Annotated in this window: 42 protein-coding genes and 1 riboswitch (2 of these 43 only partly in view); of the genes, 19 read left to right on the forward strand and 23 right to left on the reverse strand. The window is 69.5% G+C overall.

Translation table 11 applies throughout. The features are described 5' to 3' along the window. The 3 genes in view from ACFVRO_RS15930 to ACFVRO_RS15940 are tightly spaced (at most 42 nt apart) and all read left to right on the forward strand, a layout consistent with a single transcriptional unit that may run on beyond the window. A protein-coding gene (locus ACFVRO_RS15930) for an MFS transporter (RefSeq protein WP_386954030.1) crosses the window boundary here: on the forward strand, positions 1-425 show its 3' portion. 802 nt of this gene lie to the left of the window's left edge; 425 of the gene's 1227 nt are visible here — the last part of the coding sequence; the start codon falls outside the window, past its left edge; it ends in the stop codon at positions 423-425. Between the two features lie 42 nt (positions 426-467). Beyond that, a complete protein-coding gene (locus ACFVRO_RS15935) occupies positions 468-1190 on the forward strand; it encodes a DUF6882 domain-containing protein (protein WP_386954032.1) in 723 nt (240 codons plus the stop codon). 31 nt (positions 1191-1221) lie between these two features. Further along, positions 1222-2310, forward strand: coding sequence for an N-formylglutamate amidohydrolase (locus ACFVRO_RS15940; RefSeq protein ID WP_386954035.1), 1089 nt, complete (start codon positions 1222-1224; stop codon positions 2308-2310). Positions 2311-2313: 3 nt separating this feature from the next. Here ACFVRO_RS15940 and ACFVRO_RS15945 read toward each other — a convergent pair whose 3' ends face one another. Together ACFVRO_RS15945 and ACFVRO_RS15950 are read right to left on the reverse strand one after the other, a co-directional pair. Then, entirely contained in the window at positions 2314-3657 is a 1344-nt protein-coding gene (locus tag ACFVRO_RS15945; RefSeq protein WP_386954036.1) for an anaerobic C4-dicarboxylate transporter, read from the reverse strand. An 86-nt stretch (positions 3658-3743) separates the two neighbouring features. Then, positions 3744-4220, reverse strand: a complete 477-nt coding sequence (locus ACFVRO_RS15950) for a DUF4188 domain-containing protein (RefSeq protein WP_105677156.1) — start codon at positions 4218-4220, stop codon at positions 3744-3746. A gap of 66 nt (positions 4221-4286) precedes the next feature. Between ACFVRO_RS15950 and ACFVRO_RS15955 the strand changes: the two genes are divergently transcribed. Next, positions 4287-4850 (forward strand): TetR/AcrR family transcriptional regulator, encoded by a 564-nt coding sequence (locus ACFVRO_RS15955; RefSeq protein WP_386954039.1) that lies wholly within the window; start codon positions 4287-4289, stop codon positions 4848-4850. A gap of 37 nt (positions 4851-4887) precedes the next feature. Then, positions 4888-5439 carry a phage holin family protein gene (locus tag ACFVRO_RS15960; RefSeq protein ID WP_386954042.1) on the forward strand — a complete coding sequence of 184 codons (552 nt, stop codon included), beginning with the start codon at positions 4888-4890 and terminating at the stop codon, positions 5437-5439. 77 nt (positions 5440-5516) lie between these two features. Here the strand turns inward: ACFVRO_RS15960 and ACFVRO_RS15965 are convergent, their stop codons facing one another. From ACFVRO_RS15965 to ACFVRO_RS15985, 5 genes are all read right to left on the reverse strand, one after another. Continuing rightward, complete coding sequence (locus ACFVRO_RS15965; RefSeq protein WP_386954044.1) at positions 5517-6395, reverse strand: bifunctional methylenetetrahydrofolate dehydrogenase/methenyltetrahydrofolate cyclohydrolase; 879 nt, start codon at positions 6393-6395, stop codon at positions 5517-5519. A gap of 168 nt (positions 6396-6563) precedes the next feature. Then, positions 6564-7838, reverse strand: coding sequence for a serine hydroxymethyltransferase (glyA, locus tag ACFVRO_RS15970; protein ID WP_105677150.1), 1275 nt, complete (start codon positions 7836-7838; stop codon positions 6564-6566). 39 nt (positions 7839-7877) lie between these two features. Further along, a riboswitch (ZMP/ZTP riboswitch) is annotated at positions 7878-7962 on the reverse strand. Between the two features lie 47 nt (positions 7963-8009). Continuing rightward, positions 8010-8597, reverse strand: a complete 588-nt coding sequence (locus tag ACFVRO_RS15975; RefSeq protein WP_386954047.1) for a hypothetical protein — start codon at positions 8595-8597, stop codon at positions 8010-8012. Between the two features lie 355 nt (positions 8598-8952). Next, positions 8953-9729, reverse strand: a complete 777-nt coding sequence (locus ACFVRO_RS15980; RefSeq protein ID WP_386954049.1) for a hypothetical protein — start codon at positions 9727-9729, stop codon at positions 8953-8955. Beyond that, positions 9726-16526, reverse strand: coding sequence for a PA14 domain-containing protein (locus ACFVRO_RS15985; RefSeq protein ID WP_386954051.1), 6801 nt, complete (start codon positions 16524-16526; stop codon positions 9726-9728). Before ACFVRO_RS15985 ends, ACFVRO_RS15980 begins: the two co-directional genes overlap by 4 nt. Positions 16527-16673: 147 nt before the next feature. On the opposite strand from ACFVRO_RS15985, the gene ACFVRO_RS15990 reads away from it, so the two are divergent. The 6 genes from ACFVRO_RS15990 (at position 16674) to ACFVRO_RS16015 (ending at position 23998) form a co-directional block, all read left to right on the forward strand. Next, positions 16674-18185: a family 20 glycosylhydrolase gene (locus tag ACFVRO_RS15990; protein WP_386954054.1), complete on the forward strand. Its 1512-nt coding sequence runs from the start codon at positions 16674-16676 to the stop codon at positions 18183-18185. Beyond that, positions 18182-19348, forward strand: coding sequence for an N-acetylglucosamine-6-phosphate deacetylase (locus ACFVRO_RS15995; RefSeq protein WP_386954057.1), 1167 nt, complete (start codon positions 18182-18184; stop codon positions 19346-19348). The genes ACFVRO_RS15990 and ACFVRO_RS15995 overlap by 4 nt, the downstream gene beginning before the upstream one ends. Before the next feature lie 480 nt (positions 19349-19828). Further along, entirely contained in the window at positions 19829-21853 is a 2025-nt protein-coding gene (locus ACFVRO_RS16000) for a sigma-70 family RNA polymerase sigma factor (RefSeq protein ID WP_386954060.1), read from the forward strand. Positions 21854-21880: 27 nt separating this feature from the next. Further along, positions 21881-22252: a YrdB family protein gene (locus tag ACFVRO_RS16005; protein ID WP_386954063.1), complete on the forward strand. Its 372-nt coding sequence runs from the start codon at positions 21881-21883 to the stop codon at positions 22250-22252. Beyond that, positions 22249-23607, forward strand: coding sequence for an FAD-binding oxidoreductase (locus tag ACFVRO_RS16010; RefSeq protein ID WP_386954065.1), 1359 nt, complete (start codon positions 22249-22251; stop codon positions 23605-23607). The genes ACFVRO_RS16005 and ACFVRO_RS16010 overlap by 4 nt, the downstream gene beginning before the upstream one ends. Then, entirely contained in the window at positions 23600-23998 is a 399-nt protein-coding gene (locus ACFVRO_RS16015; protein WP_105677125.1) for an NUDIX domain-containing protein, read from the forward strand. Before ACFVRO_RS16010 ends, ACFVRO_RS16015 begins: the two co-directional genes overlap by 8 nt. Positions 23999-24185: 187 nt before the next feature. Here the strand turns inward: ACFVRO_RS16015 and nagB are convergent, their stop codons facing one another. From nagB to ACFVRO_RS16035, 4 genes are all read right to left on the reverse strand, one after another. Further along, a complete protein-coding gene (gene nagB, locus ACFVRO_RS16020; protein WP_223586898.1) occupies positions 24186-24965 on the reverse strand; it encodes a glucosamine-6-phosphate deaminase in 780 nt (259 codons plus the stop codon). Then, positions 24958-25899, reverse strand: coding sequence for an ROK family protein (locus tag ACFVRO_RS16025; RefSeq protein ID WP_386954068.1), 942 nt, complete (start codon positions 25897-25899; stop codon positions 24958-24960). The genes nagB and ACFVRO_RS16025 overlap by 8 nt, the downstream gene beginning before the upstream one ends. Then, positions 25896-27083 carry an ROK family protein gene (locus ACFVRO_RS16030; RefSeq protein ID WP_386954071.1) on the reverse strand — a complete coding sequence of 396 codons (1188 nt, stop codon included), beginning with the start codon at positions 27081-27083 and terminating at the stop codon, positions 25896-25898. The genes ACFVRO_RS16025 and ACFVRO_RS16030 overlap by 4 nt, the downstream gene beginning before the upstream one ends. A 79-nt stretch (positions 27084-27162) precedes the next feature. Then, complete coding sequence (locus ACFVRO_RS16035; RefSeq protein WP_386954072.1) at positions 27163-30411, reverse strand: family 20 glycosylhydrolase; 3249 nt, start codon at positions 30409-30411, stop codon at positions 27163-27165. An 81-nt stretch (positions 30412-30492) separates the two neighbouring features. Between ACFVRO_RS16035 and ACFVRO_RS16040 the strand changes: the two genes are divergently transcribed. Both ACFVRO_RS16040 and ACFVRO_RS16045 read left to right on the forward strand, forming a co-directional pair. Continuing rightward, complete coding sequence (locus ACFVRO_RS16040; protein ID WP_386954073.1) at positions 30493-30897, forward strand: RidA family protein; 405 nt, start codon at positions 30493-30495, stop codon at positions 30895-30897. Between the two features lie 109 nt (positions 30898-31006). Continuing rightward, on the forward strand, positions 31007-32497 hold the full coding sequence (locus ACFVRO_RS16045) for a L,D-transpeptidase family protein (RefSeq protein ID WP_386954074.1): 1491 nt from the start codon (positions 31007-31009) through the stop codon (positions 32495-32497). 252 nt (positions 32498-32749) lie between these two features. Here ACFVRO_RS16045 and ACFVRO_RS16050 read toward each other — a convergent pair whose 3' ends face one another. Continuing rightward, the gene (locus ACFVRO_RS16050) at positions 32750-34969 is read right to left on the reverse strand and encodes an NADP-dependent isocitrate dehydrogenase (protein WP_386954077.1); all 2220 of its coding nucleotides are present in this window, start codon (positions 34967-34969) and stop codon (positions 32750-32752) included. A gap of 153 nt (positions 34970-35122) precedes the next feature. Here ACFVRO_RS16050 and ACFVRO_RS16055 point away from each other — a divergent pair, with 153 nt between their 5' ends. Continuing rightward, positions 35123-35581 (forward strand): GNAT family N-acetyltransferase, encoded by a 459-nt coding sequence (locus ACFVRO_RS16055; RefSeq protein ID WP_386954080.1) that lies wholly within the window; start codon positions 35123-35125, stop codon positions 35579-35581. Between the two features lie 118 nt (positions 35582-35699). Here ACFVRO_RS16055 and ACFVRO_RS16060 read toward each other — a convergent pair whose 3' ends face one another. After that, a complete protein-coding gene (locus ACFVRO_RS16060) occupies positions 35700-36509 on the reverse strand; it encodes a hypothetical protein (protein ID WP_223586903.1) in 810 nt (269 codons plus the stop codon). Positions 36510-36754: 245 nt separating this feature from the next. Between ACFVRO_RS16060 and ACFVRO_RS16065 the strand changes: the two genes are divergently transcribed. Continuing rightward, on the forward strand, positions 36755-37594 hold the full coding sequence (locus ACFVRO_RS16065; protein WP_386954083.1) for an endonuclease domain-containing protein: 840 nt from the start codon (positions 36755-36757) through the stop codon (positions 37592-37594). Between the two features lie 379 nt (positions 37595-37973). Here ACFVRO_RS16065 and ACFVRO_RS16070 read toward each other — a convergent pair whose 3' ends face one another. Together ACFVRO_RS16070 and ACFVRO_RS16075 are read right to left on the reverse strand one after the other, a co-directional pair. Then, positions 37974-39788: an ABC transporter ATP-binding protein gene (locus ACFVRO_RS16070; RefSeq protein ID WP_386954086.1), complete on the reverse strand. Its 1815-nt coding sequence runs from the start codon at positions 39786-39788 to the stop codon at positions 37974-37976. Beyond that, positions 39785-41719, reverse strand: coding sequence for an ABC transporter ATP-binding protein (locus tag ACFVRO_RS16075; protein WP_386954088.1), 1935 nt, complete (start codon positions 41717-41719; stop codon positions 39785-39787). The genes ACFVRO_RS16070 and ACFVRO_RS16075 overlap by 4 nt, the downstream gene beginning before the upstream one ends. Positions 41720-42124: 405 nt before the next feature. Between ACFVRO_RS16075 and ACFVRO_RS16080 the strand changes: the two genes are divergently transcribed. The 4 genes from ACFVRO_RS16080 to ACFVRO_RS16095 are packed head-to-tail and all read left to right on the forward strand — an operon-like array spanning position 42125 to position 46872. After that, positions 42125-43258, forward strand: coding sequence for a M20 family metallopeptidase (locus tag ACFVRO_RS16080; RefSeq protein ID WP_386954091.1), 1134 nt, complete (start codon positions 42125-42127; stop codon positions 43256-43258). Beyond that, on the forward strand, positions 43255-44121 hold the full coding sequence (locus ACFVRO_RS16085; RefSeq protein WP_386954094.1) for a GNAT family N-acetyltransferase: 867 nt from the start codon (positions 43255-43257) through the stop codon (positions 44119-44121). The genes ACFVRO_RS16080 and ACFVRO_RS16085 overlap by 4 nt, the downstream gene beginning before the upstream one ends. Continuing rightward, on the forward strand, positions 44118-45224 hold the full coding sequence (menC, locus tag ACFVRO_RS16090; protein WP_386954097.1) for an o-succinylbenzoate synthase: 1107 nt from the start codon (positions 44118-44120) through the stop codon (positions 45222-45224). Before ACFVRO_RS16085 ends, menC begins: the two co-directional genes overlap by 4 nt. 43 nt (positions 45225-45267) lie before the next feature. After that, complete coding sequence (locus ACFVRO_RS16095; RefSeq protein ID WP_341939972.1) at positions 45268-46872, forward strand: helix-turn-helix domain-containing protein; 1605 nt, start codon at positions 45268-45270, stop codon at positions 46870-46872. Here the strand turns inward: ACFVRO_RS16095 and ACFVRO_RS16100 are convergent. The 8 genes from ACFVRO_RS16100 to ACFVRO_RS16135 all read right to left on the reverse strand — a co-directional run. Beyond that, positions 46856-48895, reverse strand: coding sequence for a prolyl oligopeptidase family serine peptidase (locus ACFVRO_RS16100; RefSeq protein WP_386954100.1), 2040 nt, complete (start codon positions 48893-48895; stop codon positions 46856-46858). The genes ACFVRO_RS16095 and ACFVRO_RS16100 overlap by 17 nt on opposite strands. Further along, positions 48892-50091 carry an erythromycin esterase family protein gene (locus tag ACFVRO_RS16105; RefSeq protein ID WP_386954102.1) on the reverse strand — a complete coding sequence of 400 codons (1200 nt, stop codon included), beginning with the start codon at positions 50089-50091 and terminating at the stop codon, positions 48892-48894. Before ACFVRO_RS16105 ends, ACFVRO_RS16100 begins: the two co-directional genes overlap by 4 nt. Positions 50092-50101: 10 nt before the next feature. After that, entirely contained in the window at positions 50102-51955 is a 1854-nt protein-coding gene (locus tag ACFVRO_RS16110; RefSeq protein WP_386954105.1) for an ABC transporter substrate-binding protein, read from the reverse strand. A gap of 160 nt (positions 51956-52115) precedes the next feature. Continuing rightward, the gene (locus tag ACFVRO_RS16115) at positions 52116-53015 is read right to left on the reverse strand and encodes an ABC transporter permease (RefSeq protein WP_341939976.1); all 900 of its coding nucleotides are present in this window, start codon (positions 53013-53015) and stop codon (positions 52116-52118) included. Next, complete coding sequence (locus tag ACFVRO_RS16120) at positions 53012-53962, reverse strand: ABC transporter permease (protein WP_344011887.1); 951 nt, start codon at positions 53960-53962, stop codon at positions 53012-53014. The genes ACFVRO_RS16115 and ACFVRO_RS16120 overlap by 4 nt, the downstream gene beginning before the upstream one ends. Next, complete coding sequence (locus tag ACFVRO_RS16125; RefSeq protein WP_386954108.1) at positions 53959-55995, reverse strand: dipeptide ABC transporter ATP-binding protein; 2037 nt, start codon at positions 55993-55995, stop codon at positions 53959-53961. Before ACFVRO_RS16125 ends, ACFVRO_RS16120 begins: the two co-directional genes overlap by 4 nt. A gap of 143 nt (positions 55996-56138) precedes the next feature. Further along, positions 56139-57179: a dipeptidase gene (locus ACFVRO_RS16130; protein ID WP_386954110.1), complete on the reverse strand. Its 1041-nt coding sequence runs from the start codon at positions 57177-57179 to the stop codon at positions 56139-56141. Further along, positions 57176-57671, reverse strand: the 3' end of a protein-coding gene (locus ACFVRO_RS16135; RefSeq protein WP_386954113.1) for a serine hydrolase domain-containing protein. 884 nt of this gene lie beyond the right edge of the window; only the last 496 of its 1380 coding nucleotides appear in the window; its start codon lies off the right edge, out of view; it ends in the stop codon at positions 57176-57178. The genes ACFVRO_RS16130 and ACFVRO_RS16135 overlap by 4 nt, the downstream gene beginning before the upstream one ends.

Here is a 57671-nt window from a genome sequence, read left to right on the forward strand (position 1 = left end):
TCCTCCTGATGACCCTCATCCTCATGTGGTTCCCGCTGAACCGACCGCTCCGCTACGGGATGATCGGCATGGCCGCGTTCGCGATCCCGCTCACCGTGCTCGGCATCCACCCCGCCGTCGTCCTGCTCGCGATCGCGGCCTTCGTGGCCGGCGCCGGCGCCGAGGTGTTCAGCACCGGATGGAATCTCGCGATGATGGAGAACGTGCCGGGCGAGACGCTCTCCCGCGTGTCCAGCTACGACATGCTCGGCAGCTTCGTGGCCATGCCGATCGGCACGCTGATCTACGGCTGGCTGATCACCCACAGCGACGTCGAGACCGTGCTGGTCACGTCCGGCATCCTCTATGCGAGCATCGCGCTGATGACGCTGGCCGTGCCGAGCGTGCGACGCATGGGGCGTCCGGATGGTGCCGTGACGACATGAGCGCTCTGGCGGATTCATAGCAATCCGGGCGAGACTGGGGGCATGACCTTCGCCGCGCTCCAGCCGCTCGCCGACCGCTCCGCCCTCTTCACCGCGCTCCGTCAGGACGCCCTCGCCACGGCGACGGACGAGCTCGGCGACCACCGCTGGGATGCCGACATGACGGCGGGCACGATCACCTTCACCGCGAACGCCGATCCGTCGCGCACGCTGGTGACGACGGCCCATCTGATCGCGACGATCGCACCGGGGCCGCGGTCGCTGCTGTGGGCGTGGGCGCACCCGCAGGGAGACGCGCAGGGCGTCGCCGCGCAGCTCCGCGACTACGGCGTCGAGCACGGACTCGCCGAGCTGGCGGAGCCGGAGCTCCCGTTCCCGACAGACGCCTCCGGCGACGAGGAGTGGATTGCCGCAGCCGCGCACACGATCGCGGGCGTCGCGGTGGAGATCACCGGACGCTCGCCCTACTACTCCGCCCCGATCTCCGGCGGCACCAGGGCGGTCTTCCTCCTCGACGCGCCCGTCCCCGCATTGACCGTCGCATCGGCGACCACCGCTCTCCCCCGCATCCTCTCCGGTCTGGCTCTGCCCGACGCCAGGACCGCCGTGTGGGACCTCGCCCGCCTCGCCGGCTGGAACCTCGCCTGGACCGATGACGCCTACACCGGCGCCACGATCACCGACGCGACGGCATCGGTCACCTTCCGATTCGACGAGAGCGCGCGCATCACGAACATCGAGGGCACGCTGCAGCCCCAGAGCTGAGCACACGTGCGTGCGCGGCTAGCATGAGCGCATGAGCGACCTCGACCTCATCCCCGCAGGGCACGCCTTCACCGCCGACGAGATCACCGTCTTCGCGGATCCCGAGAACCGCACCCTCGATCAGGCGATCGCCGACGCGGACGTCCTCGTGAGCTGCCCCCACGCGGGCGCGCGCATCCCCGCGGAGCTCGTGCCCTTCCTGTCGCCGGCGCTCACGCGTCGACTCCAGTACGACTTCACGGATGTCGCGACCGCGGCGATCGTGCGCGAATGGGCGCGCACCGATCCGCGTATCGTCGCGGTGCTCAACCCGCATCCGCGCCTGGTCCGCGACCCGAACCGCGCGCGCCCCGCCGACATCGCCGCCGATCTCACAGCGGCCATCGAGCGGACGCGCGCGGCCGGCGCTTGGCAGAAGGTCGACCTCTCCGGTGTCGACGCCATCCGTCCCGTGACCTTCTCGTTCTTCCCGATCCTCGAAGTGCCCGAGAACGACGCGGAGCGCGACCGTCTCGTGCAGACGTTCGTCGAGGTCGGGGAGCGCGGACTCGGGGTCTACGAGCGCACTCGCGACGCGCTCACCGAGGCGTTCGTCGCCGCGAAGCTCCGCACCGGGGGACGATTCACCCGGCTCTCGTTCCACGACACCATGAACACGACGACGACGCGAGAGGGCGCCGTGAACGTCCCCAGGGAGCCGAAGGATCGCCTTCCCGCCGTGGTGGCCCTGTCCAACCGCGGCGGATCGCGCGGCGAGGAGCGCGATCCGTCCGATCCGCCGACGATGGCGCCCGATCGGATCCGGGCGCTGGCCGATGCGCACCGGGCCGGCTTCCGCGTGGACTCCCCCGATGCCGTCGCGTTGAACACGCCGTACCTGGGCAGCCAGGAGATCCTCGCCGCCGGACGCCGGTTCCGCGAGCTCTCCTCGGCTGCCGCGGAGGCCGCTCTCGAGCTGGATGCCGTGCAGGCCGAGTTCCTCCGGGAGTACCTGCTCGGCCCGGAGGCCGTCGCCGAGCTCCACCGCCCGGGAACCGGCTGGATCGATGAGGACCCCGCGCACATCGCCGCGGTGGCCGCCGCCTGCCGCCGCACCTGGGACCTCTATCGAGGACTCTGAGACTCAGCCGCCCCAGATCGCGCCGAACAGCGCGCCGAACGCGACGGTCGTCGCGGCGAGGATGAGGGTCGGGACGAAGAAGGAGTGATCGACGAGCTTCGTGCCGAGCTTGGTGGTGCCGGAGACGTCGAAGTTGGCCGCCGCGATCTGCGAGCCGTTCGTGGGGAGCAGGTAGATGCCAGCGAACGCGCCGGCCCACATTCCGCTGAGGAGGCCGAGCGGGATGCCCGCGGCGAGACCGATCGGGACGATCGTCCGCGTGGCCGTCGACTGGCTCGTGGTGAGCACGCAGACGAGAAAGACGCCGAGCGCGAAGATCCACGGGGCGGCGCTGACCCAGCCCCCGACGCTCTCCGCGATGAGCGCGGCGTGCGCTCCGAGGAAGGTGTCGGTGAGCCAGGCGAGGCCGAACAGCGCGATCGCCGACACCATCCCGGCTTTGAAGACCGTCATCGTGGGGATCTCCCCGACCTTGGGACGCGAGACGAGGAGGATCAGCGTTCCCACGACGAACATGACGATCTCGATGATCGGCGTCATCGACACGGGGTCGCCCGCGGCATCCGACGGGCGGATGCCCTTGAACAGCCCGAACACGACGATCGCGGCGACGCCGAGCAGGAAGATGATCGCGGCGTTGCGCCCCGCGGCGGTGACCGTCACGTCTGCCTTGATCTCCGCCGCATCCGCGCGGGGCGGGGCGAGCTCGCCACGCGCGATGCGCGCCTGCACGTCCGGATCGTCGGCGAGGTCCTTGCCGAGACGGTTCACGAAGAAGCTCGACACGACGATGCCGACGATCGCCGCGGGGATGGTGACCTTCAGGATGTCGATGAGCTCGAAGTCCCAGGGCGCGGTGTCCGTGAGGGTGACCATGGCCGCCATCGCCGCCGACACCGGGCTGCAGGCGAGGGCGACGCCGGTGGCGACCACCGACAGGGACAGCGGACGCGACGGACGGATGCCGTTGCGGTACGACAGGTCCTGGATGACGGGAAGCAGCGGGTAGAGGATGTTCGACGTGCCGGCGCCGACCGAGAACAGGAAGGAGACGAGCGGCGCGACGAGGGTGATCTGCCGGGGGTTGCGGGCGATCAGCTTCGCCGCGACGGACACCATCCAGTCGATGCCGCCCGCGGACTGCATCATCGAAGCCGCGAGCACCACCGAGAGGACGATCAGGAGCGCGTCGACCGGCGGCGACCCCGGAGCGAGCCCGAAGACAAACACCAGGATCGCCACGCCGGTGCCGCCCCAGAGTCCGAGGCCGACGCCGCTGGATCGGGTGCCCATGACGATGCACCCGAGAACGACGAGCAATTGGATGACGAACAGCGCGATGTCCATGCGGACCCCTCTCGCAATGGCGGTGCGGCCAGCATATTGGCCAGAGCCCCGATTGCCGAGGAGCCGACGCTAACCGCGGCGTCGCGTCACCGCCCGAGTCGCTGTCGGGCGGTCTTCATGCCGGGGCCGACGGGGACGTGCGTGGTCGCCGCGGCCAGCCCGAACGCGGGCATGTCGACGTACACGGCCTCGAGATCAGCGACGGGCACCTGATACGTCTCGTGCCAGACGCCGACGCTGCCCGACCCCTGCAGCGAGCGCATGAAGTCGCGCCACGGCTGCAGGTGCGGGGCGTCGCGGTCGGCGGCGAAGCGTTGCAGATGCTCGGGGCTCTCCCAGTAGGAGAGCAGGATGGTCGTGCGCCCGAACCAGTTGTGGGCGCCGAGCATCCCCGCCTCCGGATGGGTGGCGAGGTGCCGCAGCATCGGCGGCATCTTGCTGGCCGTCCACCACACCTTCCCCAGCTGCCACCAGCGGTTGGCGCGCATGCCGATGACGAAGACGGTGATGTCAGACCGGTCGGGTGCTGCCGTGTAGCGACCGGGGAAGACCTGCTGAGTCATGCGATTCTCCTTGGAACGTTGTTATGTAACTACGTTATGAAACAACGTTACGATAGACTTCATTCCATGGCAAGACCTGTCTCCTACGACGACGCTCTCCGCGACCGACTGCTCGACGTCACGGCGGAGATGGTCGACGCGAAGGGCCCGGAGCGCATCAGCCTCCGCGACATCGCCCAGTCAGCCGGCACCTCGACCTCGGCCGTCTACTCCCTCTTCGGCGGCAAGGCGCAGCTGCTGGTCGCCGTGATCGAGCACGGCTTCGCGTCGTTCGGAGCCGCTCAGGCCGCGACCGAGCCGGAGGGGCTCCGCGCCCTCGGATACGCGTACCGAGGGTGGGCGAAGGCCAACCCCGCCCTCTACCGTCTGATGTTCGGCGGAGCGATCACGACCGTCGAGGACTGCGCTCCGGATGCCGCTACCACCTCCACCGCGATGGCTCCGCTCGTGCGCGCCCTCGCGGCGCGCGTGCCGGAGGGTCAGGTGATGGCTGCCGCCGTCACGGTGTGGGCGCAGGTACACGGCGCCGTGAGCCTCGAACTCGCCGGAGTCGCGCCAGAGGTACCCGACTGGGATGCCGTCTACGACGCCGTGGTCGACGCGGTGGAGCGCTCCTTCCCGCGCGCGTGAGGTGCCGCACGGCGCGCAGATGTGGAAGTCTGGTCGCATGAAGAACGGAATCGTCCGGTTCGCCGCGCTCTACGTGTTCAACGTCGCGGTCCTCCTGCTCATCGGTCTGCTGTTCAGCGGCGTCCGCGTGGGTTTCAACGCGCTGTGGGCGGCCGTGATCCTCACCCTCGCCGCGCTGTTCGTGAAGCCCGTGCTCGGCTCCGCGTTCCGGAAGTCCGCCGCGAAGTCGTCGGCCAGCCGCACGAAGGTCGGCGAGAAGACCGTGCAGTACGCGCTCGTCTACGTCGTCGAGCTCATCGTCTGGGTGCTGACGGTGTGGCTGAGCGGGGTGCGCGCGTCGGGCTTCTGGGCGTTCGTCCTGCCTCCGCTGATCCTGCTCGTCGGCTGGATGATCTACGACCAGTTCGACGACAGGCTGCGTGCCAAGGCGGGCGAGGTGTACGACACCGTCTCCGCGAAGATCTCGAAGAGACCGGATGCCGCGGCATCCGCTCCCACCCCCGACTCCCCCGCGACGACCGAGGCGCGCCAGGAGCTGAACGACGGCCTCACCCCCGAGCAGCGCCGCATGCTCGACGAGCTCGGCTGATCCGCGCGGCGGAGCAGCCCGGTCGTTGAGCGAGGACGCGCAGCGACGAGACGAAACGCCCTACGGGATGCGACGCGTCAGACGAGCCGCTCGGCCGCCTCGACCACGTTCGTCATGAGCAGCGCGACGGTCATCGGTCCGACGCCGCCAGGGTTCGGGGAGAGGTAGCCGGCGACCTCGGCCACGTCGGGATGCACGTCGCCGAAGACGAGGCTCTTGCCGGTCTCGGCATCCGTCTCGCGCGTCACGCCCACGTCGAGCACGGCGGCTCCGGGCTTGACGTCTTCGGCGCGGATCAGGTGCTTGACCCCGGCGCCGGCGACGATCACGTCGGCCTGGCGGAGGTACGGCGACATGTCGGGCGTGCCCGTGTGCACCTGGGTGACGGTCGCGTTGATGTCGCGACGGGTGAGCAGGAGGCCGATCGGGCGGCCGATGGTGACGCCGCGTCCGACCACGACGACGTGCTTGCCTTTGAGGTCGTAGTCGTTGCGCAGCAGCAGTTCGATGACGCCACGGGGGGTGCACGGCAGCGGCGTGTGGATGGGGTTGTTCACGTTGAGCACGAGACGACCGAGGTTGGTCGGGTGCAGGCCGTCTGCATCCTTCGCCGGGTCGATGCGCTCGAGGATCGCGTCGGTGTTGAGGTGCTTCGGCAGCGGCAGCTGCACGATGTAGCCGTGGCAGTCGGGGTCGGCGTTGAGCTCGTCGATCAGCGCCTCGACGTCGGCCTGCGAGGCATCGGCGGGGAGTTCGCGCTGGATCGAGTTCATCCCGATCGCCTCGGACTGACGGTGCTTCATGCCGACGTAGAGCTGCGACGCCGGGTCGGCGCCGACGAGGACCGTGGCGATGCCGGGGACGATGCCGTTCTCCCTGAGCGCGGCGACGCGCTCAGTGAGCTCGGCCTTGATGGATGCTGCGGCGGCCTTGCCGTCGAGGATCTTCGCGGTCATGCTGTCTCTTCTCTTCCTTGCGTTCGCCGTTCGGGGCGGTGTCCGCCCTCGTCGAGTTCTCGTGCTTTCGCCGAGTGCACGGCTCGTTCGCGTGAACGGGCCGTGCACTCGGCGGCTTCTCGTGCACTCGGCAACATCCCGTGCAGTCGCGGACGGGATGCCGCGGGCTTACTGCTGCAGGTCGGGGTACAGCGGGAAGGCCGCGGCGAGCGCGTCGACGCGGGCACGGAGCGCCTCGACGTCGGCGCCGGGCTGCAGCGCGAGGGCGATGACGTCGGCGACCTCGGTGAACTCGGCGTCGCCGAAGCCGCGGGTGGCGAGCGCCGGGGTGCCGATGCGCAGACCCGAGGTGACCATCGGCGGGCGCGGGTCGTTCGGCACCGCGTTGCGGTTCACGGTGATGTGGATGTCGTGCAGGAGGTCCTCGGCCTGCTTGCCGTCGATCTCGGCGTCGCGCAGGTCGACGAGCACGAGGTGCACGTCGGTGCCGCCGGAGCGGACGGCGATGCCGGCATCCTTCACGTCCTGCTGAGACAGACGCTCCGCGATGATGGCGGCGCCGCGCAGCACGCGCTCCTGACGCTCCTTGAACTCCGGGGTGCCGGCGAGCTTGAACGCCGTCGCCTTGGCGGCGATCACGTGCATGAGCGGTCCGCCCTGCTGTCCGGGGAAGACGGCGGAGTTGATCTTCTTCGCGATCTCGGCGTCGTTGGTGAGGATGAAGCCAGAGCGGGGGCCGCCGATGGTCTTGTGCACGGTCGAGGAGACGACGTGCGCGTGCGGCACCGGGTTCGGGTGCAGCCCGGCGGCGACGAGGCCGGCGAAGTGCGCCATGTCGACCCAGAGGAGCGCGCCGACCTCGTCGGCGATCTCGCGGAACGCGGCGAAGTCGAGTGTGCGCGGGTAGGCCGACCAGCCGGCGATGATGACCTTCGGCTTGTGCTCGATGGCGAGGCGGCGGACCTCGTCCATGTCGATGGTCGAGGTCTCGGGGTTCACCCCGTAGGCGACGATGTTGTAGAGACGGCCGGAGAAGTTGATCTTCATGCCGTGGGTGAGGTGGCCGCCCTGGTCGAGCGAGAGGCCGAGCAGCGTGTCGCCGGGGCGGGCGATCGCGTGCAGCACAGCGGCGTTGGCGGAGGCGCCGGAGTGCGGCTGGACGTTCGCGAACTCCGAGCCGAACAGGCTCTTGGCGCGGGCGATCGCGAGCTCCTCGGCGACGTCGACCTCCTCGCAGCCGCCGTAGTAGCGGCGGCCGGGGTATCCCTCGGCGTACTTGTTCGTGAGCACCGAGCCCTGCGACTGCAGCACGGAGACGGGAACGAAGTTCTCGGATGCGATCATCTCGAGGAACGTCTGCTGGCGCTTGAGCTCCCGGTCGAGGACCTCGGCGATCTCGGGGTCGACCTCGGCGAGCGGGGCGTTGAAGTAACGGTCGGTCATGTGACGTGCTCCTCTGACAACGGATTCGAAAGGGGTGCTTCCATCGGCCCAGGCGCGCGGTCGAATTCCGTGGTCAGTCGCTCCCCGGTGGTAGTCCACCCAGACGCCAGTCGCGACGGTTACGAGCATAGCGGATGCCGCGGCTGTCGAGCGCGGAGATGACGTCAGGCCCTACCCCTGTTCGTGCGACAGAGGGACCCCGAGGCCGCACTCGCCGTGGCCGTATCTGAGCGCCAGCGGAATGGTCTGCTCGGACGACATCTCCCCGATGCCCCAGAGCAGGCTCAGGGCCACGATCTTCCCTTCCGATGCCGGAAGGTCGATGGCGGCGACGAGGGTTCCGCTCTCCGCCCCGACGACGCCGAACCGCCGACTCGCGTCATCCGCGTGGTGCAGCAGCGCATCGAGCTCAGCGTCCTCCAGCTCGTCGAGTCGGACATCGTCGAGCAGGACCGCCGCCGACTCGACCGAGCCCTGGGAGTCGCGGACCATCGACGTCTCGAACAGCGTGCCGTCCACGAGCGCGACGAGGCCGACGGCGACGTAGAGCCGCTCTCCGTCTTCGGCCATACGACACTCGCCGGAGGTGGGCGCAACGATGTCGAGATGCCCCGGCGTGAAGTACAGACGAAACGCCAGGATCACGAAGAATCCGACACCCAGAATCGTGAGGATGATGAAGACCTTCGCCGTCCGGCGCCAGAAGCGCAGACGTTCGACGAGGCTCTCGGACTCATCGTTCTGTGCTCGTTCCACCACCACGGCATTCCTCCGGCCAGGATCGCCACGCGACCTCTGAGCCCACGGTAACGACTGAGCGAAGCGAACGGTGCGTTCGGGACGCGACCGTTATGGTCGCGCGCAGTGTCGACACCATGGCCGCTGCGGGTCAGATGAGGCCGAAGAGGCTGCTGACGAAACGGCCCACGAGCACAGAGATCCACGTTTCAAAGCGATTAGTTAGTTGGGCCCGAGGTGTGACGCTGCTCGGAACGGAGGCTCTCCGTACTCGCATTCATGGCGTCGCACTCGGATCTGAGGCGACGCCCAACCATCCGTTGAGAGAACGAGCGATGTGATGGGCAGTTCGAATGGACATCTGATACATGCCTTTTCAACTACCTATCGCACGCCAGATTCCGCGCTCTTGGAGGCTATCAGCAGGGACCATCGGCGCTGGCAGCCCCTGCTCAGCACAATATTCTCTGAGTTGAAGTTTCGAGCGCTGTTTGAGAATAAGCAAAGCGTTTCCATAATATGGCCGATCGAAATGAGTATCTTCGACTTCGAAGGTGATACCTTTCAGAGCGCTCTTCGGATGCCATGCCCTGACGCTGCGCGCGAGTGTTGATGCGGCTTGATCGCGACTTTTTGCCATGATCGAGTAGCACTCTTCCATAACTTCTCCTCCCTCGTCCCACATGGCGCGACCCCCAAACAATCCCCCCTTCAAGAATGGCCCAATCTGCGCCGCGGCCTCTTGAACTACGTTAGAAAAGGGCCCCGGATACACCACCATTTCAGCAGCCTCATCTGGAACGACTAGTAGATCCTTTATTGCCGAACGCGCAATCAAGGCGCTTGGGTCCGTTGCGGACACAGCCACGTGGCGACGCGAAATCAGAGCAGGCCCCAACAGCTCGGGTGCTTCAAAAATCTCGTGGCTCAGGACATAGGAGTCCGGGACGCCCGCGGCCGAGTACGCATCTTCTACCGACAGTCCCGAAAGGTTGGCGAGAAAGAGTTGCTTATATACGAAAGAGGATACTCCTATCTCTCGCACGAGCAACCGAAGAATTCGACCACTGCGAAAATTGCGCGCGTCGAACCCTTGAGCATCAATGACGCGCCGCAACCGCAGTTGCTCAGACCCCGAGTAATCAGGATTCATCGACAGCTGTTCCTCTGACCTGGAGGGCATTTGCCAAACTTGACCCGATACGCCCGAATATATGTGTACTCGATTCTTCGCGCCGCGTTGAACCCTTTAACCCCTTGGGCGACCCAGCTGAACTTGCACGATTGCTTGAAATAGGCCGAGCAAGCAGCCACCTGAGAGCTTGGCCTTGACGCAAGCGGCAATGCGCTCGTGATTCCATACTTCCAAGTCTTGTTTCCTGCGGGCGCGTAGATGCGATAGACATTGTAGACACTATCAGGCCTGAAATTCGACCCTGTTGGCCGTGGAACGGCCATCGGTTCGGCCCTTGCGATTGCTTTCACTGTGGCGTCGACAAACGCAGCGGCGGCCAGAAGAGTAAATGCTCCGATTCCCAATGCTAGCCAGAAAGTGGGGTTGAGCAAGATGCCGAGCGCGATGATGAGCGGTATCGCTTCCCCAGAGAGGTCGGAGGTGTTGATCGGGTCCGTGGGCCAGACGTAGTCGTTGTCCACCCCACCTTCGATGGGGTCGACCTGCAGGAACCTCCCCAGCGCGGGGACGTACAACCGTGCCCCCATCTCGACCACCGTCGTGGACCCGACGGACTCGGCCTGCTTCAACGCCCCCTGATGCCAGAGCGTGTTCCCTGCGACCTGCCCGCCGTCATCCGAACTGATCGTTCCGATCGCGAGCGTGGTCGGGTCGAGGGGCTGCCCGAACGGGTCCCACAACAGCAACCCGCTCGTCGTCGTCCCCGTCCTCGTGACCAGGGCGTGCCCGCCGAGCCCGGGGAACGACCACGTCACCGTGCCGGCCTGGTTCGTCCACGACACCCCACCTGGCAACCCCACGCTCCGGGTCAGGTCCGCCCCCGACTTCTGCCCCCACGCGGCATCCCCACCCGCCGCGTACAGGTACGTCACCGTCACCGCCGGCGCCGCTCCCGCAGGGTCCGTGGTCCGCGATACGATCCGCCCCGTCGCATCCCGCACCACCTGCACCGACGAACCATCCGCATACGCCGTCCCACTGTGCCGGTTCGCCGCGTCGTAGAAGAACGTCATGTCTCCCAGGCGCTTCGTGTTGCCGCGGACGTCGTACTCGATCTCCGCCGCAGCCACCCCATCAGCGACACTCGTCGCCCCCGAGATCGCACCCGTGACCGTCGAAGAAGTCAACCGATCCGCCCAGTCATAGCAGTACGCCGTCGACGTCGTCACCGCAGCCTGCCCCGGCGCCGTCCACACATCCGTCAAGGCCGTACGATTGCCCGACATCCCCGCCGCGGTGTTCACACCACACCCGCCGGAAGACGCGAACCCGTACGTCAGCTGATGCCCCGGAATCACCGCAGACACCAACCGGCCCGCTGCGTCATACCCGTACGTCGAGGTGTTCGACACCGCACCCGACGCACTCGTCTGCTGCACCACACGACCCGACTGCGACAGCTTCACGCTGTCCGTCACCGTCTGCCCCGCCACCGACCACGTCTGCGACGTCGTCCGCTGCGCCTGATCCCTGCCCACACCGGTCAGCGCCGACCCGTCCGGATACGCGATCTGCTGCAACCGCTGCAGAGAGTCATACGTCACCGACGCCAGCTGCGCCCCGTCGACGGTGACGGTCTTCACCTTCCCGTCCAGGTCGTACGTGTACGCCATCACCGACGCGACACCACCCGCAGGAGTCGTGCTGATCTGCGTCACTCGCCCCGTCGCCGGATCGTACGTCGGCGTCGTCACCGTGTCGAAGACATCCGTGTAGCTCACCGTGCGACCCAGCAGGTCGGTGACCGTCGTCACCTTCGACCCGTTCGCCGACCCTGCAACCGTGACACCCGCCGACACGAAGGAGTACCCGCCGTTCGTCGCCCGCACCGCGCGCGTGGTCGTCGTCGAGATCGTCGCCGTCCCTGTCGGACCCGACACGCTCGACGCGACCACCACACCCCGGTCGTCGTACGTCAGGCACGACCAGGCCGTATCGCCACTGGTCTTCGTGCCCACCGTGCGACCCCACGCGTCATACGCGTACTCGGTCGTGACCGCACCGCCCGACGCCGGCGTCGCACCGGTCACAGACTTCGTCATGCCGAACTGCTTCGTCCCCGAAGGGATGCCGCACACCGCCGGAGCGGCCTCGAGATCGCCGTAATACGCCGACGTCGTCTTCGCCGTCGCCGGAGCACCTGCCGCACCGCCCGCAGGCAGAGTGCGCGTCAGACGGCGCAGCCACCCCGCTGCCCCCGGCTGCTCGTACGTGGTCGCGGTCTTCAGAGCGAGACCGTCAGGATCGACCGTCCCCTCCGTCGCCTGGCCGAGCCACGGATGCTGATACGTCATCGCCGACGATGTGGTCGGTGCAGCCGCCCCGGCGACTGTGGTGGAGTCGTCGGCCGTCGTGCGCGTGACCAGACCGTAGTCCGGCCGCAGCGCCGTGCCGGGCACGATCGCCGCCGTCGTTCCCGACGACGGGGTCCGCCACTTCAACTGCAGTTGCGCGGGTCCGCCGTCTTCCCAGTACTCCACGCGGATGCGCTTGCTCTCGCCTGCGGCGACGGTCACGGGGGCGCCGATCCTGTCGGCCGCGCTGTACGCCCAGCTGTCGAGGACCAGCGTGTCACCGATCCAGATGCGCACACCGTCATCGGCGTTGCCGACGAACGTGTACTGACCCGCTGTCGGGAAGGACACGAGTCCGGTCAGCCGCAACGACCACTTGTCCACCCCGACCCCTGCTCCAGGGCTCGCGGTCGACCAGTTGCGATCGATCGCTCCTCCGGCACCTCCCACACCGAGGTCGAACAGCACCGGCTTGCCGGAGAGGCTCGGGTTGGCGTAGTACGTCGCCTGGAGACCCTGCAGTCCCCCGTCGTACGTCGTCGACGAATGCGCAGGAAGGATGCCGCATCCGCTCACACCGACCGGATTCGGCTTGGGGCGCCCGTCGCTCTGGAAGCAGGCAGACGGAGCGGGGCCGTACGAGTCGGTCGCCCGATCGGTCGACGGGTCGTAGACCGTCGTCGACTTCTGCCCGAGCGAGTTCGTAGCCGACAGCACGAGGTCCTTCGACGGATGCCATTCCTGCGTCGCGGTGACCCCCATCGGACTCGTGCTCGACGTCTGCCGCCATGCCGCGTCGTAGCCCACGGAGCTCGTCATCCCGGCGACACCATCGAGAGAGGCGCTGGTCACTCGGGCGGCCAGGTCATAGCCGTAGTTCTTCTTCGTCCGAGGAGACGCTCCGCCGTCGGCGGACGGGAGCGTGATCGCGCTGACCCTCCCCCCGGCGTACGCGATCTGCGTGCTCACTTGTGCCGCAGGTGGCGGCGCAGCCGCGGTAAGCAGGAAATCGCTCGCTGCAGAATCCTGTACAGACTGGAGCAGACCGTTCGTGTCGTATCCGAACACCGTGCGTTCGCCGCCGGGATCCTCGATCATCCAGAGCCGATCGGACGCATAGTAGAGGTTCGTCGCGGGAGTGTTCGTCGACGACAGCGCCGGATAGACGATCCGGCAGAGTGTGCCCGCCCGCGGCGGAGTGCCGGTGGGAGGCAGAGTCGGGCAGACCGACTGTGCGGCGTCCTGATAGACGAACGAGACCTTGCGACCATAGGTCGATCCGTCTTTCGACAGCGGGTCGACGATCTCTTTCACGGTGCCGTCGCCGTTGTAGATCATGATCGGCGCCGCCGGCTTCTGCCCGTCAGCAGTGGACGTCGCAGACTCTACGAAGCCGTTCGCCGCGAACTGATAGACGACACCACCTTCATCCGTGAACACGACCCGACCGGAGCCGTCGAGCGACACCACGCCGTACTCGCCGGGCGGCGGCGTGTAGCCGCCGTTCGACGTGCGGGTGTACGTATGGGCTCCTCCGGTGGCATCAGTGAGGATCACAGCCTGCGGCTCGATCGTCGCGCGCGACCAAGCGGTCGCATCTCCCGCGATCGGCGTGGATGCCGACCATCCGTCCTGCAGTACCGTCCGCCTGGTCGTGAACCACGAAGCGGGAACGATGAAAGGGCCGTCCGCATCCGCAAGGTCGTCCGCCCACAGCTCGACGAACGCCCCCGAACCGACCTCGAAGTAGTCCAGTTGGAAGGGCACCTCTGCAGTCGACAGATTCTGGTTTCCTGACCAGCCCAGGCCGAAAGCCCCGCTCTCCCACTTGTCATAGATTGTCGCGTTGTTGACGCGAAGCCGAACACCGTCGTCGTGACGAAGGCCGAACTTCCACTGCGACGAGGCATGCGGCACTCGGACGTAGCCCGTCCACTGCGCCATGAAGTAGTCGTTCGGGACTCCGGGCCCGGGAGATCCGGTGGGCCAATCAAACGACACAGCGGAATCGGTCCTCACCATCAGCGGTGACTTGCCTGCGAACGTGTAGCCTGCCGCCGACGTGGGGATGTTACCCAGCGCGTCCTTGGCGTTGTAGTACGACCCGGTCAGTCCTCGATTCGAGACCCCCGCCGACATGGAGTTGTAGCTGAACGACATCCCCATGGGCCCGCCCAGCGTGCTCACGAGCGGCGAAGAGAAAGAAAGGCTCGCGTTTCCGTTCGCGAGATTGACTGCGACAGGACCGGTCGAATCGAAGGGCGACGGACCGGACGAACCGAGTCTCATGTCCACCTTGATCCTCTTCACCCACGCGGGCGTCGTGTTCTTCCCCACGCCGTCTGTCGGCTGCACGATCCACGAGTAGATGTTGCCGTCTCGCAGCGTCCCCTCTGGCACCGTCCACCGGACCTTTCCGTCAGGATCGGCGTTGACGAGTCCGGATGTGAAGATGGCGCCGGACTTGGCATCCGCTCCCGTGGCGATCTTGAACTCGTACTTGACGGTGCCGCCGACGGGAAAGTTGTCGGGGTCGGTGACGGTATCCACCTGAAGCGTCGGCGTGAGGGTCGTGACGGTCTCCGGCTGTCCAGCCGCGTTGCCCGGAGTCGCGGTGCTCTCCGGAGGAGTCGGCGGGACGAGCTGCGTCGTGAACGAGCGCGCTCCTGTCCACCTCACCGTGCTTTGGCCGGCCTCGCCGTCGTGCCCGTCCTTGATGTGCCCCTGCCAGTAGTACGTCACGCCAGGCTGCAACCGCCCTTCGGGCACCGTCGCCTGGTCGCTCGTGACATAGCCCGAATCCCACACAGGGTTGCTCATGTCGCTGTTCGGGGAGACGCGGAACAGATAAGCGACGTTCGAGTACGGTGAGGACCCCTTGCCATCGAACTTGAGCGTCGGAGTCAGTGACATCCCGGTCGCTCCGTTGGCCGGTGAGGCGTGCGAGATGGTCGGGAACGGCCAGTACTCGATCCAGATCGCGGAACTGAGCCTTTTGTGCGTATATGCACCGCTCTCCATGCCGCGGATCATGAAGGTGACTCCCGTGTCCCCCTGGCTCAGAGCCCAGGCGAGACGTGCCCTGATCCCATCGCCAGTGGTCCAGGTCTCGCCGGTGCCGATGCCGTAGTTCGCCACCCAGGTGCCGTAGCACTCGTAGCTCGCGCAGCTGGCGTGGCTTATGTCGCCGTTCTGAAAGTCCGTCGTCCCGAGTCCGTTGAAACCGAGCCCGATCTGCGCGCCTCCGATGAAGTTGCCTGGCACTCCCGAGTAATCGAACTTCACAAGTGAACGCCAGTAGAGGTTCTGATTGTTCTGGCGCGTGTTCCCGACGTGGATCTCCCCGTTGATGACGTTGCCATCGGACTTGTACGCCTTGAGGAAGTTCGGGCCTTGCTGGACGGTCGGGTCGATGTACACCGGGTACTCTCGCTCATCCGCAGTCAGCCACTTCCTGTCGATGCTGAGCGTGTAGCGCCACGAGGTGTCGCCAACGCGTTCGAGCTTCATCGAGGGGTTGACCACCGCGTCCGAGGACTTCTCCTCAACGCCGGAGGAATCCCACGCAACCGGCGCCGGGACGTGCATGACCACTGTTCCCTTGTCGTCGACGAAGTCGACGAGCCCGTCATCCCCTTCTCGAGGAACAAGAGAAGCCGACCGGATGAGCCAGGACCACGAGGAGGTGCCCGGGAGTCCCTTGAGCACCAGCGCTTCCTTGACTCCCGTGTTCTCGACGACGTACTGCAGGTCGGAGTTGAAGGCGACGCCTTCGTAGACCAGCGTGTCGGTGCTCGACTCGCCGTTGACTGCGCGGAGTTCGCCCCTCTCCGCAGCGGCCCCCTCGAAGGTGAATCCCACCTCATGCGAGCCTGATGAGACACGCAGTGCGTTCTTCTCGTCTGCCTTCTGTGCGAACTCAGGCATCAGCGGATGGTTCTCGACATCCCACCCTCCTCCGCGCACAGGCTCGAGCGTCGTTGAGATGGAGTTCCACCCATCCTCCGTCTCGACGTTGATCGGCTCTGCAGACTCCTCCCGGATGCGCGTGCCGTCCGGGCGCTCGTAGGTGGTGGAGAACTCATCCTGGTCGACGATCGGCAAACCTTCGGCCTGCTCTGCGAGCGGAACACCAGGCTTCTCGTCCGTCGTGATGTGTCGTCTCGCCTGCCGCGGAACAGGAAGTGGCGATGCGCTCTTCTCGGTCGTGAGCGTGCTGAATTCGCCACCAGGGATCTCCGAAACCCAGTCCTTCAAGGGCTCAGGCGCTCCACCGAGCCGCGCCACGTCGTCGGCTCCCAGATCTCCGTTGTCGGGGATCTCCCGGGAGTCGGCCGCTGCCGTCTGCACGGAGGCGCCCGCCGACACCAGCACGTCGCCGACTGCCGCCGACTCAGGTGTGATGAGCGCCAAGGCCCCGACGAGAAGACAGGCAAGACCAGCAGCAGGGAGTCGGCGCATGACCGCGGTTCCTTCCGAAGGAGTCGCGGTTCAGTCACCGCACAGCTAAGAGATAGCGGATTCCCAGGATCCTCGCAATATTTCGGTCGGATGGAAGAAACAACATTGCCTATATCCACGAACCACCCCAGACGATAGGTTTTGTTCATGGTCCTTCCCCATCTTCTGCCCCTCGTTCCAGCGCCCGTGACGGCCACCGCAGGAGAAGGACGGATGCCGCTCACCGCCGCCTCCACGGTGTCCGGACCCGCAGCCGACACGGCGCAGCTGATCGGCGCGGTCGCCCGGCGCAGCGGCATCCGACTGTCCTCCGTCGAGGGCGATGCCGACATCACTCTGCGCGTCGATGGCGCCGTCGCGAACCCCGAGGGCTACAGCCTCACGGTCGGCGAGCGCGTCGAGGTCGTCGGTGCCGATGACGCCGGCCTCTTCTACGGCATCCAGACCCTGCTGCAGCTGCTGCGCGAAGACGAAGACGGCTCCTGGGGCCTCCTCCGCGCCACCGTCGCGGACGCGCCCCGCTTCGCCCGCCGCGGCGTGATGCTCGACGTCGCACGCCACTTCTTCGGCGTCGACGACGTCAAGACCTTCATCGACGCGACCAGCGCCCTCAAGTTCAACCACCTGCACATGCACCTGAGCGACGACCAGGGCTGGCGCATCCACATCGACTCCTGGCCGAAGCTCACCGAGCTGGCGGCGACGACATCGGCGAACGGCGACCCCGGCGGCTTCTACTCGAAGGACGACTATCGCGAGATCGTCGCGCACGCGGCGTCCCGCCACATGATCGTGATCCCCGAGATCGACCTCCCCGGCCATACGCACGCGATCGGCGTCGCGTACCCGGAGCTCGTCGAGGCCCCCGTGCTGAACGACGGACTGATCTCGGAGTCCGCGCGCCTCGGCCAGCCGCTCCCCGTCGCCGGCGAGACCTACATCGGCTGGGGCGTCGGGCACTCCAGCGTGCGCATCCACGAGGAGCGCACCTACGAGTTCGTGCGCGACGTCGTGCGCGAGCTCGCCGAGATGACCCCCGGCCCGTACATCCACGTCGGGGGCGACGAGTCGCTCGGAACACCCCAGGCCGATTTCGACCTGTTCGCCGCACGGGCGACCGAGATCGTCGTCGCGGCGGGCAAGACCCCCGTCGCCTGGCACGAGATGGGCTCCGCGGCCGACATCGCGGAGGGCACCGTCGGACAGTACTGGGGCAACACCACCCCGCAGGGCACGCACGCCGAGGAGGCAGCGCACTTCGTCGCACGCGGCGGGGCGCTCATCATGTCGGCCTCGAACGTCGCCTACCTCGACATGAAGTACACGCCGGAGTTCCCGCTCGGACTCGACTGGGCCGCCATCATCGACGTCCGGGCCGCCTACGACTGGGAGCCGACAGCCGTGCTCGACGTTCCAGCCACCGCGATCCTCGGAGTCGAGACCCCGCTGTGGAGCGAGACGACCCGCACCATCTCCGAGGTCGAGCAGCTCGTCTTCCCACGCGCCGCAGCCCAGGCGGAGATCGCCTGGTCGCCGCAGACCGCGCCGGAGCGCACCTGGGACTCCTTCCGCGCACGGCTGGGTGCACTCGCTCCACTGTGGAAGGCTGAGGGGGTCGACTTCCACCCCAGCCCCGAGATCCCCTGGAGCGCACGATGAGCGTCCACACCTCCACGACGGGCTCGCTCGTCATCCACTCCGCCCGCGTCGTGGACGGCGGCGAGATCGTCGAGAACGGCTGGGTGCGATTCGAGCACGGCGCCGTGGCCTCGCGCGGCGCCGGATCGGACTGGGCGCCGGCCGACGAGATCGTCGATGCGTCCGCGGTCGCCGGAGCGGATGCCGTGCTCACGCCGGGCTTCGTCGACATCCATGGCCACGGAGGCGCAGGCGCCGCCTTCGACGACGGGATCGAGGCGATCCGCACCGGCAGGGCGCTGCACCGCGCGCACGGCACGACGCGCGCGGTCATCTCGCTGGTCACGGCCACACTCGACGAGCTCGCGCTCAGCGTCGCCGGCATCGCCGACCTGATGCAGACGGATGCCGACATCCTCGGCTCGCACCTCGAAGGCCCCTTCCTCGATCCCGGGCATCACGGCGCCCACGAACCGACGCTGCTGCGGCACCCGGATGCGGGCGACGTCGAGCGCCTGCTGGAGGCGGGGCGCGGCACGATCCGCCAGATCACGATCGCGCCGGAGCTCCCCGGAGGGCTCGACGCCATCCGGCAGATCGTCGCCGCCGGCACCGCGGCCGCGGTCGGGCACACCGATGCGGATGCCGCGATGGCTGTCGCCGCTTTCGAGGCGGGAGCCTCGATCCTCACGCACGCCTTCAACGCGATGCCCGGCATCCACCACCGCGCCCCCGGGCCGGTGCTCGCCGCAGCGGCCGACCACCGCGTCGTGCTCGAGGCGATCGCCGACAACGTGCACCTCGACCCGCACGTGATCAAGCTCGTGTTCGACTCCGCCCCCGGGAGGGTCGCACTGATCACCGACGCCATGGCGGCCGCGGGCAGCGCCGACGGCCACTACGACCTGGGCGCGGTGAGCGTCACGGTCGAGAACGGGATCGCACGCGCCGACGACACCGGGTCGATCGCGGGCTCCACGCTGACCCAGGACGTGGCTCTGCTGAGGGCCGTGCAGGCGGGCGTGACGCTGCCCGAGGCGGTGCGCGCATTGACCGAGACCCCGGCCCGCGCGATCGGGCGCGGCGAACGGCTCGGCAGCCTGCGGACCGGATCGGTCGGCGACGCCGTGCTTCTCGATGCACAGCTGCGCGTCGCGCGCGTATGGGTGGGTCAGCGGCTCTGAGAACCGCGCATCGCGCGACGACGCGCAGCTCTGCGCTCTCCGGTCGAAACATGTGCGGGGCGGGAGGCCGCCTTCTCCCCAGATCGGCGGCCTCACCCCCACAACAGAGCAGGTGGGCCGGGAACTCCTCCCCCGAGGCTCCCGACCCGCCAGCTGGTGCTGTTACCCCTCGCACCAGCGCCTCAGGACTCCGCCCCCCGGTGGAGCCCTTATGGCTGTCTCTACGTGATGAGACGAACTCAGCCGCCGTTCATTACGCGACTTCCCAGAAAATCTTCGAAAAACTTTCCCCCACACCGGGCCACAGATTCGGAAATAGTGAACGACCTGGACTTTTGGCCAAAACTCAAGATCTGCTTTGGACTTTCGTCAGGGGTGGCCTAGCTGAAAGAATCGGGAGAGAATGGAGAAGACGCGTGATGAAGAGCGGTCTCACGCGTCTCTTCATGTGAAGGCGCACCCGCGCCCCACGACAGATGGATGACTGTGGACGACGAGAACACACTGCACGACGACGCGATCGCGGACGCCGACCTGGTTCTGCGCACCCGCTCGGGTGACGCGACGGCCTTCGGCGAACTGTGGCGACGGCACTATCCGTCCGGCATGTCCGTCGCGCGCTCGATCACGTCTTCGATCGACCCCGACGACCTCGTGCAGGAGTCCTACACCCGCATCTACCAGGCGATCATCAAGGGAGGCGGCCCCAACGGCTCCTTCCGCGCCTACCTCTTCACCAGCATCCGCAACACCGCCGCCGCCTGGGGACGCTCGCGCCGGGAGTCCGCGATCGATGAGCTCGACGCGGTCGCCGACCCCGACAGCACCGAGCAGGCGGCGAACGAGGCCCTCGACCGCGGTCTCACCTCGCAGGCCTTCCGCAGCCTCCCCTCCCGCTGGCAGGAGGTGCTCTGGTACACCGAGATCGAGCAGATGAAGCCCAACGAGGTGGCGCCGCTGCTCGGCATGAAGGCCGGAGCCGTGTCGCAGCTCGCCTTCCGTGCTCGCGAAGGCCTCAGAGAAGCCTGGATCCAGGCGCACCTGCGCAGCGCGGCCCCCGGGTCGGACTGCCAGTGGACGATCGAGCATCTCGGCGCGTACACGCGAGGAAACCTGAGCACTCGCGACCACAAGCGCCTCGAACAGCACCTCGACGAGTGCGCACGCTGCATGATCGTCGCCGCCGAGGCCAAGGACGTCTCGAAGCGCCTCGCGCTCGTACTGCTCCCCCTCGTGCTCGGCATCGCCGGCTCGGCGGGCTACCTCGCCACCCTCCAGGGCGGCGGCGCACCCATCGTCGCGCTGGCGGCCATGCCCTCCAGCGTCGTCCAGGGCGGCGTCGTCGTCGCTGGCGGCGCTGCGGGCGGAGCAGCCGGCGGATCTGCAGGATCCGGAGCCGGAGGCTCTGCGGGCGGCGGCGGCGCAGCAGCGGCCGGAGGCATCTTCACCGGAGTCGGCGCGCTCGTCGGAGCAGGCTCCGCGGCACTCATCGTCGCCGGCGTCGTCGCCGCGGCCACCATCCTGCCGGGCCTCAGCAGCGCAGACCCGTCGACCTCGCTGTCGAACGCCGCGGCGAGCGACTCCTCGTCGATCGCCGCGGACATCGCCCCCGACGACTCGATGTCGTCCGAGGAGACGACCGTCGTCGAGCCGCCGGCACCGCCCGCTCCCCCGGCGCCGCAGCCGCCGGTCGAAGAGGCCTCCGCTCCGGAATCCGCTCCCGTGGTGACGCCGCCGGCGCCCCCGGTGACTCCGGAGAAGCCCGTCGACCCCGTGAAGCCGGTCGACCCCGAGAAGCCCGTCGACCCGATCGATCCCATCGACCCCGTGGACCCGGTTCTGCCTGCGGGGGCCCCGACTTTCGTCTCCGCCGAGGTCACCTGCGCCTGGGACCCGACGGAGTTCATCCCCGTCACGCACTACCGCATCCAGGTCGCCGGCGCGGCGGGCGCGACCGCACAGGTGCTCCTCGACGGATCGACCGCAGGCACGACCGGTGCGGTGCTCGACTCCGCCGGGAGCGGTGTGGTCGATGTGCGCCCGACTTTGTCTCAGATCCTCGACGACGTCGACGTCTCGTTCCAGTACACGCTCCTCCTCCCCGATGGCACGCTGAAGGTCGGCGAGCCCGGCGAGGCGACGGCCCTCTGGGACATCGGCCTCCCGACCGAGTGCGTCCGCATCGGCGACGCTCCCTCGGGAACCGACCCCGGCGATGGAGGCACGGCTCCGGCCGAAGACCCGCTCGCGAGCGACACGCCCGCGTCGATCGCTCCCGAGTCACCCGTGAGCGACCCTGCTCCGGTCGAGCCCGCCGCTCCGGTGGAGCCCGCGGCCCCCGTCGAGCCGGCTACACCGCCCGCACCGGTCGAGCCCGCGCCCGTAGAGACTCCCGCCGCACCTGCTCCTGAGGACTCCGCCGCACCCGCGCAGGCGAGCCTCCTCGGCGCCGCCATCGACACCGTCGCAGACGTCGCCGGCACCGCTCCCGCGCCGGCCGAGTAGCTCCCGAGCGGCGAATAGACTGGGGTCATGCCCCAGGAATCCGCACCCGTACCCGGCGTAGACCGCCCGAACATCACCGCGCTCGACGTGGTGCGCGCCATCGTCCTGGTCGTCGCCGTCGGCACGCTCGCCCTCTGGGGCTTCGCCACCTGGCCGCTGCCGTGGAATGTCGTCCTGGGCATCGGCGCCCCCGTGATCGTCATCCTCGTCTGGGCGCTGTTCCTGTCTCCCAAGCCTGTCCTCCGGCTGCACCCGTTCCTCCGTGCGGCTGTGGAGCTGCTGATCTACGTCGGCGTCACCATCGCCTGGTGGCTCATGTACCAGCCCCTCGTCGGCATCGCCTTCGGCGTCGTCGCCGTCGGCGCCGGACTCGTCAGCGGGCGCCGCAGCCTGTCATGACCGCGCTCGAGCAGCTGACAGCCGCTCTCGGCGACCTCGTCGACACCGCTCCCGCCGCGCTCGAGTCCGCACGGGCCGACCGCTCGGGTCACGCCGCTCCCGGTCTCCCCCTCGCCGTCGTGCACGCCGAGACGGTCGAGCACGTCCAGCAGGTCATGCGCATCGCCACGGCGACCCGCACGCCGGTCGTCGTCAGAGGCGCGGGAACCGGTCTCGCCGGGGCCGCGAACGGAGGCGCGGGAGAGATCGTGCTCTCCACGGCGCGCATGACCGCGGTCACGGAGATCCGCGCCGATGATCTGCTCGCCGTGGTCGAGCCGGGCATCCTCAACGCCGACCTCAACGACCTGCTCGCCGAGCACGGGCTCTGGTGGGCGCCCGACCCCGCCAGCCGCGCGATCTCGACCGTCGGCGGCAACATCGCCACGGGCGCAGGCGGGCTCCTCTGCGCCAAGTACGGAGTCGTGCGCGACGCCGTGCTCGGCGTCGATCTGGTCCTCGCCGACGGACGACTGCTCCACCTGGGGCATCGGAGCGTCAAGGGAGTGACCGGCCTCGATCTCACCTCTCTCGTGATCGGCTCGGAGGGAACACTCGGCGTCGTCGTCGGCGCCACCCTGAAGCTGCGCCGGCTCGTCTCCGGCACCACGTGCACGATCACCGCGACCTTCCCCAGCGTGCGGGCGGCAGCCGTCGCTTCCGCAGCGGTGACGGCGACCGGCATCCAGCCCGCCATCATGGAGCTGATGGATGCGGCGAGCCTGGCCGCGGTCGCCGCTCTGCTCTCCCTCCCCGCGCCGGATGCCGGCATGGCGCAGCTGACCATCCAGACCGACGGTCCCGCCGCCGTCGCCGAGGCGGATGCCGTGGCCGAGGTCCTCCGCACGAGCGGCGGCGCCGTGCAGGTCTCGCACGATCGCGAAGAGGGCGGACGCCTGCTCGCCGTCCGCCGATCCATGCACGCGGCCATGGCAGCGCTCGGCACCACGCTCATCGAAGACGTCTCGGTCCCGCGCAGCGCGATGCCGGCGATGTTCGACGAGATCGCACGCATCGAGCGCGAGTACGCGCTCACGATCCCGACCGTCGCGCACGCCGGAGACGGCAACCTGCACCCGAACTTCATCTTCGATGGTCCCGACGTGCCCGAGCACGTGTGGGATGCCGCTGGCGCGCTGTTCCGCGCCGCCATCGCCCTGGGCGGCACGCTCACCGGCGAGCACGGCATCGGCACTCTGAAGAGCCGCTGGCTGGCCGAGGAGCTGGGCCACGATCAGTGGGAGCTGCAGCGGCAGATCACCAGGGTGTTCGACCCCCTCGGCATCCTGAACCCGGGAAAGGTGTTCCATGCCTGACATCCACGTGAGCGCGGCCGTGATCGTCGACGACGACGGGCGCGTGCTCGTCGTCCGGAAGAACGACACCGTCCGCTTCATGCAGCCTGGCGGCAAGCCGGAGGAGGGCGAGTCCCCCGCGCAGACGCTCGTTCGCGAACTGCACGAGGAGCTCGGCGTGCTGCTCGACGAGGGCGACCTCGAGCCCCTGGGCACGTTCATCTCGGAGGCAGCGAACGAGCCGGGGCACCGCGTGGTCGCCGAGGCCTTCGCCGCGACGGTCGACCCCGCCGCCGTGACGGTCCAGGCCGAGCTCGCGGAACTGCGGTGGATCACCCGCGAGGACGCGGAGACGCTCCCGCTCGCCCCGCTGAGCGTGGAGCACCTGCTGCCGATCGCCTGGTCGCGCTAGGGGCGCACGAACCTCACCCCGTTTCGTCTCGCTCCGCTCGCTCAACGACCGACAGCGGACTCGAGTCGAGCGACCGAGACGAATGCTCCGGTCACCCGGCCGTTGAGCGAGGACGCGCAGCGACCGAGACGAAACGCCCCGTGATCCGCGCGACCTCCGGGCGAGACGACCCCGCCGGCAGGGCGGGTCAGATGCCCTGCCAGGCCGGCTTGTTCGCGAACGTGTAGCGGTAGTAGTCGGCGAGCTTCAGGCGCGACGCGGCGGCCTCGTCCACGACGACGGTCGCGTGCGGGTGCAGCTGGATGGCCGATCCGGGGAGGATCGCAGAGAGCGGCCCCTCGACGGCATCCGCCACCGCCTGCGCCTTGCCCTCGCCGAACGCGAGCAGCACGAGGTGCCGCGCCCGCAGGATCGTCCCGAGCCCCTGGGTGATGCAGTGGCGGGGCACGTCGTCGATCGAGTCGAAGAAGCGGGCGTTGTCCTCACGGGTCTGCTCGGTGAGGGTCTTGACGCGCGTGATGGAGGCGAAGGACGAGCCGGGCTCGTTGAACCCGATGTGTCCGTCGGTGCCGATGCCGAGGATCTGCAGGTCGACGCCGCCCGCCGCCGTGATGGCCGCCTCGTAGTCCTCTCCCGCGTGCTGGATGGTCGCCTCGGCGCCGTTGGGCACGTGGATGCGCTGAGGGTCGAGTCCGAGCGGCTCGACGACCTCCCGGGTGATCACCGAGCGGTAGCTCTCGACGTGCGCGGGGTCGAGGCCGACGTACTCGTCGAGGGCGAAGCCGCGCACCTGCGAGACGTCGACACCGGCGAGCCGCGAGCGCAGGGCCTGGTAGACCGGCAGCGGGGTCGAGCCCGTGGCGAGCCCGAGAACCGCATCCGGACGGCCGGTGATCAGCTCGACGATCTCGGCGGCGACCAGCTCCCCTGCGGCTTCCTTGTTCTCGACGATGACGACTTCAGCCATGGGAAACGATCTCCTTCGAAGGGACGGACGCGCCCACGAGGGCGGCGCCGAAAGCGGCCGCCGGAGACCCGGCGGGGAGCATCTCGATTCTCTCATCCAGGTGGAGAGAGCGCATGAACGGCGACGATGCAGCGCCGGCCAGAAGAGCAGAGCGGATGCCGTCTTCGAGACGGTCTCCGAGGGCGGTGAGGCCACCGCCGATGATGACCCTGTCGACGTCCGCCGAGAGGACGAGGACGCGCACTCCGGCAGCGCCCCCGGCGAAGAGGTCGGCACGGAGGGCGAGCGCGAGCGGGTCGCCGGACTCCGCGGCATCCAGGATGTCCCGCACGGGGAGCGCACCGGGGCGCCCCCAGGCCTTGGCCAGAGCACCGCCGCCGCAGAGCGTCTCCACGCAGCCGACCTGGCCGCATCCGCAGAGTCTGCCGTTCGGGTCGACGGAGAGGTGGCCGACCTCGCCGGCCGTGCCGCGGGAGCCGCGCCAGATCCGGCCGTCGACGACGATGCCGGCGGCGACGCCGGTGCCGAGGTTCAGGTACGCCATCGATCCCGCCGCTCCGCGCAGCACCGCAGCGCCGAGGGCGGCGGCCTTGACATCGTTCTCCACGCGGAATCCGATGCCGAGACGGGCGCTCGCGAGCTCCGCGAGGTCGAGGGACTCCACGCCGAGGTTGACGGCGTGCAGCACACGGCCGGACTCCTCGTCGACGAGTCCGGGGATGCCGACTCCGACCGACCCGATGTCGGCCAGGTCGAGGCCCGAGTCCGCGGCGAGCGTGGTGACGGCGTCGACGACGTTCGCGACGACCTCCTCGCCACCCCATCCGCTCAGGCGACGGACGCGTCCGATGATCTCGTCGTCCTCCCCCACCGCGACGGCGTCGATCTTGGTCCCACCGACGTCGAGGCCGACCCGGACCGGCCTCGCGGTCACGAGACTCCCAGCTGGCTGGAGAGCACCATCACCGCGGCTCCGCGCAGGACGATGTCGTCCTGCTGCGTCAGGCGGATCTCCACGTCTTCGAACACGCCCTCCAGAGTGCGGGCGTGAAGGGTCTCGATGGCGGCGTCGATGAGGGTCCCGGCGAGCAGTTCGGCCGGGCCCGACAGCACGACCTCGGAGAGGTCGAGCGCGGCGACGATCGGAGCGATGCCGATGGCCATGCGGGTGCCGGCGTCGCGCAGGATCTCGTCGCGAGACTCGGGGGTCGCGTCGATCGCGGCGCTGAGCCTGCTGACGCTCAGCCAGGCCTCCAGGCATCCGTCCTTGCCGCACGCGCAGCGCGGACCGCCGTCGGTGCCGACCACGACGTGGCCGATCTCGCCCGCGGCGAAGCGACTGCCCAGCAGCGGCTGGCTGCCGGTGATCAGACCGGCGCCCACTCCGCGGCCGATCTTGATGAGCATGAAGTCGGCCTTCGCCTCGCCGAAGGTGTACTCGGCGAGGACGGCGGCGTTGGCGTCGTTGCGCACCAGCACGGGCAGGTCGAGGTCGATGCCGAGCTTCGCCTCGAGCGGCAGGTTCGTCCAGCCGAGGTTCGGCGAGCTGAGCACGAGCCCGTCGGGGCGCACGACACCGGGGGTGCCGAGGCCGACTCCGAGCACCGGCTGCGTCGCCGCGGCCACGAGGGTGCGGGCGAGCTCCAGCGTCGCCGCATAGGCGGCGGTGCCGTCTGCGGCCTCGGGGCGCGGCACCTCACGGCGCTCCAGCACGTCGCCGTCGAGGCTCAGGACGGCGCCGACGAAGGCGCTCGGACCCGAGAGGTCGATTCCGACGATCTGGTGGCCGACGCGATCGATGTCGATCAGGATCGGAGGCTTGCCAGGGCCCACGGTCTCGCGGATGCCCATCTCGACGACGATGCCGTCGGCGATGAACTCGGCGACGAGGTCGGAGATCGTCACGCGGGTCAGTCCGGTCTCCCTGGAGAGGTCCGCCCGGCTCATCGCCCCTGCGTGGTAGAGCGTCTGCAGAACGAGGGCGCGGTTGTGCCCGCGGGCGTGCTCGGGGAGCACTTTGGAACGGGAGCGCAGGTGGCGTCCGGGCCCGAAGGCGTGAGTGTTCGCACCGGCGTAGTCTGACGACGATGGAGGACGCGTTTCATCCGATACGGACATGTTTGTTAGTAGACCTTACGAACAAAATTTACGCAACCCCCGCCACACGGTGCGGAACGAGGGTTACCAAAACGTTACATTACTTCGGCGATGATGTCGCCGCCGCTTCCGCCCTCTCTACGAGACGTTCGACCAGTCCCGCGACGATCTCCTCGCGCTGAGCGATCGTCAGCGGCTTCCCGGGGATGCCGGGTCGACGCTGTGCGGGAGTCGGACCGTCGAGGGGACGATACCGCACCCCCGCCTGCGCGAGGCGACGGAGATGGGTCGGCAGGCGTCGCGAGAAGTCCGCGACGTCACCGGAGTCCCCGCCCTCCCACAGCCGTTCGGCGATCGCCGACAGGCGGGGGAAGGCCGAGAAGTCCACGCGGTCCCTGGTCGGCAGATGCTCGGTCCAGATGTTCGCCTGGCCGCCCGCCGCCCCCGGCTCGACCCGGAGCGAGTACGCCCGCTCGATCGTGAGCGGCGGCCCCACCCTGATCGGCTCCTCCTCCGAGTCGGACTGCGGATAGTCGAGGTACACCTCCAGATCGGGGCAGGCGATCACGGGGATGCCGCGGCGGAGCGCCTCGCGCATGGCGGCGGGTCCGCGCCAGGCGAGGATCTCCACGCCGTCCGGGACATCCCCCTCCAGCACCTCGTCCCAGGCGAGCGCCGTGCGGCCGTTGCGCCGCACCCGCTCCACGAAGTGCGCCGTGAACCACGGCTGCACGTCGTGCGGATCGTCGAGCCCGAGCTCGCGCATCCGCTCCCCCGCTGCGGCGCTCTCCGCCCACTCCGTGACCGGCACCTCGTCACCGCCGATGCCGATCCAGGGAGAGTCGAACAGAGCGCACAGCGCGTCGATGGCCGCGTAGCCGAACGCGAGCGACGCGTCCGTCGGCGCGAGCGTGCGCGGATTCACCCCGAAGCGCTCCCACGCCGAAGACGGCGGCTCTCCGACGTCGAGGTTGCCGAGTTCCGGGTAAGCGGCGAGTCCCGCCTGGATGTGGCCGGGCAGCTCCACCTCCGGAACGATCGTCACGAACCGCTCGGCGGCGTAGGCGACCAGCTCGCGCAGCTCGGCATCCGTGTAGAAGCCCTCGTGCACGCCCGGCTCGACCGTCGCCAGGACGCCGTGACCGCGCTGCGTCGCCTCGCGGCGGGCGCCGACCTCCACGAGCCGCGGGTAGCCCGGCACCTCGAAACGCCACCCCTGGTCATCGGTGAGGTGCAGATGCAGCACGTTCAGGTGGTGGTCAGCGAGCAGATCGATCAGGCGGCGCACGTCCTCCGCCGGACGGAAGTGCCGCGCGACGTCGAGCATGGCACCGCGCCAGCCGTACGCCGGCGACCCCTCCCACGTTCCCGCGGGTATCCGCGCGGAGTCCGCTCCCGGCTCTCGCAGCTGTCGCAGCACGGTCGCCCCGCGGAACACCCCCGCAGGGCTCGCCCCGCACACGTCGATGCCGTCGGCGGCGACGACGACGCGGAACGCCTCCGCCCCGATGCACCCTTCTGCGTCCGGAGCCGCGGCGAGCGACTCGTCGATCCGCAGACGGATCGCCGGCAGCGCGCCGTCCGTCTCCCCGCCGAGGCGGGCGGCGCTCGATGCGAGATCGGGCGAGGCGATGATCGGCGTAACCGATGTCCAGACGAACGCCGGGGCCGACGGATCGATCACGCTGCGTACGAGCGGGACCGTCGCGCGGTGCGGAGCGGGCGGCATCCGCAGCGCCGCTCCGGGCGTCGCACCGGTGACGGCTCCCCGCTCGACGACAGGGACGCCGCCGACGAGCACCTCGACGACGCCGATCGGGGCCTCCCTCGGCGACTCGAAGGTCGCTCCGGCCGCCACCGTCTCGGGATCGAACAGGACCAGATCGGCGGTGGCGCCCTCGCGGATCACTCCACGCGGCGCATCGCCGCGGTCGAGACCGAGCCGGGCGGCGGGTGTCCCGGCGAGATGGCGCACGGCCTCCTCCAGCGTCAGCACGCCGAGCTCACGCACATAGTGCCCGAGATAGCGGACGAACGTCCCGCGCCCGCGAGGATGCGGCCGGGCGCCGATGAGGATGCCGTCGCTGCCCCCGCTGTGGCGCGGATGCGCCATGATCGCACGCACGTTGTCCTCGTCGCCGATGTGCATGAGGATGCCGGTCGCTCCGGCATCCTGCACGATCGTGTCGAGCACGACGTCGACCGGGCGCCGCCCGGAGTCCGCGGCGATCTCCTCCACCGTGCGCCCGACGAGGTCGGCCAGCTCCGGTGCGGTCGTGCCGGAGATCTGGATCGCGCTCCAGTCGGCCTTCTCGCCGTGGAACCCGTCGCAGCCGATGTCCTCCAGCTCGACGCGCACGGCCTCACGGCCCTCGTCGTTCAGCGCGGAGATCGTGGCGAGCAGATCGCCGCTCTCGGAGAGCCTGCTGGGGAGCAGGGCCGCCAGCGTGGTCGCCCCGGGGAGGTAAGGGTAGGTGTCGAGCGTCACGTCGACGCCGTCGGCGATCGCCGCGTCCACGAGCGCGAGCAGCTCGGCCGCCCTCCCCCGATTGGGTGCGAAGTTCATGGTGGCGTGGGTGAGGTGCACGGGGCAGCCCGTGCGGCGGCCGATCTCGATCGCCTCGCGGTAGGCGTCGAGGGCGGCGCCTCCGTAGCTGCGCGTGTGCGGAGCCCAGTATCCGCCGCGCTCGGCGACCACGCGGCACAGCGCCTCGAGCTCCGCGGTGTCGGCGTACATCCCCGGGGTGTAGGTGAGCCCGCTCGACATGCCGAACGCGCCCGCGTCGAGCGCCTCGCCGAGCAGATCCGACATCGCGGCGATCTCACCGACGGTCGCCCTCCGGTTCTCGTGGCCGACCACCATCATCCGGAGGTTGCCCTGCGGGACCAGGGCGGCCGCGTTCGCCACCGCTGCGGCGTCGATCGCATCGAGCAGGTCGCCCATCGTGCGCCACGGAACGGATGCCGGCGTGCCGTTCCAGCCCGCGATCTGCGCGGGGATCACGGATGCCGTCGCCTCGTCGAGCGGCGCGTAGCCGAGCCCGTCCTGGCCGAGGACCTCGGTCGTCACCCCCTGCAGGATCTTCGCATCGTGACGTGCGCCCTCGAGCACGGCGAGCTCGCTGTGCGCGTGCATGTCGATGAATCCGGGCGCGAGGACCAGACCGGTCGCATCGACCTCCACCGCGCCGGGTGGAAGCTCGACATCGCCGCCGAGACCGTCGCGCATCAGCGCGACCACTCTGGCACCCTCGATCGCGACATCCGCGAGGAAGCGCGGGGCGCCGGTGCCGTCGACGACCGTCGTGTTCCGATAGACCCGTACCGGCTTCTCCGAGCTCAGAAGCATCCCGCCACCGCCGCTCGCGCGCACAGGTGAACGGCGTTCGGAATTAGTACAGGCATCTAACAACGCTACTAGTCTTGAGCCATGACTGTGAAGACCCGCGTTTCCACCGACGCCGCCCCCGCTCCCGCACACACGTTCTCCCAGGGTGTCCGCAAGGGCCCGATCGTCCAGGTCTCCGGGCAGGGTCCGGTCGATCCGGTGACCAACGAGTACCTCTTCCCCGGTGACGTCGCCGCGCAGACCACGCGCACCCTCGAGAACGTCAAGGCCATCGTCGAGGCCTCGGGAGCGACCTTCGACGACGTCGTGATGCTGCGCGTCTACCTCACCACGCGCGAGGACTTCCCGATCATGAACGAGGCCTACGGCGCCTTCGTCACGGCGCACACGACCAGCGGAGTGCTGCCGTCCCGCACGACCGTCTTCACCGGTCTTCCGCGCGAGGAGATGCTGGTCGAGATCGACGGGCTCGCGGTCGTCGACTGACCCCTACGGGATCGCAGGAGACCTGGGGTTTTCCGTTGCCTCCTCGTTACCTGCGATCCCGTACAATTAGTGGACAAAAGAGCCACGTGAGAGCCGGGGGGTGAAGTTCGTGACCGATCTGATTTCAGCGCCGGACGCTGCGACCGGGAAGCTGGTGGATGCCACCGCGCCCGGCGAGGGTCCCGCGTCCATCTCGCCCGCCGACGACGCGCCCACGCAGGCCCTGCCGCCCACCGATGGCGAACAGCCTCTCGCCTGGGCTCCGATTGAACCTGCCCCGAAGAAGAAGCGCCTCGGACTCTGGATCGGCCTCGGCGTCGGCGTCCTCGCTCTCGGAGCCGGTGCGGCATCCATGATCCTCATCGCCCCCGGCACCACCGTCGCCGGCGTGTCCGTCGGCTGGATGACGCCGGGAGCCGCCGCCGACGCGATCAGCGCCCACGTCGCCGAGACGAAGATCACGCTCACCGGGGCCGGCGACGACGCCGTGCTGACCGGCGCCGACCTCGGGGCGTCGATCGACGCCCGCGAGCTCGCCGACAAGGCCTTCTCGTCGAATCCGATGTGGAACGTCACCGCGTGGGGCGCCGCCCTTCCCGGCACGATCACCCTCGACGAGGCGAAGTCCGAGGCCGCGCTGCGCGACGCCGTTCCGTCGAGCTTCATCGACCCGGTCGATGCGTCCGTCGCCTTCGACCCGGCCACCGGCGCCTATGCGGTCACCCCGGCCGAGGCGGGCACGGCGATCGACGTCGACGACCTCGCCGCCGCGATCTCCGAGACCGTGTCCGATGGCGGCAAGAACCTGGAGTTCTCCGGCGACCCGACGCCCGCCATGGCGGCGGTCACCGACGAGAACGCCACGACGATCGCGACCTCGCTGAACACGCTGCTCGGCACCATCGGCTTCTACGTCGGCGATGAGCGCACCGTTCCCGTCGACGCCGCCACCGCAGCGAGCTGGCTCAAAGTCGTCGACACCGACGGGAAGCTCAGCATCGAGGCCGACCCCGCGCTGATCCAGGCGACCGTCGACACCCTGCCCGGCCTCGTCGACCGGGCGCCGGTGAACGCGGCGAACGTCACCAACTCGGCCGGCAAGGTGCTGCGCGCTGAGACCGCAGGAGTCAACGGACGCACGATCGGCGACACCTCCGACATCGCGTCGGACTTCGCGACCCAGCTCGAGAGCGGCGACGGCATCTACCCGCTCACCGTCACCGAGACGCCGTTCCAGTCCGTGAACCTGGTGCGCACCGCCGACGTGAACCTCAGAACCCAGACGGCGAGCTTCTACGAGAACGGCCAGCTGGTCAACTCCTGGAAGATCTCCTCCGGGGCCGCAGGGCACGAGACGCAGACCGGCAACTTCACGATCCGGGCGCACGTGCGCATCCAGGACATGAAGGGCGCCGACTACGTCACGAAGGACGTCCCCTGGGTCACCTACTTCAACGGAGACCAGGCGTTCCACGGCACGTACTGGCACAACAACTTCGGACGGGTCATGAGCCACGGCTGCGTGAACATGCCCATCTCCGCCGCGAAGTGGGTGTACGACTGGGCGCCGGACGGCGTCGAGGTCTCGGTCCACTACTGAGCAGCTGAGAGAGCGCCCGTCGGTTCACCGGCGGGCGCTCTCCCGTATGTGCTCGCGCGACCTGGGGCGACGTCGACCGCTCGGGCACATCGGACGGCGACCGACCCCCTTGCATCCGAGATTCGGATGATCTGCCGTTTCTCGGAGGTTATCCCCCGGATCATCCGAAAAACGGCGCTGCGTCCTTTGGGCCCGCATCGACAAAGAGAGGGACCGGATGCTCTCGGCATCCGGCCCCTCTCGTCGTTCAGATCACGCCAGGGCGTCGACGATCCCGTTCAGCGTGGCCGACGGGCGCATGACGGCGGTCACGAGCGCGTCGTCCGGGCGGTAGTAGCCGCCGATCTCGACCTTCTGACCCTGCACCGCGTTCAGTTCGGAGACGATCTTCTCCTCGTTCGCGGCGAGCTCCGCGGCGATCGGGGCGAATGCCGCGGCGAGCTCGGCGTCCTTCGTCTGCGCGGCCAGCTCCTGCGCCCAGTAGAGGCCGAGGTAGAAGTGGCTGCCGCGGTTGTCGATCGTGCCGAGCGCGCGGCCCGGCGAGCGGTCCTCCTCGAGGAAGGTGCCGGTCGCGGCGTCCAGCGTCTCGGCGAGCACGCGCGCTTTCTCGTTGCCGGTGCGGTCGGCGAAGTGCTCGAGCGAGGCCGCGAGCGCGAAGAACTCGCCGAGCGAGTCCCAGCGCAGGTAATTCTCCTCGACGAGCTGCTGCACGTGCTTCGGCGCGGAGCCGCCCGCACCGGTCTCGAACAGACCGCCGCCCGCGAGCAACGGGACGATCGAGAGCATCTTCGCCGACGTGCCGACCTCGAGGATCGGGAACAGGTCGGTGAGGTAGTCGCGCAGCACGTTGCCGGTCACCGAGATGGTGTCGAGGCCGTGCCGCATGCGCGCGAGCGTGTAGCGCGTGGCCTCCTCGGGGGCGAGGATCGTGATCGTGAGGCCCTTGGTGTCGAGGGTCGCCAGACCCTGGTGCACCTTGGCGATGATCTGCGCGTCGTGCGAGCGGTTGGCGTCGAGCCAGAACACGGCGGGAGCACCCGTGGCGCGAGCACGACCGACGGCGAGCTTCACCCAGTCCATGACGGGGATGTGCTTGGTCTGGGTCGCGCGCCAGATGTCACCCTTGCCGACCTCGTGCTCGATGAGGACGGTGCCCTCGCTGTCGAGCACCTGCACGGTGCCGGCGGCGGCGATCTCGAAGGTCTTGTCGTGGCTGCCGTACTCCTCGGCCGCCTGCGCCATGAGGCCCACGTTCGGCACGGTGCCGATCGTGGCGGGGTCGAGCGGGCCGTTCGCGATCACGTCGTCGATCACGGCCTGGTAGACCCCGGCGTAGGAGGAGTCGGGGATGACGGCCAGGGTGTCGGCCTCTTCACCGGACCTGCCCCACAGCTTGCCGCCGTTGCGGACGAGCGCGGGCATCGAGGCGTCGACGATCACGTCGCTGGGAACGTGCAGGTTCGTGATGCCCTTGTCGGAGTTCACGTACGACAGACGCGGACCCGCGGCGATGGCCTTGTCGAACGCCGCGGCGATCTCGGCGCCGCCCGTGACGTTCGCGAGCCCGGCGAGGATCGAACCGAGTCCGTCGTTCGCGTTCAGGCCCGCGGCCGCCAGCTGCTCGCCGTACTGGTCGAACACGTCGGCGAAGAACGCCTTCACGACGTGGCCGAAGATGATCGGGTCGCTGACCTTCATCATGGTGGCCTTGAGGTGCACCGAGTACAGCACGTCGTCGGCCTTCGCCGTCTCGAGCGTCTCCGCGAGGAAGGCGTCGAGTGCGGATGCCGAGAGGAACGTCGCGTCGATGATCTCGCGCGGCAGGACCTTCAGCCCCTCCTTCAGCACCGTGACGGTGCCGTCAGCGGCCGTATGGCGGAAGCTGAGCACGTCGTCGTGGGCGGCGACCCAGGAGCGCTCGTTGTGCTTGAAGTCGTCGTGGCCGAGCGTGGCGACGCGGGTCTTCGAGCCCTCGGCGAACGGCTTGTTGCGGTGCGGGTGCTTCTTGGCGTAGTTCTTCACCGCGAGCGGGGCGCGGCGGTCGCTGTTGCCCTCGCGCAGCACGGGGTTGACCGCGGAGCCCTTGATGCGGTCGTAGCGGGCGCGCACGTCCTTCTCTTCCAGCGAGCTCGGCTCGTCGGGGAAGTCGGGGATGTCGTAGCCCGCGGCCTGCAGTTCGGCGATGGCGCCCTTGAGCTGGGGGATGGATGCCGAGATGTTCGGCAGCTTGATGATGTTCGCCTCGGGCAGGGTCGCGAGGCCGCCGAGCTCTGCGAGGGCGTCTCCCACCTGCTGCTCGGGAGCGAGCTTCTGGGGGAAGGCGGCGAGGATGCGACCGGAGAGCGAGATGTCGCGGGTCTCGACCTCGATTCCCGCCTGGCCGGTGAAGGCCTTGATGATCGGGAGGAGGGAAGCCGTGGCGAGTGCCGGAGCCTCGTCTGTGTGCGTGTAGATGATGGCGTCGTCGGTCACCGGGAGGTTCTCCGTTCACGGGGTGATTTGTCTCGATACCAAGATACCTGAGCGACCCTGCGCCCGCTGTCCGCCGGGTCCGGCATCCGTCCGCCGATGGGAAATGTGTCCCGGCTGCGTGTGCGTGCGCCCGCGAGGGGTTAGCCTGGGATCATGTCCGAACTGCGCATGGTCGAACTCTCCGCCGCGACGATCGTCGCCGTGAACAACCTGTCGCTCAAGCCCGGACAGGAGCAGTTCCTCGCCCCCGTCTCGTACGGGATCGCGGCGACGGTGATGAACCCGCAGACCTCCTGGCAGCGCGTGGTCCTCGACGGCGACGCCGTCGTCGGCTTCGTCAGCGCCAACTTCGACCCCGAGGCCCCGGAGGAGCACTTCCGCTCCGTGCTGTGGCGCATCAACGTCGACGCAGAGGGCCAGGGCAAGGGCGTCGGCCGCTTCGCGGTCGAGAGCCTCATCGAAGAGGCACGCGCGCGCGGATTCGACCACGTCAACGTGATCTACGAGGCCGGCGACGGCGGACCCGAGGCGTTCTTCCTTCGCGTCGGCTTCACTCCGGTCGGTGAGACCGCCTACGCCGAGGTCGTCGGCGAGATCCGGATCACCTCCTAGACCGGCGGCGGGGTCTCGAATCCCCTCCCCCATCGAGACTCCGTCGCCCTAGACCGGCGGTGACGCATCGTCCGTGCGTCGTCCTGCGCGCGGTGCTCGGACGGCAGGCCGGACCGGCTCAGCGGTCGTCGCGGCGACCGCGCGTCGTCCACGCGGCGATGACGGATGCCGCCGCCCCCGCCGCGCGATCGATCGCATCGGCGGAACGCGCGAGCACGTCCTGCGCTGCGTCCTGCCAGGCCGCTGCGGTCGGCGACTCCCCCGCGAGGACGTGGGCTCTGTGCTCTGCGGCCTCGAAGGCGCGCTCGAGATCCGAGACCGCCTGGCGGTAGGCCGAGAAGTCGGCCGGCGTCGCGCGATGCTCTACCGCACGACGCAGCTCGTTCGCCCGGCCGGCCGCGCGCAGGTAGGCCGCTGTCGACGGCTGCTTGACGTCGGTCATCGCAGGGTAGGTGATCTGCAGGGCGGGGTCGGTCTCGTAGCGCATCCAGCGGGCGACGATCGCGTCGTGCTCTGCGCGCAGGATCTCCAGCGGACGCGGAGCGGAAGCCGCCGGAACCGCCGCCTTCGCAGCGCTGAGCCGCACCCTGCTCGCCTTGGCATCGGCGTGGGCCGCCTTGAGGTCGCGCTCCCGCTCCCGCAGAATCCTCCGAGCGCCCGCGAGCTGGTCGGCGCTCGCGCGCTGGGCGCTCCGCTCGGCGGCGATGCGGGCGTGATCGGCACGGGCGAGCTTCAGAGCCGTCCGTCGATCGGTCACGGTCCGCTGGGCCGTCGTCAGGTCATGACGGGCGGCATCCACGGCGAGGCGGCGTCCGGATCTCCGCGTGCGGCGACGCATCCCGATCGTCCCGACCGCGGCGACGGCTCCCGCGCCGAGGGCTGACGGCGCGATCCACCACCACTCCGCCACGAACAGGAAGGGGTCCATGACTCGATCGTACCCAGCGACTCGCGCGCAGGTCCTGTGCGGGTGCTCCTTGTACCCGGCCGCGCCACGATCTTCGGACGGATGCCGGTTTCTCGGACGATCCCGAGAGAATCATCCTCGAAACGAGCATCCGTCCGAAATGCGGCCTCGCGACCTCTCGTTCACACTTCGGCGCAACGCCGGATCTCTCCACAATCGCCCATCGGCGCCCCGCCGCCGCGTCGGACGTCGCCAGAGTGATCCCCATGGATCTGATCACCTGGCTGCGGCAGCGCGATGGCATCGCCCACCGCGCGGACGCTCTGGATGCCGGCTTCACCGTGTCACGCATCCGCACCGCCATCCGAGCGGACGCCGTGCATCGCATCCGGGCGCGATGGATCGCTCTGCACGATGCCCCGTCCGACCTCGTGCACGCCGCTGAGGCGGGAGGGCAGCTCACGTGCGTGTCGCTCGCGCGACGCCGAGGCTGGTGGGTGCCGCCCGGAGCGGCGGAGCAGGTGCATGTGCACCTTCGCCCGAACGCCGCGACGCCCGGCATCCCGGTCGTCGCGCACTGGTCCGCGTCGCTCGGTCCTTCCCGCCCGCGCCGGGTGCTCGCACGCACGGAGGACGCGCTCGCCCATGCCGCCCGGTGCTTCCCGCTCGATCAGGCGGTTGCGATCTGGGAGAGCGCAGCCCGGGTCGAGCGCGTCTCGATCGACTCGCTGCGCCAGGTCCGATGGCGGGATGCCGTGGCAAGGCGCTGCGCCGCCCACCTGCGCCCCGGCACGGACTCCTCGCTCGAGACCATCTTCCACGTGCGCCTCAGCGCCTGGGGCGTGCGGCTGCGCATGCAGGTGCGGCTCGCCGGCCACACCGTCGACTTCGTCATCGGCACACACCTGATCGTGCAGGTCGACGGATGGAGCTTCCACTCCTCTTCGGCCGATCGCACGCGCGACATCGCCCACGACGCCGCACTGCGGATGCGCGGGTACACCGTGCTCCGCTTCTCCTACGAGCAGGTGATCAATCGCTGGTGGGAGGTCGAGGCGCTGATCGCCGAGGCCATCGCGCGCGGGCTCCACCTGGGCCCCTCCTGACGCCTCTCCAGCCCCCGATCACCTCTCCCCGGATTTCTTCTCCAACCCCCGACCCGGGTCATCACTCCGCCTGACGCCTCTCCACCCCCTCGGCCCCGGTCACCACTCCCCCTGACGCCTCTCCAGCCCCGCCCCCATCGGCGAACGAAAATCGGACGGATGCGCGTTCTTCGGACGATCCGAAGGGGATCATCCGAAAAACGAGCATCCGTCCGAAAACCGCGGAGCATCCGTCCGAACACGCGGCGCATCCGTCCGAAACACGCGGCGCATCCGTCCGAAATACGCGGGCGTCCCGTCCGAAACACGGGACGCATCCGTCACCGACACGCGGGCGGCCCGTCCGAGGATCGGATGCCGCGCCGGGCGGCGCCGACGATCAGACGAGCGTCTCCTGCCAGGCCGCGTGCAGCTGGGCGAACTTGCCCGTGCCGCCGATCAGCGCCGCGGGGGTGTCGTCCTCGATGATGCGGCCGTGCTCCATCACGAGCACCCGGTCGGCGATCGCCACGGTCGACAGACGGTGGGCGATGATGATCGCCGTGCGGTCCTTGAGCAGCGTCTGCAGAGCATCCTGGATGAGGCGCTCCGACGGGATGTCCAGCGACGCCGTCGCCTCGTCGAGGATCAGCACCGCAGGGTCCGCGAGGAACGCCCTGGCGAACGAGATCAGCTGACGCTGCCCCGCCGAGACCCGACCGCCGCGCTTGTTCACATCGGTGCCGTAGCCGTCGGGGAGGGACGAGATGAACTCGTCGGCCCCCACCGCCCGCGCGGCCGCGCGGATCTCGTCGAGCGTCGCATCGGGCTTGCCGAGCGCGATGTTGTCGGCGACCGTCCCGCTGAACAGGTAGGCCTCCTGCGTCACCATCACGATGGCGCGGCGCAGATCCTTGGGGTGGAGCTTGCGCAGATCCACCCCGTCGAGGGTCACCCGCCCCTGGGAGGGGTCGTAGAACCGCGAGATGAGCTTCGCCAGCGTGGACTTGCCCGCACCGGTGGTCCCGACGAGCGCGATCGTCTGCCCGGCGGGGATGTCGAGCGAGAAGTTCGGCAGGATCGTCTTCTCGCCGTTGTAGCCGAAGGTGACCTCGTCGAACTCGATGTGACCGCGGGACTCCCACAGGTCGACCGGCTTCTCGGGATCGGGCACGCTCGGCACCTCTTCGAGAACACCCGACACCTTCTCCAGCGCCGCGGTGGCGGACTGGTAGGAGTTCAGGAACATCGCGATCTCCTGCATGGGCGCGAAGAAGTTGCGCACGTACAGCACGGCCGAGAGCAGCACACCCACGCTCAGCGCGCCGTCGGAGACGCGGATGCCGCCCCACAGCACGACGAGTCCGAGCGTGAGAGCGGCCACGCCCATCAGACCGGGCTCGAACGTGCCGAACAGCAGCATCGAGCGACGGTTCACGTCACGGTAGTCGCCGGCCACCTTCTGGAAGGCGGCGTCGTTGCGCGGCTCCTTGCGGAACGCCTTGACGGCGCGGATGCCGGTCATCGTCTCGACGAACTGCACGATCACCTTGGCGCTGATCACACGCGACTCGCGGTACACGAGCTGCGAGCGGGTGTAGAACCAGCGCATCAGGAAGAACAGCGGGATGCCGGCGAGCGCGAGGATCACGCCCGACTGCCAGTCCCACACGCACAGGGCGATGAAGGTGAAGACGCCGAAGAGCACGCCGGAGACGAGCTCGTTCAGCCCGCCGTCGAGCAGCTCCTTGATCGAGTCGAGGTCGCTGGTCTGGCGCGAGATGATGCGGCCGGACGTGTACGACTCGTGGAACTCGAGGCTCAGTCGCTGCGTGTGCAGGAAGATCCGCTTGCGCAGGTCGAGGAGCACCGCCTGGGTGATCCGCGCCGCGATCATCACGTACCACGCGATGAGGACGGCGGCGAAGAGCCCGGCGAACAGGTAGGCGAGACCGACCATGAAGGTCGGCATCCAGTCGGCGTGGTCGAGCACGGCGGGCAGCGCCCTGTCGAGGCCGATGCTGATGAGGATCGGCCCCGCCACCTGCAGCGCGGTCGAGACGACCAGCACGGCGGCCGCGAGCACGATCTGCGGGCGCAGCGGCACGACGAGCGAGCCGAGCAGCCGCAGCGAACGACGGCGGATCGCCTGGCTCTCCTCTCGCGTGTAGCGGGAGCGGTCCTCATCCTGGGTTCCGGTGATCGCGGAGCTCATGCCTGCACCTCCTTCTCGCTGATCAGGTCTTCGTCGGCGGCGGCATCCTCTCGGATCCCCTCCTGCACGACCTCGTCGATCTCGTCCGCCGTGTCGCGGATGACGGGGATCGTCCCGGTCCGCGCCGCCTCCTCGGCCTCCAGGCTGGAGATGACGTGGCGGTAGTGGCGGCTCGACTTCAGCAGCTCGGTGTGGGTGCCGACGGCCGTGATGCGGCCGGCCTCCAACAGGGCGACCCGATCGGCGAGGGCGACCGTCGACGGACGGTGCGCGACGATCATCGCGGTCGTGTCGGCGAGCACGTGGCGCAGCGCCTCCTCGACCAGAGCCTCGGTGTCGACGTCGAGAGCCGAGAGCGGGTCGTCGAGGACGAGCACCTTCGGCTTCGCCGCGACGGCGCGGGCGAGGGCGAGACGCTGGCGCTGGCCGCCGGAGAGGCTCAGCCCCTCCTCGCCGATGATGGTCTCGACGCCCTCGGGCAGCGAATCGACGAAGGCCGCCTGCGCCACATCGAGCGCTTCCCGGAGCACCCGTTCGGCCTCCTCGCTGTGCACGTCGAGGTCGGCGCGACCGAGCAGAACGTTCTCCCGGACGGATGCCGAGAACAGCGTCGCGTCCTCGAACGCCATCGCGATGTGCTGGCGCAGCTCGGCGAGCGTGAGGTCGCGCACGTCGACGCCGTCGAGCGTCACGCGGCCTCCGGTCACGTCGTAGAGCCGCGCAGGCAGAGTGGTGAGCGTGGTCTTGCCGCTGCCCGTGAGCCCGACGAGGGCCATGGTCTCGCCGGGACGCAGCACGAGGTCGATGCCGTCGAGCAGGTCGCGCTCCGAGGCCCCCGCATCCTGGTACCGGAAGTGGGCCGCCTCGAAGGCGAGCTCGCCGCGCGGCTTCTCGATGCTCACCGGGTTCTCCGGATCGGTGATCGAGTTCGTCTCGGAGTAGATGTCGAACACGCGGTCGGTCGCCGTCCTGGCGTCGAGCATGAACGAGAAAAGGAAGCCGATCGACTCGATCGGCCAGCGCAGCACCACGGCCATCGCGAAGAACGCGAAGAGCTCAGGCACCTCGATGGCGCCCTGCGAGATCAGCCAGATGCCCGACATCAGGCTGAGGCCGAACGCGATCTGCGGCATGAGGTCGAGCCAGAACCAGATCGACGCGATCGCGCCGGCCTTGCTCATCTCGGTCTCGCGGAGCGTCTCGGCCTGACGGCTGAAGCGGCTCAGCGCGTGCTTGCCCCGGCCGAAGGCCTTGAGCACGCGGATGCCGTGCACGCTCTCCTCGACGCTGGTGGCGAGGTCTCCCGCCTGATCCTGGCTGCGGCGGGTGAGCGCGCCGTAGCGCTTCTCGAACAGGTAGCCGCGGATCCAGAGCGGGACGGCCGTGACGAGGAAGATCGTGCCGAGCAGCCAGTGCCAGCGGAACAGCAGCACCGAGCCGATGATGATCGTGAGGACATTGACGACGAGCAGCACGAGGCCGAACGCGAGCCAGCGGCGGATGAGGCCGATGTCCTGCATCATGCGGCTGAGCAGCTGTCCCGACTGCCAGCGGTCGTGGAAGGCCACCGGCAGCGTCTGCAGGCGCGAGTAGAGGTCGGTGCGCATCTTGTACTCGACCTCGGTGGCGGGGTTGAGCACGAACTGGCGACGCAGCCACACCATCACGGCCTCGCCGACGGCGAGACCGAACACGGCGAGCGCGCCCCAGCCGATGGCGCCGAGGTCGCCGGACTGCACCGGACCGCGGATGATCTGCTCGAGGACGATGGGGATCATCAGGGCGATGATCGCGGCGGCGAGCGCGCTCGCGGCACCGCCGGCGAGTCGCCAGATGACCGGCTTGACGAAGGGCTTGAGGCGCCACAGCGCCGCCGGCGTGGACAGGGAGGACGAGTGCGAGATGTTCTGCGATGAAGACGAGGAAGACATGTCTCTCAGACGAGTTTCGTATGGAAAGCGGTTGCTGAACGGGGCGGGCGCGTGAGACGGACTCTGAGAGTCCGGGCGTCCGATGCGGAGAGGCGGGTGGCTCTAGATGAAGAGCGGGCGCGCCGGGGTCGAGCCGAGAGCTGCGATCCGCGCGGTGGCGATCGTGGTCATGGTGTCCTCCTCAGGGGCTCGATGGCGTCGGCCGGTCGGCGCGAAGCCCTCCAGCCTATTCCTGTGAACAAGCTGAGCACAAGAGGAATTCCGAACTCTTCGAAAAGAACCTTTCATCCATCGAGCCCGACCAACGGAGGCCGTCGCGTTCGGTCGTTCCGACAGCCAGCTCACGTCGGCAGCGTCGCAGGATGGATCCGCAGGGAATCGGCATGCCACAGCAAGGGAGCAGCGATGCCAGAACGCACCGCCGCCATGATCGCGGACATCCAGCACCTGGTGCGGTGCGAGTCCCCGTCCGACGATCTCGTCGCGGTCTCCCGGAGCGCGGATGCCGTCGCCGCCCTGGGCGCGAGGCTTCTCGGCGCCGATCCGGAGCGCATCGTGCTCGACGGCTGCACGCACCTGCGGTGGCGCTTCGGCGAGGGCGCGAAGGTTCTTCTGCTCGGCCATCACGACACCGTCTGGCCGCTCTCCACGATCGTCACCCACCCTGCCGACGTCGAGGACGGCGTGCTCCGCGGCCCCGGCTCCTTCGACATGAAGGCGGGCCTAGTGATCGCCTTCCACGCGCTCGCCGCCCTCGACGACCTCGACGGCGTGACCCTGCTGATCACCGGCGACGAGGAACCGGGCTCGCACACGTCGCGCTCCCTCATCGAGGAGGAGGCCGCCCGGTGTGCTGCGGCCCTCGTGCTCGAAGCCGCCGGCCCCGGCGGCGCGCTCAAGACCGAGCGCAAGGGCGTCTCCCGCTACGAGGTGCACGTCACGGGGCGCGCGGCGCACGCCGGCCTCGAGCCGGAGCAGGGCGTCAACGCGACGATCGAGCTCTCGCACCAGATCCAGGCCGTCGCCGATCTCGCGGCGCCCGACCTCGGCACCACCGTCACCCCCACGCGCATGCGCGGTGGCACGACCTCGAACACCGTCCCCGCGCACGCGTCGTTCATGGTCGACGTCCGCGCCCGCTCCGCACGCGAGCAGCAGCGCACCCACGAGGCGATGCTCGCGCTCGCACCCCGCATCCGCGGCGCCGTCATCACGGTCGAGGGCGGCATCAACCGCCCTCCCCTGCAGGCCGACGCCTCCGCGGCGCTCTTCGACCGCGCCAGCGGGATCGCGGAGCGCCTCGGCATCCGCCCCCTGGAGTCGATCGCGGTCGGCGGGGCGTCCGATGGCAACTTCACGGCGGGCGTCGGCACGCCGACCCTCGACGGGCTCGGCGCTGTCGGCGGCGGCGCGCATGCCGACGACGAGCACGTGATCGTGGCCGAGCTGCCCGACCGCACCCGGCTGCTGACGGCGCTGGTCGCCGACCTGCTGCAGGACGAGCACGCCGTCCGCGCCGCAGAGACGGTCCGGCGATGACGATCTCGGAGCGGGCGGACGCCGACGCCCTCGCCGCGGAGCACGCGTCGGGTCTGCGCATCCGCCTCATCGACGACATCGACGAGCACGCGGCGGTGCGCTCACTGATCGAGCAGGTCTGGCGCACCGGGGAGCGCAATCCGCCGGTGACCGCCGACATGCTCAGCGCGATGCGCGCGGCGGGCGGCTATGTCAGCGGCGCCTTCGACGAGCACGGTCTCGCCGCCGCGTGCCTCGGCTTCTTCGCACCGCCCGCCGAGCGGCGCCTGCACAGCCACATCGCCGGCGCGCTGCCCCGCACCCGCGGCTCCGGCATCGGCTTCGCGCTCAAGCTCCATCAGCGGGCGTGGGCGCTGCACCAGGGCGCCGAGACGATCACCTGGACCTTCGACCCGCTGATCCGCCGCAACGCCTACTTCAACCTGGGCAAGCTCGGCGCCGGCGTCGGCGCCTACCTCCCCGACCTGTACGGCACGATGGACGACGCGATCAACCGCGACGACATCACCGACCGCGTGATGGCGAGGTGGTCGCTGACGGCTCCGGCATCCGTCGCCGCGGCGGGCGGGCACCCGCGGCTGTCGAGCATCGCGGACGAGACCGATGCCGTGATCGGCCTCGGCGCCGACCGCGACGAGCGCCCCGTCGACGGGCGCACGGACGCCGCGACCGTGCTCATCGCCGTGCCCGCCGACATGGAGGCGATGCGCGAGCAGGACCCGCGGAGGGCGGCCGACTGGCGCCTGGCGATCAGGCGCACCCTCGGCGCCCTCATCGCGGAAGGAGCGACCGTGCGCGGATTCGATCGCGCCGGCTGGTACATCGTCGACCGCGAGCCGGTCGACAGAACGGAGTCCTCATGAAGCTCGAAGGCGTGGAGATCCTCCACATCGCGATGCCGCTGGTGGGTGCCTTCCGCACCTCGTTCGGCACCGAGGCCGTGCGCGAGACCCTGCTGCTGCGCGCGGTCGCCGACGAGGCCGAGGGGTGGGGCGAGAGCGGGGCCAGCGAGGCGCCGCTCTACTCCGGCGAGCACACGCACGGCGTCGCGGATGTGCTCGCGCGGCACCTCATCCCCGCTCTCGCCGCAGCGCCCGACCTCGACGCGCACAGCGTCGCCCCTGCGCTCTCGGCCTTCAAGGAGAACCGCCTCGCGAAGGCCGCGCTGGAGACTGCGATCCTCGACGCGGATCTGAAGGCCCGCGGCATCCCCCTCTCCTACGCGCTCGGCGCGGTGCGGCGCTCCGTCGCCTCCGGGGTCTCGGTGGGCATCGCCGACTCGATCCCCGAGCTCCTCGACACCGTCGACGGGTACCTCGCCGACGGCTACCTGCGCATCAAGCTGAAGATCGAGCCGGGGTGGGACGTGGAGCCGGTGCGCGCGGTGCGCGAGCGGTTCGGCGACATCATGCTGCAGGTCGACGCGAACGCGAGCTACGAGCGCAGCGACATCGACGACCTCCTCGCCCTCGACGACTTCGACCTCTCGCTGGTCGAGCAACCGCTGCCGGCCGACGACCTGCTCGGCCACGCGATGCTGGGGCGCCGTCTCGCGACGCCCATCTGCCTCGACGAGTCCATCGTGTCGGCCAGAGCCGCGGCGACCGCGATCGAACTGGGCGCCTGCCGCATCGTCAACATCAAGGCCGGGCGCGTGGGCGGCTATCTGGAGGCCCGCCGCATCCACGACGTCTGCGCTGCGCACGGGGTGCCCGTGTGGTGCGGAGGGATGCTGGAGACCGGCGTCGGCCGGGCCGCCAACGTCGCCCTCGCCGCCCTCCCCGGCTTCACCCTCCCCGGAGACACGTCGGCCTCGGAGCGCTACTTCGCCGAGGACATCACGGAGCCGTTCCGGCTCGTGGACGGGCACCTCGCGGTGCCCACCGGCCCGGGGATCGGCGTGTCCCCCGGCCCCGACGCGCTCGCCCGCTTCACGGTGTCGCGGCAGTGGGTCCCGGTCCGATGAACGCCCGGTGCGCGGTGCTAGCCTCACAAGAATGCGAGCCGCGATGAACCACCGGCCCCAGGCGAGCCTCGTGCACGTCATGGAGGAGCTCGGCGGCACCCTGCTCGAGGTGGTCGCCGGAGAGGTCAGCGCCGACCGCACGATCGAGGCGGTGGCGATCCACGACCCCCGAGACGAACCGGAGGCCCCGCGCAACGCGATCGTGCTCGGCGTCGGCCTCGAGCAGAGCGACGATGTCGTGCAGGTGCTCACGCGGCTCGGGCTCAGCGGGGCGGCCGGTCTCGTCGTGCGCGCGCCCTTCGCCGCCGACGACGAGCTCCGTGCCGCGGCGCACCGCGCGGGTGTCGTGCTCTTCTCGCTCTCCCCCGGCACCACCTGGGCTCACCTGGCCGGTCTGTTCCGCGCCCTGATGACTCCCGGGGGTCCCGACGACGCGCGCCCCGTGACGTTCGGCGGCATCCTCGCGGGCGACCTCTTCGCGATGGCCAACGCGATCGCAGCCCTGCTCGAGGCGCCCGTGACGATCGAGGACCGCAACTCCCAGCTGCTGGCGTTCTCGCACGCGCAGGAGAGCGCGGCGCCCCGGGGCAGGCAGCTCCCCCCGCACTACACCCGCCTGCTGGAGGAGACCGGCGTCTTCCAGGAGATCAGCCGCAGCGACGACCCCGTGGAGGTGGCGCCATCGAGCGAGACCGCAGACAGCCGCCGCACCGTCATGGCCGTGCGCGCCGGCGACGAGGTGCTCGGGACGATCTGGGTCGCCTCTCCCGCGCCGCTCAGCGAGGAGCATGTGCGCGTGCTCCGCGACTCGGCGAAGCTCGTCGCGATGCACATGGTCTGGCAGCGCACGGATGCCGACGTGGAGCGGCGCCTGCGGGCCGATCAGCTGCGCAGCGTGCTCGACGGCGGCCCGACCGCCGCGGAAGCCGCCCGCCGGCTCGGCCTCCGCGAGGAACCCGCGGTCGTGCTCGCCCTCTCGCTGCACGCGCCGGCGACCGATCAGCTGCCCCACGCCGCTCTCGCCGCGGAGCGCAAGCGCGTCGCCGACGCCTTCTCCGTGCATCTGCTGTTCGCGCATCCCCGTTCGACGGTCGGGCTCATCGGCGAGGTCGCCTACGGCGTGCTGCCGGTGACCGCGACGACGACGGACGCCGAGGAGAGCGCCGTGCGCCTCGCGAACGAGTTCCTCACCAGGGTGCGCTCCTCGCAGCAGCCGTTCATCGGCATCGGCAGCGTGGTGCAGGAGACCGCGCAGCTCCCCCGCTCCCGCTCCAGCGCCGATCGCGCCCTCCGCGTGCTGCGGGCCGGAGTCGCCGAGCGACAGGTCGCCCGTCTGGAGGACGTGCACGCCGAATCGCTGCTCCTGGAGCTCGCCGGCTCGTCCAGGGACGTGCCGTCCGGTCCGCTCGCGCGCCTCATGGCCTACGACGATTCGCACCAGGCAAGCCTCGTCGACACGCTCCGCGCGTGGCTCGATGCGATGGGCGACGTGACGCTGGCGTCCGCCGCGATGTTCGTGCACCAGAACACGTTCCGCTACCGGCTGCGCCGCGTCGCCGAGGTCGGACGGCTCGATCTCGACGATCCGAACGCGCGCTTCGCCGTGCAGCTGCAGCTGCGCCTGCTGGCGATCACGACCGAGCGCTGAGTCCAAGCGCGCCCATCAGACACGCGAGCCACTCGGCGTCCTGCGCCCGCAGCACCTCGGGGCTCGTGCCCGCGCCGTGACCGGCGTTCTCGAAGACGTGCAGCAGGACGGGCGCGTCGCCGCGCTGCGCGGCCTGCATCCTCGCGACGAACTTGCGCGCCTGCGCCGGAGGACACCGCGGATCAGTGGCCCCCGCCTGCACGTAGACGAGCGGGTACTCCGCCTCGACCACGCGCTCGTACGGAGACGACCGGCGCAGCCGCTCGACGTCGACGGAGTCGTCGGGGTCGCCCCACGCCTTGCGGATCACGAACTCGAGGTAGGGGATGCGGATGCCGCCGATGAGATCGAGCAGCGGCGACCGCGGCAGCACGGCGCGCCACAGCTGCGGAGCGGTCGTCACGGCGACGCCGCACATCAGCCCGCCGTCGGATCCGCCCGTCAGCGCCAGCATCCGCGGTGCGCTGATCCCTCTGGCGATCAGGTCGTCGGCGACGGCGCGCAGATCGCCGTCGCGCACGCCTCTCCGCTCCCGGTCGGCGCCGCGGAACCAGTCGCGGCCGAACTCGCCGCCGCCGCGGAGGTACGCCTGGATCAGCGTGCCCCCCGCTGCGACGAACGCCGCGAGGTCGAGCTGGTACTTCGGCAGGGTGGGGATGCCCGCGGCGCCGTATGCGGAGATCAGCGCGGGGGCCGGTCCTGTCGCCGCGCCGGGCGGACGCACCACGTGGTACGGGATCGGCGTGCCGTCGGGGGCCGTCGCGCAGAGGTACTCGACGTCGGCATCGACGGCGACCAGCGGGGCGAGGAGCTGGTCGATCCCGGCAGCCCCAGGGCGGTGCCGGTACGCGCCCCACGACGTCGTGAGGGTCGAGAACGTGAAGAGGAACTCGCCGCTGCCGTCGTCGGGGTCGAGACCGGTGAGCGGGAAGAACGCACCGCCCAGAGCGCCGTCCGCCGGGAGCGGCACGGCGCCCGCGTCGGAGCCGTCGGCGCGCAGCACGCGCACGCGCGCCGCCGTGTCGGCGAAGCCGCTGAGGTACAGATGCCCTCCCACCGGGGTCAGAGAACGCAGCACCGTGTCTCCCTCGGGGACGAGCACGCGCCAGGTCGTCGGGTCCTCAGGCGCCGGTGCATCGAGCGGGATCGCGACGACCCGGCCGCGCGCAGCGCCGTGATCGGTGACGGCGATGTACTCGTCGCCGACGATGTGCCCGGCGATCGTGTCGGCGCAGTCGTGGATGAAGGCCCGCCACGGCGTGCCCGCGTGCAGGTCCCGCACGGCCACCGGGATCGGCGTTCCCACGCGATGGCTCGCGACCGCCCAGCGTCCCTCGGCGGAGAACTGGACGCGGGTGTACTCCCGCGAGCCGTCTGGAACGGGGATCTCCTCGACGGAGGACGCCCCTCTCTCGCCGAGCGCGCGACGATACACGACCTGACGGAAGCCCTCGGCGGTCCCGGCGAGCGCGAGGAAGAAGAACCCCGAGCCGTCGGGCAGCCAGGAGACCCCGCCGGCCCACGAGCTGTGCAGCACCTCGGGCGGAGCGTCAGCGCGCAGCGCTCCGGTGGCGACGTCGACGAGACGGATCGTGTTGTGCTCGCTGCCGTCGGTGCACACGCCGAGGGCGATCACCTCCCCATCCGGCGACGGCGCGAACCACGAGAGCACGGCGGGACGCCCCGGCTCGTCGAACAGCGCGAGCGAGACCAGCGCCCTGCCGGCGCCGTACGGCTCGTCGCTCACGACGACCGCCCCGCTCTCCACCCGGAACCATCGACCTCCGCCGTGCCGCGGAAGCTCCGGACGGGATCCGAGCTCGTACCTCTCGATCAGCGCCAGCGCGGCATCCCTCCGTCCACCGGCGTCGATCGTCGCGATCGCGAGCTCGGACTGCGCGCGCTGCCAGTCGTGCACCTCCGCGCTGTCCGCCTCGAGCCACCGGTAGGGATCAGCGATCGCGACGCCCGCGACCTCCTCGACGACGTCGACCGTGCGCGTCGACGGATACCGTCGGCTCATGCCTCCGACCGCCCTGGAGCATCGAACTCCGCGCGCAGCCGCTCGAAGGCGCCGGGGGTCGGGCGGACCCGGTGCAGGTGCAGCAGGGCGTCGAAGCTCGCAGGGAAGTCGTCGACCCGCTCCAGGCTCCCGCTCGCCAGCATCCCCTCGACGCCGTCGAGAAAGGCCGCGTCGGCGAGAGAGAGATCCACGAGCACGGCATCCGCTCCGATCGCGTCCAGCCGCTCCTCGATCGATCCGGGGAGGGTCCCGCGCTGACCGAGCGAGACGTCGCAGTCGAAGGGCCGCGGCGAGCGCTGCGTGAAGGTCACCACGGGGCCGGCGCCGTACGTCATGCCGATGACGCGGAGGTCCGCCCCGAGTGCGGAAGAGAGGAGGGCGCCCATCATGGGCCTCCCGTCGAGCGGGGTGCGGCGGACGTGGCCGTTGTGCGCGTAGACGAGGATCCTCTCCTCGCGCGCGGCGATCCACTCGACGGTCTCGGCCATGAAGGCCTCGCGGGGGTAGGGGCCCGCGTCGTCGTCCCCGTCGAGCTCCGCGAGGTACGCGTCGATCGACGCGGCGCAGCGCAGCGCGATCTCGTCGCCGTCTTCGCGGACCCGGGCGATCAGTGCGCGCAGGGACTCCGCGAACTCCGTGCGCTGCCCGTCCGACATCGAGGCGTAGGCGATGGCGGCCTCCGTGCGTCCGCCGAGGTCGGCGAGGCGCTGCAGCTCCTCGTCGCCGTCGCGCGCCGGGATCCGGGCGAGGCAGGCGCGCACGGCCGGCCCCGGCGAGGTGGAGGAGCCGGGCAGGTCCATTCCGTAGAAGCGGATGCCGCCGCCTGCGGCGTTCCACTCCCGCATCCACTCCAGCTGCCGCCAGAGCGACTCCGACTCCCCGAAGCGGTAGGTGACGCCCTCCCTGGCGATGTCCTGCACGGCGCCGGGGCCGCCGCGGATCCACTCGTCCACGAGCAGCCCCTCGGCGAAGCCCGACTCCATCACGAACGCCGTGACGCCGTGATCGCGCACGAGGGTGCGCAGGAAGGCGTCGCCGTAGGCCGTGAACTCGACGATGCTGTGGGCGCCCTCGCCGAGCGCGACCACCCTGGACGCGCCGATGAGCGCGCCGATCGCGGCGGAGCCGGGGAGCTCCGGATGCGCGAGGTCGATCTCGGGGATCGGCTGCGCGTACGCGGCGGTCTGCGCGCTCATCGGCGGGTCCCTACTGCTTCTCGGTGAAGTACCACTGCTCCGGAGAGTAGACGAACTTCAGGAGCGATCGGAAGGTCGAGGGAGGACCCGACAGCGTGTCCTTCCAGACGATCAGGTTGTCGGGCGTCGGGAAGAAGAGCACCGGAAGGTCCTTCGACAGCATCGTGACCTCGGCGCTGAGCGCGGTCGGGTCGGAGCCGAACGTGCTCGCCTCGATCAGCGCGTCGGCCTCGGGGTTGCTGTAGCTGCCCAGGTTGAAGCTGCCGCCCGTGTTGAAGGCGTTGTTGCTGGTCGGGTACGCGGTCTGCACGAAGGCGCCGAAGTCCTGCATGGCCCACTCGTCGGCGTTGTCCGGCGCATAGCTGTTGCCGTAGTTCTCGTACATGTAATTCAGCGACTTCGTCACGATCTTCGCCTCGATGCCGAGCTTCTTGAGCTGGGAGACGAACGCGAGATCCCGAGCGCCCACGTAGGCGGGCTCGTTGGCAGAGGCGATCGTGAAGGTGATCTTCTGCCCTTCGGGGATCCCCTCCCCGCACTCGTCGTCACCGGTGCCCGGCTTGACGCAGGTCGCGCCCTTCTCGGCATCCACCTTCCAGCCGTGATCGGTGAGCAGCTTCTCCGCCGCCTTCGGGTCGAAGGGGTACGTCGCCTCGTCGCCGAACTCCGGCGGGTACGCCGAGTTCAGGCCGCCCGTGCTGTAGTTCTCCGTGGCGGTGCCGCTGTGGATGCCGCGGCTCTTGATGTACCCGGCCTGGTCGATCGAGTGCTGCAGCGCCTGGCGGATGTAGAGCTGCGCGATGACCTTGTCGAAGTTGTCGACGGTGTTCGCGAAGTTGAGGACGAGGCCGTCGAACCGGGCCGGCGACGGGGCGCCGTACACGTTGTAGCCCTTCTTCTTCAGGTCATCGATCTTCGAGGCGTAACTGGCGTCCAGTCGGCCGACCGTGAGCGTGCCCGCCTCGTACTGGTTGTAGATCGCCGCAGCCGAGGTGAACGCCTTGAAGTCGACACGCTCGATGGTCGAGTCCCCAGGGCCCGCGTACTCCTCGTTCGGCGTCAGGGAGAACGACCCCGTCGTCGGCTCGAACGCCGACAGCCGGTACGGGCCGTTCACGACCTGCCACAGCGGGTTCGTGGCGAACGTCGACTGGTCGGACGACTGCGCGGTGAGGTAGTGGTAGATCGCCGTGGCGTTCGCGGGGTCGCGGAAGTCGAGCACGGGCCCGCCGGTCTCGGCGATGCTCCAGTCGGCGGACGGCATGACGTAGAGCAACTGCAGGAGCGACACCAGGTACGACGGGTTGTACGGCGTCTCGAAGGTCAGGGTGAGCGTGCGCGCATCCGCCGCCGTCGCCGTCACGCCGTCGGGGAACTGCCCCGGCGTGTAGAAGCTCCAGTTCGCGGGGCTGTCGGCGATCGCCGCCTTGAGGAGGTCGAAGGAGAACACGACGTCGTCGGCGGTGACGGGCTTGCCGTTGGACCAGGTGTAGTCCTTGAGCGTGATCGTGGCGGTGTGACCGTCGTCGCTGACGACCGGCGCCTCGGCGAGGCTGGTCGCCTCGTCGAAGGGCTCACCCTCGAGGCTCGTGCGGTACAGCGCACGCCACATGAGGTCGTAGCCGATCACCGTTCCGCCGGCCTCGGCGGGCGGGAACGGATAGATGTAGTTCGGGGTGAGGCCCGGCGTCAACGCGATCGTGACGACGCCCCCGTCGACGTGCGAGCTGCTCGCCTCGGGGATCTTGTCGTACGACGCCGTATCGACCTGCGAGCTCGTGCCGGTGCAGCCGGTCAGTGCGAGCACCCCGGCCGTGGCCAGGGCGAGAAGGAGGCGTCCTCGCCTCCGCGGAACCTGCGACATGTGCGGTGCTCCTCGTTCGGGTTGAGATGGTGGTCGGACCGATCGGGTGGTGCAGAGGTCCGATGCTCCGAGAGTGCAGCATCCCCGATGTCAGGCGTTCAGGGATCCCGACAGAATCGCGGGGCGTGATCCGTCGAGGCCTACACAGCCCCGCCGGGGTTCACAGGGAACGGTGCTCGATCGCGTCGCGGAGCGCGTCGCCGAGCAGGTTCAGCGCCAGCACGGTGAGCACGATGCACGCGCCGACCGGGTAGATCAGCCACCAGTAGTCCGCCGCGAGGAACGTCACCCCGCTGGAGAGCTGACTGCCCCAGTCTGTCACCGGATAGCTCAGGCCGAAGCCGAGATAGCCGAGAGCGGCGAGCACGATGATCGAGTCGGCGACCTGGAACGTCAGGTTCACGATGATCACCCCGAAGGTGTTCGGGATGAGGTGGCTGAAGATCAGGCGCCGGTTGCTCGCCCCCATGAGGCGCGCGGCCGACACGAACTCCCTGACGCGGAGCGACAGCACCTCGCCGCGGATCAGCCGCGCCGCGACGAGCCAGGAGAAGCCGCCGATCACGAGGCTGAGGGTGAGCGGCGTGGCCGTGAACCGCGCAGCGATGATGAGCACGAAGAACAGGAACGGGATCGACAGCAGCACGTCGACGACGCGCATCATGATGCCGTCGACGACACCGCCGACGAGGCCAGCGACCGCTCCGTAGATCGTGCCGAGCGTGGTGGCGAACAGCGCGGCGAGCAGTCCGATCTGGAGCGACACCTGGCCGCCCTGCATGAGCCGGCCGAGCACGTCGAAGCCGTTGCTGTCCGTGCCGAGCGGGAAGCCCTCCCCCGGGGCGAGCGCGGCGTTGAGGAGGTCGACGTCGGTCTGGTTCGTGGGGTACACGAGCGGTCCGAGGTAACAGAACAGCACCAGGCCGACGAGGATGAACACCCCCGCCATGCCCGGCTTGTTGCGCCACAGCGCCTTCAGCACCGCGGAGCGCGAGAGGGGGTTGCGCGTGGCGAGGACGGGGAGCTCCTCGGCGGCGATCTCCGCGCGTGCCGTGCTCATGCTCCCAGCTCGATCCGGCGGTCGGCGCGGGCGACGACGAGGTCGGCCACGAAGTTCCCTGCGACGGTGAGCGCACCGCCGATGAGCGTGTATGCCAGCAGCACCGGATAGTCCTCTCGGTGGAGGCTGTTCAGGAAGAGCAGCCCGAGTCCCGGGTAGTTGAAGACCGCCTCGACGATGAGATTGCCCGCGAGGAGGGTGGGGATCAGCACGCCGACGAGCGTGATGATCGGGGTGATCGCGTTGCGCAGCAGGTGCCGGGTGAGCACGATGCGCTCGGAGGCGCCCTTCGCCCGCGCGACCTTGATGTAGTCCATGCCGAGCTGCTCGAGGGCAGAGGAGCGCTGGTACTGCGCGAACACCACGATGTTCGTGATCGCGAGGGTGATCAGCGGCAGCGCCATCGCCCTCGTGTCGGTGAACACGACCCACGGCGAGGTCGACTGCGACGCCTCGGCGGGGAACAGCGGGACGGTCTGGCTGAAGACGCCGATGAGCACCAGGGCGATGAGGAACGACGGCGTCGCGTACAGCAGGTACGACACCGACGTCGCGGCCCTGTCGACGAAGCGCCCACGTCGGACGGCCTGCAGGATGCCGAGCGGGATCGCGATCACGAGGGCCAGCACCAGTCCGCACAGCGAGAGCATCGCGCTGCGCGGCGCGTTCTGGAGCAGGAGGGTGCCGACCTCCTCGTTGAGCTTGTACGAGCGTCCGAGGTCGCCCTGCAGCAGCTGCAGCAGGTAGTCCACGTACTGGATGAGCACGGGGCGGTCGTAGCCGTTCTCGCGGTTGAACGCGTCGACGGCCGCCTGCGTGGCCTGCTGACCGAGGACCGCGCGTCCGGGGCTGTCGGAGATCAGATGCAGCATGAGGAACACGACGAGCGAGATGCCCAGCAGCACCGCGAGGGACACCAGCACCCGGCGGGCGACGAACCAGATCATGCGTGCGCCTCCTCAGCGGGCGAACCGGTCTTCCGGAGCTTCGGCTGCAGGGGGAAGTGGCACGCGACCCCGTGGTCGGCTCCGACGGCCTCGAGCGTCGGCTCCACGCTCGCGCACAGTTCCGTCGCCAGGGGGCAGCGGGTGCGGAAACGGCATCCGCTGGGCGGATCGAGCGGACTGGGCAGCTCGCCCCGCACCCGCTCGACCGGCGTCTCCACGAGGTCGGGGTCGGCCACGGGGACCGCGGCGAGGAGACCGGCCGTATAGGGGTGAGCGGGGCGGGCGTAGACCTCCTCGGTCTCGCCCACCTCGACCAGGGCGCCGAGGTACATCACGCCCACCCTGTCGACGAGGTAGCGCACGACGGCGAGGTCGTGCGAGATCACGACGCTGGAGAGGCCGCGCTCCCGCTGGATCGTGCGCATGAGGTTCAGCACCTGCGAGCGGATCGACACGTCGAGGGCGCTCACCGGCTCATCGGCGACGAGCACATCGGGGTCGAGCGCGAGGGCGCGGGCGAGGCCGATGCGCTGCCGCTGCCCTCCGGAGAGCTCATGAGGGTAGCGCTCCATGATCGAGGCGCCGAGGCCCACGCTCGCGAGCGACGCCAGCGCCTTCTCCGTGCGCTCGGACGGAGTGCCGACGCCCTGGATGACCAGCGGCTCCCGCAGGATGTCGTCGATGCGCATCTTCGGGTCGAGGGACGCGTGCGAATCCTGGAACATCATCTGCAGCTTCGCGCGACGCGGTCCCAGCTGCCTCGACCCGAGACCCGAGACTCGGGCGCCGTCGAGCAGCACCTCTCCCGAGGTCGGGCGATCGAGAGCCACGAGCATCCGCCCGAGGGACGACTTGCCGCAGCCGGACTCGCCGACCAGGCCGAACGCCTCCCCCGCTCTCACCTCGAAGCTCACGCCGGCGACGGCCTTGACGGAGCGCTTGCGCCCGAACAGTCCCTGGGCCGACACCGGATGCTCCTTGCGGAGGTCGACGACGCGGAGGCGCGGCACCGCGGTCTCCTTCCGCGGCTCCTGCGCGGCGAATCGACGCTGCACGGCCGTCTCCGACACGGTCGTCACCGGGTTCCAGCAGGAGAACACGTGCCCCTCCCCCGGGCCCGCGACGGAGACAGGCGTGTCCGTGCGGCACTGGTCGGTCGCCGCGGCGCAGCGGGCGGCGAAGCGGCATCCGACCTGCGGTTCCGCCGGGTCCGGAGGCGAGCCGGGGATGCTGAACAGCTCCACGTCCTTGTCCTGCGCCAGCGAGGGGATCGACGACAGCAGCGCGTGCGTGTACCGGTGACGGGTGTGGCGGAAGAGATCGGGGGTGGCTCCGGTCTCCACCAGGCGCCCTCCGTACATCACGCCGACGCGATCGGCGTGCCGCGCGACGACGCCCATGTCGTGCGTCACGAGGATCATGGCCATGCCGAGCTGCTGCTTGAGCCCGCTCAGCAGCTCGAGGATCTCCGCCTGGATCGTGACGTCGAGGGCCGTGGTCGGCTCATCCGCGATGAGCACGCGTGGTTCGCAGATCAGCGCCATCGCGATCATCACGCGCTGACGCATGCCGCCGGACAGCTGATGAGGGAAGTCGCCCATGCGCTCGGACGGACGGGGGATGCCGACGAGTGCGAGCATCTCCTCCGCCCTCTTCCGCGCCGCCCTCTTCGAGAGCCCGCGGTGCAGCAGCAGGGGTTCGGCGACCTGGTCTCCGATGTTGCGCGTGGGGTTGAGCGAGGTCATCGAGTCCTGGAAGACCATCGAGATGTCGTTGCCGCGGATCGCCCGGTACTCGGCGGCGCCGAGACCGACCAGCTCGGTGCCGTCGAAGTCGATCGAGCCGCTCGTGATGCGCCCGCCGCCGGGCAGCATGCCCATCACGGCGAGACCCGTCATCGACTTGCCCGAGCCTGTCTCGCCGACGATGCCGAGGGTCTCCCCGCGGCTCAGCACGAGGTCGACGCCCGTCACGGGGCGCACGGTGCGACCCGACCGGTGGATCTCCACCGAAAGGTCTCGAATCGTCAGCATGCCGCGCTCCCTTGCGAACTACAGTGGCCTGCCCGCGGGGTCCAGGGCGGCCCTGCGTCATCCTCGATACTGCGGCAGAAGCCGCGCATGCCGTTCGTCGGAGCTGTCGAACGGAACCGGCCCCGTTCGTCGGGGCCGACGAATCAGGCGGGGCGTCCGGCGACGCCGAGCTCGGCGCGGAGCAGCCGCTGCACGTTCCCGCCGAGCACGGCGAGGATATCAGCCTCTCCCCACCCTCTGCCCAGCAGAGCCTCGGTCACCAGCGGCAGCCCTGCCGGGCCGTCGAGCCCCGGTAGGTACACGTCGGCAGGGACGCCCTCCACCGTGTCCTGCACGCAGCAGGGCGCCGTGGTGTCGGCCAGCACCTCGCGCACGAAATCCGGTCCCATGCCCACGTGTTCGACGCCTGCGACGCCGACCAGGTGCTCGAAGTGATCGAGCAGCGTGTCGATCGTGTACGCGCTCTCGTGCAGGTAGGCGGCGAAGAAGTTCACGCACACGACGCCGCCCGTGGCCGCGATCCCCCGCGCCTGCTCGTCGGTGAGGTTGCGGTGGTGATCGAACAGCGCCCGCGCCGAGGAGTGCGTGGCCATGACCGGTCGCGTCGCGAGCTCGAGCACGTGGTCGACGCCGCCGGAGCCGAGGTGGCTCACGTCGAACAGCATCCCGATGCGCTCCATCTCGGCGACCGCCCTGACGCCGGTCCTGGTGAGGCGGCTGCCCGCGGCGTCCTCGCCGCTGCCGTCGCCGAACGCGCTCCGGCCGAAGTGCGCGATGGACCCGACGCGCACGCCGAGACGGTGCACGGTCTCCAGCAGCTCGACGTCGTCGCCGATCCCCGGCATGCCCTCGAGGGCCAGCACCAGGGCGATGCGCCCCTCCTCGATCGCGCTGTCGACCTCCGTGCCGGTGAGACAGAGGGAGACGGCATCCGCGTTGTCCTCCGCGATCCGGTGTGCGGCCTCGATCATGCGGAGCGTGCGGCGCAGCGCCCCCTCCGGACGGTACTGGTCGTCGATGAACACGGGGAGGATCTGCAGGTCGACGCCGCCGGTGTGCAGCTGAGGCAGCCACTGCGCACGGAAGTACTCCGACCACTCATCGGGTTCGCGGCTCGCGACGGAGCACAGCAGGTCATTGTGCGCGTCCGCGACGACTGCGCGGCGGTGAAGGTCCAAGCTCATGAGTCCATCCTCCTGTCTGCGCGTCCGGTATGCAGGTGCGCCGCGCGCCCCGTGCCGTCGTCGCCCAGGAAGGCGATCGGCTGGCGCACGCCGCCCTCCGGGTCGACGGGCAGCAGCACGTCGACCCGCCAGGAGACGAGCTCGGTGCGGTAGGGCAGATCGCCGAGGTCGGCGACGACGCCCCGGGGCGTGCGGTCGAGCCAGAGCCGCCCGTCGTCGGTGCGGCTGATCGTCGTGATCGCCGTGCTGGACTCGTAGCGGCCCACGAAGCGCCTGGCGTCGTGCGGAGCGGGTCCGGATGCGGCGGGCGTCTCCTTCTGGCCGATGCCCGCGACCTCCCGCAGCACCTCATCGACCAGCTCGGCGAACACCGGATGGGGGTCCCCTCCGTTCGCGAGCACGGCCACCGCCACCCCCTCCTCCGGGAGCAGACGGAGGCAGGCCGACTGACCGATGGTGTTGCCGTCATGACCGGGGAGCACGCGGCCGTCG

Source organism: Microbacterium sp. NPDC057944 (assembly GCF_042887445.1).
Lineage (GTDB): Bacteria > Actinomycetota > Actinomycetes > Actinomycetales > Microbacteriaceae > Microbacterium > Microbacterium natoriense.

Bases quoted from the DNA above. Each gene is read 5' to 3' on its own strand.
- ACFVRO_RS15935 (WP_386954032.1), top strand. From the start codon at position 468: ATGACCTTCGCCGCGCTCCAGCCGCTCGCCGACCGCTCCGCCCTCTTC.
- ACFVRO_RS15940 (WP_386954035.1), top strand. From the start codon at position 1,222: ATGAGCGACCTCGACCTCATCCCCGCAGGGCACGCCTTCACCGCCGAC.
- ACFVRO_RS15945 (WP_386954036.1), bottom strand. From the start codon at position 3,657: ATGGACATCGCGCTGTTCGTCATCCAATTGCTCGTCGTTCTCGGGTGC.
- ACFVRO_RS15950 (WP_105677156.1), bottom strand. From the start codon at position 4,220: ATGACTCAGCAGGTCTTCCCCGGTCGCTACACGGCAGCACCCGACCGG.
- ACFVRO_RS15955 (WP_386954039.1), top strand. From the start codon at position 4,287: ATGGCAAGACCTGTCTCCTACGACGACGCTCTCCGCGACCGACTGCTC.
- ACFVRO_RS15960 (WP_386954042.1), top strand. From the start codon at position 4,888: ATGAAGAACGGAATCGTCCGGTTCGCCGCGCTCTACGTGTTCAACGTC.
- ACFVRO_RS15965 (WP_386954044.1), bottom strand. From the start codon at position 6,395: ATGACCGCGAAGATCCTCGACGGCAAGGCCGCCGCAGCATCCATCAAG.
- glyA (WP_105677150.1), bottom strand. From the start codon at position 7,838: ATGACCGACCGTTACTTCAACGCCCCGCTCGCCGAGGTCGACCCCGAG.
- ACFVRO_RS15980 (WP_386954049.1), bottom strand. From the start codon at position 9,729: ATGAATCCTGATTACTCGGGGTCTGAGCAACTGCGGTTGCGGCGCGTC.
- ACFVRO_RS15985 (WP_386954051.1), bottom strand. From the start codon at position 16,526: ATGCGCCGACTCCCTGCTGCTGGTCTTGCCTGTCTTCTCGTCGGGGCC.
- ACFVRO_RS15990 (WP_386954054.1), top strand. From the start codon at position 16,674: ATGGTCCTTCCCCATCTTCTGCCCCTCGTTCCAGCGCCCGTGACGGCC.
- ACFVRO_RS15995 (WP_386954057.1), top strand. From the start codon at position 18,182: ATGAGCGTCCACACCTCCACGACGGGCTCGCTCGTCATCCACTCCGCC.
- ACFVRO_RS16000 (WP_386954060.1), top strand. From the start codon at position 19,829: ATGACTGTGGACGACGAGAACACACTGCACGACGACGCGATCGCGGAC.
- ACFVRO_RS16005 (WP_386954063.1), top strand. From the start codon at position 21,881: ATGCCCCAGGAATCCGCACCCGTACCCGGCGTAGACCGCCCGAACATC.
- ACFVRO_RS16010 (WP_386954065.1), top strand. From the start codon at position 22,249: ATGACCGCGCTCGAGCAGCTGACAGCCGCTCTCGGCGACCTCGTCGAC.
- ACFVRO_RS16015 (WP_105677125.1), top strand. From the start codon at position 23,600: ATGCCTGACATCCACGTGAGCGCGGCCGTGATCGTCGACGACGACGGG.
- nagB (WP_223586898.1), bottom strand. From the start codon at position 24,965: ATGGCTGAAGTCGTCATCGTCGAGAACAAGGAAGCCGCAGGGGAGCTG.
- ACFVRO_RS16030 (WP_386954071.1), bottom strand. From the start codon at position 27,083: ATGTCCGTATCGGATGAAACGCGTCCTCCATCGTCGTCAGACTACGCC.
- ACFVRO_RS16035 (WP_386954072.1), bottom strand. From the start codon at position 30,411: ATGCTTCTGAGCTCGGAGAAGCCGGTACGGGTCTATCGGAACACGACG.
- ACFVRO_RS16040 (WP_386954073.1), top strand. From the start codon at position 30,493: ATGACTGTGAAGACCCGCGTTTCCACCGACGCCGCCCCCGCTCCCGCA.
- ACFVRO_RS16055 (WP_386954080.1), top strand. From the start codon at position 35,123: ATGTCCGAACTGCGCATGGTCGAACTCTCCGCCGCGACGATCGTCGCC.
- ACFVRO_RS16060 (WP_223586903.1), bottom strand. From the start codon at position 36,509: ATGGACCCCTTCCTGTTCGTGGCGGAGTGGTGGTGGATCGCGCCGTCA.
- ACFVRO_RS16065 (WP_386954083.1), top strand. From the start codon at position 36,755: ATGGATCTGATCACCTGGCTGCGGCAGCGCGATGGCATCGCCCACCGC.
- ACFVRO_RS16070 (WP_386954086.1), bottom strand. From the start codon at position 39,788: ATGAGCTCCGCGATCACCGGAACCCAGGATGAGGACCGCTCCCGCTAC.
- ACFVRO_RS16075 (WP_386954088.1), bottom strand. From the start codon at position 41,719: ATGTCTTCCTCGTCTTCATCGCAGAACATCTCGCACTCGTCCTCCCTG.
- ACFVRO_RS16080 (WP_386954091.1), top strand. From the start codon at position 42,125: ATGCCAGAACGCACCGCCGCCATGATCGCGGACATCCAGCACCTGGTG.
- ACFVRO_RS16085 (WP_386954094.1), top strand. From the start codon at position 43,255: ATGACGATCTCGGAGCGGGCGGACGCCGACGCCCTCGCCGCGGAGCAC.
- menC (WP_386954097.1), top strand. From the start codon at position 44,118: ATGAAGCTCGAAGGCGTGGAGATCCTCCACATCGCGATGCCGCTGGTG.
- ACFVRO_RS16095 (WP_341939972.1), top strand. From the start codon at position 45,268: ATGAACCACCGGCCCCAGGCGAGCCTCGTGCACGTCATGGAGGAGCTC.
- ACFVRO_RS16100 (WP_386954100.1), bottom strand. From the start codon at position 48,895: ATGAGCCGACGGTATCCGTCGACGCGCACGGTCGACGTCGTCGAGGAG.
- ACFVRO_RS16105 (WP_386954102.1), bottom strand. From the start codon at position 50,091: ATGAGCGCGCAGACCGCCGCGTACGCGCAGCCGATCCCCGAGATCGAC.
- ACFVRO_RS16110 (WP_386954105.1), bottom strand. From the start codon at position 51,955: ATGTCGCAGGTTCCGCGGAGGCGAGGACGCCTCCTTCTCGCCCTGGCC.
- ACFVRO_RS16115 (WP_341939976.1), bottom strand. From the start codon at position 53,015: ATGAGCACGGCACGCGCGGAGATCGCCGCCGAGGAGCTCCCCGTCCTC.
- ACFVRO_RS16120 (WP_344011887.1), bottom strand. From the start codon at position 53,962: ATGATCTGGTTCGTCGCCCGCCGGGTGCTGGTGTCCCTCGCGGTGCTG.
- ACFVRO_RS16125 (WP_386954108.1), bottom strand. From the start codon at position 55,995: ATGCTGACGATTCGAGACCTTTCGGTGGAGATCCACCGGTCGGGTCGC.
- ACFVRO_RS16130 (WP_386954110.1), bottom strand. From the start codon at position 57,179: ATGAGCTTGGACCTTCACCGCCGCGCAGTCGTCGCGGACGCGCACAAT.